We start from the raw sequence: 57,671 nt of genomic DNA on the forward strand, positions 1-57,671 counted from the left end.
AAGACCACCCGCTGTTTCCTGGACACCCTCCTGGCCGATTATCCCGAACACTGAGAAGGTTCCGGCGCGACCACCTCGGTTACAGCAGGAACCGGACCATATCCGCGGTACGCACCAACCCGGGTAGTGCCTCCGGCGTCGACCGCGGATGCAGCACATGCACTGCCAGCCGGAACATGACCGCGCGCAACAACATCTGCGGCCATTCGGGCAGATCCGCCCATCGTTCGAGCAATCCCTCGTCGGCGCCGCCCCACGACAGCGCATCCACCACGATCACGCCCGCCGCCCACGCGGCCGGCCGCCAGTACGGGGTGATATCGGTGAGCCCGGGAGTCTGCGCGCCGGCGAACAGTACGGTGCCGAACAGGTCGCCGTGCACCAGCTGGGCCGGGGTGCGAACCGGTTTGCGCAGCGTGGACAGCTGGCCGATCAGGTCCAGGCTGTGCCGGCCGTCCGGTGAATTCTCGATCACCGCACCCGCCGCGCGCAGCGTACGCAACGGCACCGTCTCCCATGCCGCCCGATCCGCGGCCACGAAAACATCCACATCCAGCCACGGTGTCACCGGCGGCTGGGACAAGAACCGGGGCCGCTCCAGGGTGGCGGTCGCCTTGTGCAGCCGCAGCGATACCGAGACCACCTCGTCGTGCCGCGGCTCCGGGGAGCCGGGCATATAGGTATCGCAACGCCACCCCGACACCACATATCGCCCGTCGGTGGCCCGCACCGGCCGGGCCAGCCGCAACCCGTCCACCCGCAGGTTTTCCCGGGTCTTGGCCGACCACGCGGCCCGGGCATGATCGGCGACCGGGCTGAGCACCACATCACCGAGGCGCCAGCCGCCCTCCCAGTCACCGAGAGCGACCGGGTCCAATTCACGCAGACCGAATGTGGCCCGCACATGTTCGGGGGGTTCGACTGTGGTGGTCACGCGCCGTACCGTACTCCCGGCGCCCAGCACGTCGAGTGCGCCACACCGAGCCGTAGCCGTGCCGCGACGCGCCGGTCACAACCCCGGAACACGGTGCAGAAGCGGACTGGATCGTCCGGCGCCACATCGGCTGTACGCCGGATGTACCAGCACCCTCGGATCGCATCTGGCGATCCGTTCTCCGCGACAACCGAGTCACCGGGAGGCGGACCCTGGATCCATTGCCCGGCGCATCGGGAATTCGGCGGTCAGTACACCGGTAGCGAGGGATCCACCTGGTGCGCCCAGGCGATCACACCGCCCTGGAGATGGGTCGCATCGGCGAAACCGGCGCGTTTGAGCGCGGCCAGCGCCTCGGCAGACCGGATTCCGGTCTTGCAGTGCAGCACGATCTTCCGGTTCTGCGGCAGTTCCGACAGCGCCTCACCGGAAAGGATGCGATCCTTCGGGATCAGCGTCGCACCCTCGATATGCACGATGTCCCACTCCACGGGTTCGCGGACATCGATCAGCTCCACATCACCGGCGGCGAGCATATCCTTGAGCTCACGCGCGGTCACGGTCGAACCGGCCGCCGCGGCCTGGCCTTCTTCCGACACCACACCGCAGAACGCTTCGTAGTCGATCAGTTCGGTGATCGGCTCACGCGCGGGATCGCGGCGCAACTTGATCGTCCGGTAGCTCATATCGAGGGCGTCGTACACCATGAGCCGGCCCAGCAGCGGTTCGCCGATACCGGTGAGGAGTTTGATCGCCTCGGTCACCATGATCGAACCGATGGATGCGCACAGCACCCCGAGCACACCGCCCTCGGCGCAGGACGGCACCATCCCGGGCGGCGGCGCCTCCGGGTAGAGGTCGCGGTAGTTGATCCCGCGGCCGTCGGGCGCGTCCTCCCAGAACACCGAAACCTGGCCCTCGAACCGGTAGATCGAACCCCACACGTAGGGCTTACCGGCCAGGACGGCGGCGTCGTTGACGAGATAGCGGGTGGCGAAGTTATCGGTGCCGTCGAGGATCAGGTCGTATTCGGAGAACAGTTCCACCGCGTTCTCCGGCTCCAGCCGGATCTTGTGCAGCCGCACGTCGATAGTGGAGTTGATCTCCAGAATCGAATCGCGGGCGCTGTCGGCCTTGGGCCGGCCGATATCGGATTCCCCGTGGATGACCTGCCGCTGCAGGTTCGAGGCATCCACTTCGTCGAACTCGACGATGCCCATCGTCCCCACCCCGGCGGCGGCCAGATACAGCAGAGCCGGCGAGCCCAGGCCGCCCGCACCGATCACGAGCACCTTCGCGTTCTTCAGCCGCTTCTGCCCGTCCATCCCCAGATCGGGAATGATCAGGTGGCGGCTGTACCGGGCGACCTCGTCCTTGGTCAGCTCCGCCGCAGGCTCCACAAGTGGGGGCAGAGACTTCGGTGATGACACGTCTGCGAACTCCTCGTATCGAATAGCCGGGTTCCGGTTACAACGCGGGCCCACCGAGCATTCTTCCCGATCAGCCGCGTGGATAAGGCCACGGGTTGAAACGGCAGGTCTTCCCGTCCATCGGCACCACCCCGGACGGGTCGAGCGCGGCGATCTCGTTGTTCGCCGTACCGAAGGTCTGCTGCATCATCACCGGCGCCAGCCCGCCCTCGCTTTCACACGGCTGATGTGCGTGGTAGCCGATGGCATGACCCACCTCGTGGTTGACCAGGTACTGCCGATAGGAACCGATATCCCCGTCGAACGCCGGCGCACCCCGGACCCAGCGTGCCTCCGACAGCACCACCCGCCCCTGGTCGGAGTTGTAACAGGACGAGTCGATCGGGATCTCGAATCCGCAGGCCTCGCGGGTGGTGTTGCGGGCGGTGAGCGAAATACGGAAATCCGGGTCGCCGCGGTCGATCCGCCGGAAGGCGAACTTTCGGTCGTGCACCCAGCTCTTCGGGTTACCCAGGGTCGATTCGACCATCCTGGCCACCGAATCGTCGCCGCCGAACGCCCGGGTATCGATCCCGTTCTCGATTTCGACGGTATAGCTGAAGGTGTACTGCTCCCCCGCCCCGGCCTGTTCGGATGTTCCCGGCACCACTCGCCAGGCGCCCTTACCGTTCTCGGTGAACTGTCCACCGGCCGGCAGGGCTCCGACGGGCAGATCTTCCGGAAAATGCCCGTCGCCCGGTGGCGCCCCGATGATCCCCGCACTGGCCGGTGGCGTTCCGAGCACACCCGGCGCCGGATCGGCCGGTTCTGCTGTGATCCCCGGCCCGGACCGGACGGCATCGACCGCGACGAAAGCAGTGAGGGCCACCAACACCGGGAGTGCGTAGGCACGCCAGCCGTAGCGTGCGGCGAAACGGCGCAACCATGCCCGTTTCCCACCGGCCGGCCCGGAATCGGCAGGCGGCGGGGTCGCGGTGGGATCCCAGCGTGCGACCAGCGGCTGCCGGGATTCATCCGCCCGCTCGACCGCGGAACCGGCCCCGATCGTCGTCGCGTCGTCGGCGGCGAGGTCTGGATCGTGGGGGCGGTGCGCGCTGCGCCCGCCGCCGGAAGAGCTGTCCGGTCGGTCGGTCACAGCGTCCACACTCTCACAGGCGGTCCGGACCGGCGGCAACTGCGGTGGCCGGGGTACCGGGTTCGCCCACCCGGGTCGGCAACAGCACTGTGAGCGAGTATGGTGCTCAAAAGACCCGGTACACACCCCTTTGCCGGGGAATCGACTGGGAGATCCGAATATGACCGACCTCGTGGACCGGATGACGTCGCGCTCCTCTTCCGGCACCGCCCCCAAACGTGGCACCCGGCTTCCACGTGACGAACGACGCCTGCAACTCCTGGCCGCAGCCAGCGAGGTCTTCGTACTCCGCGGCTATCATGCCGCCGGAATGGACGAGATCTCCCAATGTGCGGGAGTCAGCAAGCCGGTGCTCTACCAGCACTTCACCAGTAAACTCGAGCTGTATCTGGCGGTTCTGCAGAACTACGTCGACATGTTGGTATCGAGTGTGCGCCAGGCGCTGCGTTCCACCACCGACAACAAACAGCGGGTCCGGGCGGCCGTCGCCGCCTATTTCGATTTCGTCGACAACGAGATGCAGGGTTTCCGCCTCGTCTTCGAATCCGACCTCACCAACGAGCCGCAGGTGCAGCGCCGGGTGGAGCAGGCCACCGAAGCATGCGTCGACGCTGTCTACGACCTGGTGGCCCACGATTCGGGCCTGGACCCCTACCGTGCGCGCATCCTCGCCGTCGGCCTGGTGGGCGCCAGCCAGTTCACCGCCCGGTACTGGCTCGAAGCCGATCGGCCGATCCCGAAGGACGAGGCCGTCGACACCACGGTCGCGCTGGCGTGGGGCGGCCTCAAACACGTCCCGCTGCACCCGCTGGTCTGAGACATACGAAGCCCCCGCCCGGATCCGGGCGGGGGCTTCGGCATGCTACGGGGCGCCGGCCTCAGACCGCGGCGAAACCCACCCGGCCGCCGGTGGCCGCACCGATCTCCACGTAGGCGATCTTGCCAGCCTGGATCAGGTACTTCCGGCCCTTCTCGTCGGCCAGCGTGAGGACCCCACCCGAGGCGCCCAGCGCTTCGGATACCAGTGCCTCGACCTCGTCCGGGGTCTGTGCGCTGGAGATGACGAGCTCGCGCGGGCTATCCGAAATACCGATCTTGACCTCCACGGCCAACCTCCGAACCTTAGAGTTCTGTGCTGTCCCCGCAAGGTTAGTTGAGCCCTGTCGCACCGTGGCAGATACCCGGGTGCGCCCTCAGCGAACACCGGCCGCACCCATCCGAACTACAGGCCGAGGACCGCCATGCGTTCGGAGTGGGCGGTCTGCATACGGTCGAAGAGGGTGGCGATACCGTTGAGATCGCCGGTGGCCGCGAGGACCAGTTCGGTCAACTCGTCGCGCTGGGCCATCACATACTGGGCCTGGGTGATCGCCTCACCGAGCAGGCGGCGGCCCCACAGGGTGAGCCGGTCGCGTTCCGAACGGCTCGCCGCCACCGCCCGGCGGACCTCGTCGATCACGAATTCCGAATGCCCGGTATCGGCCAGCACATCGCGCACCACGGCGGCCACATCGGGGCTCAACGCTCCGGCGATCTCCCGGTAGAAGTCCGCGGCAATACCGTCGCCGACATGGAACTTCACCATCGATTCCAACCAGGTCGACGGGTCGGTGGAGCGGTGGTAGTCGTCCAAGGCCCGGGTGAACGGCGCCATCGCCGCGTACACCTCGGCACCGCGCGCGGTGAGCGCGGCCTCGAGACGTTCGAAATGCGCGAGTTCGGCCGCCGCCATACGGGCCACCGCGACCTTGCCGGGCAGGCTCGGCGACAGCGCCGCCTCCTCGGTGAGCCGGTAGAAGGCAGAGATCTCACCGTAGGCCAGGACCGCGAACAGGTCGGTGACGCCGGGATGCTCGGCGGGGATAGGTGATGCGATCGGCTCGCTCGGCGTAACACCCAGCGCGGCGGGTGACTGTGCTCCCATGGAACTCCAGCGTAGTACCTGCCGGCGCCGGGCGATCGCGGTCACGCCGGTGTTGTGAGGAACTTGTCGAGGTAGGTCCAGGTGGTGTCACGGGCGGTGGCGCCGGTCAGGATCGCCAGATGCCCGCCGGGTGCCGTCTCGTAGCGCACCGTTTCGGCGCCGGTGAGAGTGCGCAATCCACGTTCCACCGCGCGCGCCGGAGTGATCACGTCCGAGGGCCCGCCCACCAGTAGTACCGGCGCGGTGATATCGGCCAGCCGGATCGGCCCGGTACCGAAATTCACCACCCCGCGCCCGATTTCGTTACGCAGTACGAGCCGGTTCCACAGCTGCTGATACATCCGGCCCGGGTAGCCGGGCATATCGGCCATGAACCGGTCGACGGCCTCCATCCGGGCCAGCGATTCGGTGCGCGCCAGATTCCCGGCCACGAACCAGGGCCGCTTGACCTCCCGGTCCCATGCGGTGATGCGGTAGGCGAGCCGGGTCAGCGGCGCCGGCACACCCCCCATCGCGCCGAGCGCCGCCCCCACCGCGGCACCGGTTCCGGTACGCCGGGCCAGCGCGGCCAGCTGCGGGGTACCGGGCATCGCGTTGTAGTCCAGCGGTGACCCGATCGCGGTGATCGACCGGATCGGTAACCCGCTATCGGCAGCGGCAGCCAACAGCGCCATCGTGCCGCCCAGCGACCAGCCGACGAGATCCACCCGCGGATCCTCGCCGGCACCGTCCCGGTCGGCGACCGTGCGCCGGATCGCCTCCGGAATGATGTCGTGCACCCAGTCCTCGAACCCCATCCGCCGGTCGGCGTAGGAGATCTCGCCGTAGTCGATCACATACGGCGCCCGGCCGGTCTCCAGCAGGAACTCGGCCACACTCTGCCCCGGCCGCAGATCGAAACAACTGGCCGGCGCGGCCAACGGCGGCACCAGCAGAACCGGCGGCCGCGCCCGGCCCCGGCCGGCCACCGGCGCGGGTTCGAAACGCCGCAACTGCCGATGCGGTTCGTCCCACAGCACCGTCGCCGGTGTCGGTCGGAGCCCCTCCACACCGTCACCGAACGTCAGCGCCCACGCATTACGCGCGGCCCGCTCGACGGCCCGTGTCACCTCCCCCTCGGGATCGACCGCGCGCACGGCACGATCCGCCAGAGCAATACCTCGATCAGCGATACTCACTGTGTTATTTTGGCGCGCCTCCGGCGCGCCGGGGTTCGGCCCCCCTGGCGTGGTTCGAGACCGACGGAGACCCCGCTGGTGGAACTGCCGACGACCACAGGATCCGAGCGGGTCGAACGGTCGGGGAGAACACAGGAACGGTGCGGGCCACCGTGCCCGTCGCGTGAGAGCCGCCCCGCAACGGTGTGTCGCGAATCACCATCGGCGTCGTCGTAACGAACACCCGATGGCCCGAGAACTCGACCAACGGCGGTGCCGAGTTCAGCGAGGCCCTCAAAGGTTTTGGCCCGGCCCTGCGTTCAGCGCTCGATGCGATGCGGCGCAGCCGCGAGTGTCGAGTGCTGAACGCAGGGACCTCAGGGGCCAAAACCGGCGTCGCCGGAGGCGACGCAAAAAAACACAGCTACAATCGCGAACGGACATCCGAAGAATTTCGGTCGATCCGTTGGAATCGGCAGCGCCGAAAGTCGCGCACCGCGGGTGGGCGGAGCGGTAGCGAGGAATTCTACGGAGTCCACGGAAAATGTGCGCGCACCAGATCCGCGTCACCGATGCGCTGCGCCGATGTCCGAGCTTCGCTGTCCGTCATCCGGGCACCTGCCGACATCCGGCGGCGGCCCGGGTGAATATCGCAGGGCGGATCCGTGGTTGTCGTGGGCCGACCGGTCCGCCCCACGCCTCGTGCGCGTGTAGCGCGATAACGAGGGAAGGCACGAAGCTGAGCAAGATCACTGTAGAACCGGAACCGGGACTGGCGGAAACGCTGCTGACAGCCGAGCTGGACGCCGGACATACCGCACCGTCTTTTGCCGAATTGGGAGTGCGCGGCGAAATCGTCCGCGCACTCGGCGAGATGGGTATCGAACGTACTTTCGCAATCCAGGAACTCACCCTGCCACTGGCCCTCGCCGGCGAGGATCTCATCGGCCAGGCCCGCACGGGGATGGGGAAGACCTTCGGGTTCGGGGTTCCGCTGCTGCATCGCATCAGCACCGTGGAATCCGGGACCACCCCGCTGGACGGCACCCCGCGCGCCCTGGTCATCGTGCCGACGCGCGAACTGTGCCTGCAGGTGACCAAGGACCTGGAGAACGCGGCGAAATATGTCAGCAGCGAACGTGGACCGCTGCGGGTGACCTCCATTTACGGCGGTCGTCCCTACGATTCCCAGATCGCGGCCCTGCGCGAGGGCGTGGATGTCGTCGTCGGAACTCCCGGCCGATTGCTGGACCTCGCGGATCAGCAGCACCTGATTCTCGGAAAAGTGGGCGTCCTGGTGCTGGACGAAGCCGACGAAATGCTCGATCTGGGCTTCCTCCCCGATATCGAACGTATTCTCGGCATGGTGCCCGATAAACGGCAGACCATGCTGTTCTCGGCGACCATGCCGGGGCCGATCATCACACTGGCCCGCACTTTTCTCACCCGGCCGACGCATATCCGGGCCGAGGAACCGCACGATTCGGCGGTCCACGATCGCACGGCACAATTCGTGTACCGGGCCCATGCGCTGGACAAGGGTGAATTGGTCGCCCGGATTCTGCAGGCCGAGGGCCGCGGCGCCACGATGATCTTCACCCGGACCAAGCGGACCGCGCAGAAAGTCGCCGACGAACTGGGCGAACGCGGGTTCGCGGTCGGCGCCGTGCACGGCGATCTGGGGCAGATCGCCCGCGAAAAAGCGCTGTCGAAATTCCGTAAGGGCACGATCGACGTGCTGGTCGCCACCGATGTCGCCGCGCGCGGTATCGATATCGACGATGTCACTCATGTCGTCAACTATCAGTGCCCCGAGGACGAGAAAACCTATGTGCACCGCATCGGCCGCACCGGCCGGGCCGGTCGCACCGGTGTGGCGGTCACGCTGATCGACTGGGACGAGCTCACCCGCTGGGCGGCGATCGATGCCGCGCTCGGGCTGGGAATCCCGGAACCGGTGGAAACATATTCGCGGTCGCCGCATCTGTTCTCCGATCTGGGGATCCCGGAGGGTGTGACCGGTACGGTCGGCGCGCGGAAACCGGAACGCGATCCGGACGCCGTGGTGGTCGAACGCCCGGAGCGTGCCCCGCGTAAACGCAACCGGAGGCGGACCCGGGGGGGCAAATCTCTCGAAAATGGCACGGGCGCAGTCGATTCGACAGATGCCGAGGCCACTTCCGAGGTGAGCGGCGGCCCGGCCGCCGCGGAGACGGACGCGGACCCGGAAGCGAGCCCGGCGCGCCGCAAGCGGCGCCGTCGGCGTTCTGCCACCGGCGAGGGTGCCACGGATGACGCGAACAACGGCACGGAGCCGGTGGACGCGAACGGCGGCGAGGCCGCCGAGCAGTCCGCGGAAACCGGCGACAACGCCGACGCCGGGAAACCCGCACGGCGCCGGCGGCGCCGTAAACCGGCCGACAAGAGCGCCGGCGACGATTCCGGCACGTCGGAGTCCGCCGCATCCGCGGACGCGACGCCCAGCATGTCGAACGGCGCCTCGACACCGGAGTGACGCTGAACAGGACGAGGACTCGGGCCGGCGGTTACCGAACCGCCGGCCCGAGTCATTTCGTCCGCGGCGCCGGCCGGGCGGGGCCGCGAGCACCGTCCGGGCGCCCGGCCCGCATCCGTTAGGCTCGCGTACGTGCTCGCACCTGAGCGGCGAACGCGCGCCGATGTCATCACCGCTGCCGCGATCGCCGTCGTCGTGGTGATCGCGGGGATCGTGGCGTGGGTGAGCAGCGATGTCGCCGGAACCGAATCGGTGGTCGCCGACAAGCCCGCCCGCACCCCCTCGGCGGCCCGTGATCTTCCCGATGAACTGCGCGAACTGTGGCGTGCGCCCGATACCGCGACCGACCGCGCACTCACTTCCGAAGGAGTGGCCGTCACCGCGGACGGCGGTACCGTGACCGGTCACGATCGGCGGACCGGTGAACAGGTATGGCGCTACACCCGCGATCTACCGCTGTGCGGTGTCGAAGCACAGTTCGGCATGGTGATCGCCGTGTACCGCAGTGAACGCGGCTGCAGTGAGACCACCATGCTCTCCGGCGCCGACGGCCGCCGCCGCACCGCCCGCAGCAGCTATATGGACGATCAAGTGCGGCTGTCTGTCGACGGCACGTATGTAGTGGCGCACGGGCCGCGGCGGCTGGAGATGTGGCGCTCCGATCTTGTCCGCACCCTCGAATACGGCTATGTCGACGCCAAGGAGAACTGGAAGACCCAGCCGCGGCACGATTGCGAGCTGCAATCGGCGGCCTCGAGTTCGTCGCGGCTGGTGGTGCTGGAACGCTGCCCGGGCGATCCGGCCGGCCGCCTCACCGTGCTGGCGCCCGCACCCAAGGACGACAATGTGCCGGAAGAGTACGGTTCGCGGATCCTGGAAGGTCCCGGCGCGGATTCGCCCGACGCACGTGTTATCGCGGTCTCCGACAACCGGATCGCGGTCTATCAGCCCGGAACGAGCGGCCCCGAGGTGGCCGCACCCCGCCTGACGATATTCGATGCCAAAGGTAATCCGCTGGTGGTACAGGAACTCTCGGCACCACTCGACGAAACCACCACCACCGTCCGGTCCGGTTCCGCATTCCTCGTCTTCACCGGCAACAGCGTGATCGCACTGCAGGCCAGTACTTTCGACCCGATGTGGACCGCGGCCGACGCACTCGGCGCACCCGTGCTCATGGCCGACCGGCTCCTGATTCCGGTACCGGGCGCGATCGCGGCCCTCGATCCCGCCGACGGCACCGAGATCGCCCGAATCCCGGTGGACCGGCCGGACTATCGCGGCGGCCCGATCTCGCTCGGAGTACTGGGCAACACGATTCTGGAACATCGGGACGGAGTACTCGTCGCACTGGCCGATCCGGATGCCCCCGATACCGGCGAGGCCGAGGCGAACCGACCGGCAAAACCACTGCGGTGAAACGTTTTTGTCGGTACCCGCGGGCACACTGGCGGGTATGACAGAAGCAGCCCGGCCCACCGATGCGGCCCCCACGGCCGAGAACGCCCGCTACGACGATCCCGACGCGCCGTGGAATCAGTACACCGAGAACGCTCCCGCGGTCTGGAACACCGAGGTGATCCGCGAATTCCGGGCGAACGGGGGGCGCGTCGGCGGCGCCTATGCCGATGCAACGCTGCTGCTGCTCACCACGACGGGTGCGAAAACCGGTAAGCGGCATGTGGTTCCGCTCGCCGCGCAGTATCGCGGGAAAACCCTCTACATCAGTTCACTCGTCGACGACGGGTATCCATCCTGGTATCACAATGTGCAGGCGGATCCGGCGGTGATCGTGGAGTTGGGCGATCACGTGCACCATGCCACCGCCCGGGTCCTCACCGGCGCCGGCTACGACGAATTCGCCGCCTGGGTGTTGGCGAACAATCCACTACTCGCCGATTTCCAGGCCACCACCGAACGTCCCATCCCCCTGGTGATCCTCACCCTGGCCGGCTCGCGCTGACCGAGGTCCGATGTACGGGTGCCGTCATCGGCCCAGGACCGGCCCGCTGACCGCACCGGGCATCATGGTGCGTATGCCCGGCTCCGAGAACGCCCGTGTGGTGCTGCTGCGCCACGGCGAGACCAGCTGGTCGGTACAGCATCGCCATACCGGCCGCACCGATCTACCGCTGACCACGGCCGGTGAGCACCAGGCCACCGCGGCCGGTCCGGTCGTGGCCGGTTTGGGGCTGCGGGACCCGATGATTCTGGTCAGTCCGCGCGCCCGCGCGCAGCGGACCGCCGAACTGGCCGGGCTGGCCGGCGCACGGATCGAACCGGACCTCGCCGAATGGGATTACGGCGACTACGAGGGCCGCACCACCCCCCAGATCCGTACCGGCGACCCCGGCTGGACCGTCTGGACCGGCGCGGTACCCGGCGGTGAGTCCGCGGCCGAGGTGAGCGTGCGGGCCGATCGTGTGCTCGCCGCCGCGACGGCCGCGCTCGGCGAGCGCGACGTGGTCCTGGTGGGGCATGGGCATTTCTCCCGCGCCCTGATTGCCCGCTGGCTCGGTTTCCCGGTCCGGGAGGGCCGCCGGTTCGCGCTCGCGACGGCAGCGGTCAGCGTCCTGGGCTACGAGCGCGACGAACCCACATTGTGGGCGCACAATCTGCAACCGGGCACTGTATGAGACGGTCACCGGACGGGACGCCGACCTCGCCGCCTACTTCGCCATTCCTGCCGCTGACGTAACCGAAGGAGACTACGTGTCCCACGCTGCCGACCCGGTGATCCGTCGTGCCGAACCCGGCGATGTCCCCGCACTCGTCGACCTGGTCTACGGCCTGGCCGAATACGAGAAGGCGCGGCACGAGTGCACGCTCACCGCCGAGCAGTTGCACACCGCACTGTTCGGCCCGCACCCTGCCGTCTTCGCCCATGTGGCACTCGTGGACGGCACGGTCGCGGGATGCGCCATCTGGTTCCTGAACTTCTCCACCTGGGACGGCGTCCACGGGATCTATCTCGAAGACCTGTATGTCACTCCGGAGGCGCGCGGTACCGGGCTGGGCCGGGCATTGCTGGCCGCTCTCGCGCACGAAGCGCACTCCCACGGCTACACCCGGGTCAGCTGGTCGGTACTGACCTGGAACACGCCGTCGATCGGCTTCTACGAATCGCTGGGCGCCCAGGTCCAGGACGACTGGGTGGGCTACCGGCTCAGCGGTCCGGCCTTGGCCGCGCTCGCCGCGACTACCGGCTCGCACCGGTAACGGCCCGCGCCCGGCGATATCCGGGACGCGGCGCTCATTCCTCGTCCGTGACCCCGTACTCCTGGGCGGCCCAGCGCGAGGTGGGCGGAGCGAACAGCAGACCCAGCGCGCCCAGCGCCACCACACCGAGCAGGGTCCCGAACAGCGGCTGCCCCGAGCCGAACAGCAACGACCACACCACCGGCAGCAGCAACAGCTGGGTTATCACCGCGATGGCCCGCCCCCAGCGCTGTCCGAGCAGCAGGCCGATCCCGGAGGCGAGCACCGCACCGCCGAGGATCCCGAACCACATCGCCGTACCGTAACCGCTGATCGCGTCCTCTTCGTGGCCCAGCAGCGCCCGCACCACGAGCACTACCGCCACGGTCACCGCGACGGCGCCTTCCAGTGTCACCAGCCCACCGGCGCCACGCACGGTCCCGGGCACACCAACGTCTTTTCGCTCGACCACCCCGCCAGCTTAAGTTGTGTTTTCCCGATGCTCGCGGGCGCATGTTCGGCGCCGAGTCCGAGGCATTTGGACCCGTGTGCCGCGGGCGGGCCAGAATTACCTCATGCGGACGTTGTTGATCGTCAACCCCAATGCGACCTCTACCACGGCGGCGACCCGTGACCTGCTCGCGCACGCCCTGGAGAGCCGAACGCAGCTGACCGTCGCGCATACCCAGCATCGTGGCCATGCCGCGGAATTGGCGCAGTGGGCGGCAACCAATGAGATGGATCTCATCGTGGTGCACGGCGGCGACGGGACGGTCAACGAGACGATCAACGGTTTCGTACCGTTGCCGCAGGTGGACGACGGCCAGGCGTGGCGGCCCCGGCTCGGCATCATTCCCGGTGGTTCGGCCAATGTGTTCGCGCGCGCATTGGATATCAAGCCCGATCCCGTAGCGGCGACCAATCAATTGATCGACCTTCTCAAAGCCGGTGACGGGGATCGCCGTATCGGGCTGGGTATCACCGATGACCGGTGGTTCTGTTTCAGCGCCGGGGTCGGTCTCGACGCGGAGGTGTGTGCCGCCATCGATTCGGCACGCGCCAAAGGACGATCGGCGACTCCGGCGCGCTATGTCCGCACCACAGTGGCGCAGTTCTTCCGCACGAAACGGGCGCAACCGGAAGTTACCGTGCACGTTCCGGGGCGCGAGCCTGTTTCGGGCGTGCATTACGCATTCGTCACCAACACCAGTCCGTGGACGTATCTGAATGCGACACCGGTATGTACCAATCCCGGTACCAGGTTCGAATCGGGTCTCGGTGTGTTCGCCGTGCGAACCATGGCATTACTGCCTACACTTCGGCTGGCGACGCAACTGTTGTCGCCACACTCCGAGCCGAAGTCGCGGAAGCTATTTCGTGACGACGACGTCCCGTCGGTGCGCATATCGAGTGCCGAGCCGATCGGCCTGCAAATCGACGGCGACTTCATCGGCAGGCGCGACGTGGTGGATTTCACCGCTGTGCCGGATGTCCTCGATGTGGTCGCTCCACGGCCGGTATGACGTGGCGCATCCGGGAAATAAATCCCGTTTGTGCTGCGGAAACCGGCGTAGGCGAGTAAAAAGGACTGCGGCAGGTCTCCTCGTGGGGCCTTCAGTGCGTGAGCTTCCCCACGGTGCGTCGGATACCTATTGACATCTACGGTGTTCGTGAAAGCATTCACAAGCAACCGTGCGGAAACATTCAGTTCGCACAAGTGAACGATCCAGCAACCGATCGGCGCCCTGTGGCGCCCTACAAAGGAGCAGAAGGAATGGACTGGCGCCATAAGGCCATCTGTCGCGATGAGGACCCTGAACTGTTTTTCCCGGTGGGCAACAGTGGTCCTGCGCTCGCGCAGATTGCCGATGCCAAGCTGGTCTGCGCCCGCTGCCCCGTTACCGCCGAATGCCTGTCCTGGGCTCTGGGTTCCGGGCAGGACGCCGGTGTATGGGGCGGTATGAGCGAAGACGAGCGGCGCGCGCTCAAGCGTCGCAATGCGCGCACCCGCACTCGTACGGCTGTCTGAGAACGCGGGGAAGCGACTACCGGACCATTCCCAGCCCGGCCCGGGGAGTCGTGGATTGCCCGGCACCAGTGAATCTGGTGCCGGGCCGTACTTTATTCAGAGCCGCCGGCCGGGGAACAATCCGCAATTTGCCGGAAAGACACCCGAGAAATAACCGGCGTTTCAGACCATGGCCGATCAGCGGTATGCATAATTGAAACCGGCGAGTTTCCGTCGGGTATCAGCGTGCCGCCCGACGCCCCAACGGCACCCGCAGTACCGCATCCGTTCCGATATCGGTACCCGGGTGTAATCCGATGGATCCGCCCAGTTCCGCGGTGACCAGGGTGCGCACGATCTGCAGTCCCAGACTGTCCGACGACTCCAGGCTGAAATCGGCCGGCAGCCCGCGTCCGTCATCGCTGATGATCACATCCAGCCAGCGCGCCGAACGTTCCGCACGAATGGTCACCGTCCCGTTCTGGCCGCCGTCGAAGGCATGTTCGATGGCGTTCTGCACGAGTTCGGTCAGCACCATCACCAGCGGTGTGGCGCGTTCGGCCGAGAAAACTCCCAGCGAACCCGCCCGGCGCACGGTGATCCGGGCGGTGTGCACGGTCGCGACATCGGCCATGATCGGCAGCAACCGGTCCACGACCTCGTCCAGATCGACCTCCTCGTCCACCGACATGGACAGCATCTCGTGTACCGAGGCGATGGAGGTGACCCGCCGCACCGATTCGGTGAGCGCCACCCGCGCCTCGTCGTTCTCGGTACGCCGCGCCTGCAACCGCAGCAGCGCCGCCACCGTCTGCAGGTTGTTCTTCACCCGGTGATGGATTTCCCGGATGGTGGCATCCTTGCTGAGCAGCGCGCGGTCACGCCGTTTGACCTCGGTGACATCCCGCACCAGCACCGCGGCCCCGGCCAGCTCACCGTGCGGGCGCAGCACCAGGGTGCGCAACAGTACGGTCGCCCCACGTGCCTCGACCTCCATCCGCCTCCCCGTGCGTCCGGCGAGCGCGGCCTGGATATCGCCCACTACTTCCTGCGCGTCGAACGGGTCGGTGATCAGTGATCGGGTGGTGGTCGCCAGATCCTGCCCCGCCAGATCGGCCTGTAAACCCATGCGGTGGTACGCCGACAGGGCGTTCGGGCTGGCATAGGTGACGATGCCGTCGGTATCGAGGCGGATGAACCCGTCCCCGGCCCGCGGGCTGGAATGGGTGGCAGCACGGTCTTCGGTGGTCGGAAAGGTCCCGTCGGCCATCATCTGGCACAGATCATCGGCACAGGCGACATAGGCGATCTCCAGGCCGCTGCGCACCCGGGAACGCTGCCGGTCGGTATCGCGGCTCAGCACCGCGATGACATCGTCACCGCAACGCACCGGGATCGCCTCGCGGATCGCCTGCACCGGGTACGGGTGATACACCCCCGTCGCTTCCCCTTCGGTATCCGTACGCACGATCTCCCCACTGATCAGCGCATCGAAAACCTGCGAGTGATCCGCGCGGCGCGCCACCGAGCCGACCAGGTCCCCCAGGTGGACGGTCGGCGCGGTTGTGGGCCGGCACTGCGCGACGCACACTATATCGGCGCCATCCTGGACGGGCCCCGCCCCGACCCACAGCAGCAGATCGGCGAACGACAGGTCGGCGAGCAACTGCCAGTCCCCCACGACGCGCTGCAGATGATCCACCGCCACCCCGGGGAGATCGGTGTGTTCGGCCAGCAGATCACTCAGTGTCGACATGAGCCAATTCTGGCGTGCCCGCCGCGTACGGAGTTGCGGCCCCCGCCGATCCACTCCGTCACGGCTGCCATCGGTGAATTTGCCCGCGCGATGGGCGACCGATGTCTCATGCGATGGATGGACCGTCATTCGATCGGGAGAGCCTGCCCGGTGATCCGGAGGCGGCACCCGGCGGTGATGAGGAACTGGACGGTCATGGACGCGGCGGCGCAGCCGAACCCGCAACGCGCGAGCAACCGCGGACCGCTCCCCGTCTCTGCGGTGGCGCGGTGCGGCAAGATCACTTACGCCTGCATACCGTTCGAACGCATCGACTGGTCCCCGTTCGACTTCCTCGCCATCGAACTCATCCGCTCCGCCGAAGTCGCCGACCAGTTCCGGGCGGGCGTCCGCGGCCTCGTCGCGCAGGGAAAACCGGTGGCCGTCACCGGCTCCGGCACAGCCACCTGGCGCGGTGCCGGTGAGGTGGCGCCGCGGAGTATGGAAATCGTCGAATACGACGAATACGGCGACCCCGTCCGCCTGACCGGGGACTACGTCCGAGACGAGGCCGGCCAGGCGGCCTACCTGCGTGAACTTTTGGATATCTTCGATTCCGAAGGCGTCGACAGCACCTTCGTATTCCTCTTCGCGCTGTACAACTATCCCCACCGCACGACCGGCGACCCGCGCGACGACCTCGACCTCGCCGGCCTGGGCATCGTCAAGGTCCTACCGGACAGTCGAGGCCGGACCTACCCGGATATGCCCTGGGAACCCAAGGAGGCCTTCGCCGCGGTCGCCGGGCACTACCGCGACGTATAGCCCCCCGGCACCGGGTGAAATCAATCGATCACGGCGATCAGGTCGCCCGCCTGGAGGACCTGGCCGGGTTCGACGGCGACGGAGGCAACCGAACCACCGACCTCGGCGAGCACCGGAATCTCCATCTTCATGGATTCCAACAGCACCAGTGTCTGGTCCGTGGCGACCCGGTCGCCTACCGTGACCTCGACGGTGAGCACCGTGGACACCATTTCCGCCCGCACTTCTTCGGCCATGACACCTCGTTCGTCCGCTTCGTTCCGGTATCGGGTTACGTGCCCCGATGTACCGCCGTCGGTACAGCCAATCACACGTGAAACAATGGCCGGGATCAGTATCTACTCCCCGCAGTCGCGGGAAATGTCCCCAGGAGGGAGCTACCTATGGGTAAGCGTGGCCGCAAGAAGCGCAGCCGTAAGGGCAACGCCGCCAATCACGGCAAACGTCCCAACGCCTGAGCCGCCGGCACAGGTACGGAATGTAGGAAAACCCGCACTCCCGAGGAGTGCGGGTTTTCTCGTGGACGGGGCCTCGGCCTATTCGGCGGGAGTCTCCTCGGTGGTGATCGTCACCGAGCGGCTGCGGATCTCCACCATCAGGCGCTCACGCAGCGAATCCGGGGCCTTGTCGCCGCCGCATTTGCGGCTGAGCAGGCTCTTGATCTTCTCTTCGATACCGTAGGCCTCGATACAGGGCGCGCAGTGGTCCATATGGTGCTGCAGCCGTTCGCGGGTGCGGTCGTCACACTCACCATCGAGCATCAACCAGACATCGGCCAGTACCGCCGTGCAGTCGAGCTCCATATCGGGATCGTGCTCGGTGCTCACTGCTTGACCTCCTGGCGCACCTCGGTGGACTCGGCGGTGCGGTTGAACCCGCGTTCACGCGCAACATCGCCGAGTAGACCCTTCAGCTGTTTCCGGCCGCGGTGCAGCCGGGACATCACCGTACCGATAGGTGTGCCCATGATGTCGGCGATTTCCTTGTACGGGAAACCTTCGACATCGGCGTAGTACACCGCCATCCGGAATTCCTCCGGTAGCTGGATGAGGGCAGCTTTGATGTCGTCGTCCGGGAGCGCGTCGAGGGCCTCGACCTCCGCCGAACGCAGACCGGTCGAACTGTGCTCCGCGGTGGCCGCGAGCTGCCAGTCGGTGATTTCGTCGGTCGGATACTGCGCGGGCTGGCGCTGTTTCTTCCGGTAGGAATTGATGTAGGTGTTGGTGAGGATCCGGTACAACCAGGCCCGCAGGTTGGTGCCTTCTTTGAAGGATTTGAAACCGGCATAGGCCTTGACATAGGTCTCCTGGACCAAGTCCTCGGCATCGGCGGGGTTACGCGTCATCCGCAGCGCGGCACCGTAGAGCTGGTCCAGCATGGGTAGCGCGTCCCGCTCGAACCGCCGGTCCAGTTCGGCGCCGGTTTCCGGCTGTTCGGCAGGCCGCTCGTCGGCGCCGGTTCCGGTCGCCACGTCGTCCTCGCTCGTCACACGTGTCCCTTCGATAGGTTCACCAGCCAAATCTACCGGGAGTGTGAAGTCGGAGAAGAACCGCGTGCGCGCCGGGGCCGGATCCGCAGTCATCGGGCGTTGTTCGACAAGAACGGGCACCGTCGCTCCTTCGCTCTAACGGGTTGGGCACCGGTGGCCGGGAAGGCCCGCCCGATGCGCTGTATCTGCCGCGTACAACCCGCACCGGTCGCCAAGTGTTCCCGGGGTTAAGGTGCTGGCCATGGCAGCAGGCGCCACACCGGCGATCCGCGCGTTGCTTGCGGACGGGGCCGGACATACCGTGCACAGTTACGACCACGACCCGCGTAACGACTCCTACGGCACCGAAGCAGTCGACGTGCTGCACGCGCGGCTCGGGACAGCGGCCGGGCAGGTCTTCAAGACTCTGGTTCTGGAGCTGTCCACCGGATCGCTCGCGGTAGCGGTGCTCCCGGTCCCGCAGACTTTGTCGTTGAAGGCAGCGGCCGCCGCGCTCGGGGCCCCGAAGGCGACGATGGCCGACCGGGCGAAGGCCGAACGCGCCACCGGCTATGTGCTCGGCGGGATCTCACCACTGGGGCAGCGCCGCCGCCACCCGACCGTGGTCGATGCCTCGGCGCTGAATTGGGAGACCGTGTTCTGCAGCGCGGGTAAGCGCGGAGTGGAGATCGAAGTCGCGCCCGCGGATCTGATCCGGTTGGCCGGCGCGGTCACCGCACCGGTCACTGCCTGAACGCTCTAGACCGGACAGCGTCGTCGCGGCCGGCCCGGATACGCCCGCCGGCGGGCCGGAAGGTGATCGACCGGTTCGAGTGGGCACGGAGTACGAGGAACACACTTTCGATCGCGAAGCGGCAGGTCAACCGAGCAGAACAGCACAGGCGAACCCATCGCTCGACGACCGGGACGGAGCCGCCGCTGGTGTGATCCGCGACATGTCCGCATCACTGTTTGCTGCCCCGTAGCAGGCCCCCCGCTGCCGGGTGCCGATCTGCCGCATTCCCCCGATTCGCGCGCAGTGCCGATCGACTGACAGGATCGGCAACGCAGTGCGGTCGAGGCGGGTGGGTTCACCAGGTGGATCGCCGACCTGTCCTTCGAACGAAGATACGTGGTTGAAAGGAACACCGGGATTGACGACGGACGCGCGAGCTGAACTGGAGAAGTTCCTCCTGGGAGACCGGTTCGCCTGTCTGGCGGGCCGCTCCGCCTGGCGCAGAGGCGGTATCACCCACCGCCATTACGACGTAATGGGTGGCGAGGATTCGGCTCGGTTGATGGCACTCGATCTTGCCGAATACGTCGGCGACGCGGACTGGAATCCGCGGAAGTTCACCAGCTTCATCGCCACCTTCGAGCAGCCTCGCGGGGTGGACGAGCTGCGTTTCGAGGAGCTGCTGTGGGAGCACCTACAGCTGCTGCACGAGGCGGAAGCGGATACGTACGCGTGGGCGCCCGGGTATTCGTCCGATCCGCAATCCGGCGAGTTCGGATACAGCGTGGCGGGCCACCCGTTCTTCGTTATCGGGCTGCACGAGACGCATCGGCGGCTGGGCCGCCGGCCACCGTTTCCGATGCTGGCGTTCAACTCCCATGAACAGTTCGGGCTGATCAAAGCGGCCGGTATGTGGGACCGCCTGGCGGAGAAGATCCGCAAGCAGGACATCACGCTGCAGGGCGATATCAACCCCAACCTGCTGGAGTACGAACAGCTCTCCGAAGCGCGCCGTTATTCCGGCCGCCCCAAACCCGCCGATTGGCAATGCCCGTTCGCGGCCCGCCCCACGTCGGAGGATCGCGAACTGGCCGGGGTCCCGGGGAACTGATCTGCCCGCCTCGGGAAAGCGCGGCGCATCGGCCTCGTCGCCGACCGCTGCGCCGCGCGTGCTCCCGGCTGCGGGCGCACACACTTCGAAACCGGGCAACTCGCCCGCGCACCGCGCGGGAATCCGCTGGTAGCGCGCCCTTGTATGCGTTACTTGTGGGCGAGGAGTTGGACCGACCCGAGGATGTGATGCGATATGTCCCCGCGCAAACCCCTGCGCACCGTGTTCGTCGCCGTCTCCGCGGCCGCGGCGCTGACCGTTGCCCCCGCCCTGCTGACGACCTCGCTCGCGGCACCGGCCGCGTATGCGGCGCCGAGCGAGTATCCGCTCGGCGGCGAGAAGGGTTCCACCGACGACGGTGAATCGGAGAACGGGCCGGCCGAACGTGCGGAAAAGGCGGGCGGCGGAATTCTCTCCGAAACCATCGACCTCAGCGCCGACCTGCTCAAATGCGGTCTGAGTATCGCGACCCCGGCAGTCAGCTGCCCGCTGGGTAGCTGACGGTGCAGGTGCTTCCGGGGTGGTTCGCATGCCCCGGAAGCACCCGTTTCACAGCAGTGTCGGCTGTTCGGCGGTGCCGTCGGCCGGGGCCAGTAGTTCCGGGCCGTTGTTCTTCACACTGTTCACCAGTGGCGGCACAGGGCGTGCCGTGATCTGTGCGACCAGTTCGTCACGGGGGGATTCGAGGAGTTCGGCGGGGGCAGGGTGGTCGGGATCCAGCCAGGCTGCCCAGTGTTCCTGCGGCATGGGAAGCGGCATGCGGTCGTGGATACGGGTGAGATCCCCGATCGCGTCGGTGGTGAGGATGGTGCACGACAGCAGCGGCCGCGGATCGTCGAGGGTGCGGTCGCGCCAGACCGACCACAGACCCGCCATGTAGAGCCGCGAACCGTCGGCCCGTGACATGAAGTACGGATGTTTGATCACCTTCGGTTTCTTACCGCGCCCCGGCCCGGCGGGATCGGGTTCGACCAGCCATTCGTACCAGCCGTCCATGGGGACCAGGCAGCGGCGGTATTTCACCGCGTCCCGGAACGACGGCAGGCTCGCTGCTTTATCGGCACGGGCGTTGAACAGCGGTTTTCCTTTGACGGGGACGCCGGGTTCGGCAGCTTTGGTCCAGTGCGGGATCAGGCCCCAGCGCATCCGGCGGATCCGGCGGTGTACGTCGTCGCCGCGGTCGTCGTGATCGTGCCGGTCGACCACGGTGAGGATCTGGGTGGTGGGGGCGACGTTGTAGTTCGCCCACTGCCGCCGGTCGGGGCCGGCACCGGATTCGGCCGCGCCCGATTCGCCGGTGCTCCCCGCACGGATATCGGACGGGGCGGGTCCGGTTTCGTCGATGGCGTCCAACTCCGCGGCGAGGCGCCCGGGATTCGTCGTCGTCGCATAACGTCCGCACATACTCCGATGGTCGCACTGAATACCGACAGATCGAGACAATTGCGACCCGGAGGACGACAATGGGGCTGGTACTGGGTGACGTGTTGAGAGTTATGTCTTAGCATTCTCTCAACGGGGACGTGGCGGTCACAGGCTGCACCGTCCGCGCGCGCAGCTACCGCCCTACTTCCCGCAGAGGAGACCCTGTGACAACCACAGAAAAAGCCGCCGAGAAAGACTCGGTGCTCACTTCGGTCGATCCGGCCACCGGCGCGACGCTGGCCACGTATCCGATCGCGGATGACGCGGCGGTCGCCGAAGCCGTCGCCAAGGCCCGCGCCGCCACCGGCGTCTGGGCAGATCTCGGATTCGACGGTCGCAAAAAAGCACTGCTGCGCTGGTCCAGCCGGCTGGTCGCCAAATCCGATGAGTTCTGTGCCCTCATCCATGCCGAGAACGGCAAACCGGTAGACGACGCCTTCCTGGAGCTCATGCTGGCGCTCGAGCACATCTCCTGGGCGGCCAAGCACGCCAAGAAGAAGCTGTCGCCGCAGAAAGTCCCCTCGGGTCCGATGATGGCCAATTTCGCCGCCCGGATCGAATACCGGCCGCTGGGCGTCGTCGGTGTGATCGGCCCGTGGAACTATCCGGTGTACACCCCGAACGGGTCCATCGCCTACGCCCTCGCCGCGGGTAATACCGTGGTGTTCAAGCCGTCCGAATTCTCCACGGGTATCGGCAATTTCGTTGCCGAAGCCTTTTCCGAGGCCAACCCGGAGCTGCCCGAGGGCGTCTTCGTCGCGATCAACGGTTTCGGGGCCACCGGCGCCGCGCTGGTGAAATCGGATGTCGACAAGATCGCGTTCACCGGTTCGGCCGCCACCGGCCGCAAGATCATGGCCTCGGCCGCCGAGAACCTCACCCCGGTACTGCTGGAATGTGGCGGTAAAGATCCGGTGATCGTCGCCGCGGACGCCGATGTGAAGGCCGCCGCCGACGCCGTGGCCTGGGGCGCCACCTCCAACAGCGGCCAGACCTGTGCGGGCGTGGAACGCGTCTACGTGGACAAATCGGTGAAGGACCAGTTCCTCGCCGAACTGACCCGGATCCTGAAGGACGTCAAGCCCGGTTCCGAAGACGGCGCCGCCTACGGCCCCATGACGATGCCGAGCCAGATCGATATCGTCAAGCGGCATATCGAGGCGGCACTGGCCAGCGGCGGCAAGGCCCTGCTGGGTGGTCCGGAATCGGTGAAGGGGCCGTTCATCGAACCGGTCGTCCTGGTCGATGTGGACGAGAACTCCGCCGCGGTCAAGGAAGAAACCTTCGGGCCGACCGTCACCGTCACCACGGTCGACAACATCGACCAGGCCATCGAACTGGCGAACAACACCACCTTCGGCCTGGCCTCGGCCGTGTACTCGAAGAACAACGGCCTCGAGATCGCCCGCCGCCTGAAAGTCGGCGCGACCTCGGTGAACTCGGTACTCGGTTTCGCCGCCATCCCCGGCCTGCCCTTCGGCGGCAGCGCCGATTCCGGGATCGGCCGCATCCACGGCGAACCGGGCCTGCGCGAGTTCGTCCGCCCGCATTCGATCGCGGTCCAGCGGTTCGCGATCCCGGGTATGGCGCTGATGAGCTACAGCCGCACCCCGGCGAATATGAAGATGCTGCGCAAGATGGTGCCGCTACTGCACGGCCGCAACAAGTGATAGTCCGGCACAGATGAACAGGCGGCCGGTGGTGCTCGGCGACACACTCGGGAGCACCACCGGCACGCATGCCGGGCCGATGCGCCAAGATGGTGCAGTGAGTTTCTGGCCAGCGCCCCATGTCGACGCCCCCGTGCAGGCGACCGTCACCCTGCCCGGCTCCAAATCGATCACGAACAGAGCGCTGGTCCTGGCCGCGCTCGCCGACGGTCCGTCCACCATCACCGGGGCGCTACGCAGCCGCGATACCGGACTGATGATCGATGCCCTGCGTGCGCTCGGCACCCAGATCATCGGCGACGCCGATACCCTCGCCGTCACTCCCGGCCCGCTCCGCGGCGACCGGGTCGATTGCGGACTGGCGGGTACGGTGATGCGTTTCGTGCCCCCGGTGGCCACGCTGGCGACCGGGGACAGTTCTTTCGACGGCGATATCGCCGCCCGCGTCCGGCCACTGCGCACCATTCTCGACGCCCTGCGCGGACTCGGCGCGACGATCGAGGGCGATGCCCTGCCGTTCACCGTGGGCGGTAACGGTGCGCTGCGCGGCGGCACCGTCACCATCGATGCCTCCGGTTCCTCGCAGTTCGTCTCCGGCCTGCTGCTCTCGGCCGCTCGTTTCGACGAGGGCGTGGTGGTCCGGCACTCCGGTGGCGCCCTGCCGTCCATGCCGCATATCGAGATGACGGTGGAAATGCTTCGCCGCGCCGATGTGACGGTAGAGGCGCCGGCCGACAGCCGCGCCGAACAGGTCTGGACGGTCGCGCCGGGCGAAATCCGCGCGGTCGATTGGAAGGTCGAACCCGATCTGTCCAACGCCACCCCGTTCCTGGCGGCCGCCGCGGTCACCGGCGGGCAGGTACGCATCCCGCACTGGCCGCGCCTGACCACCCAGGCCGGCGATGTGATCCGGGAGATCCTGGTGCGGATGGGCGCCGAAGCCGGTTTCTCCGACGGCGCACTCACCGTGACCGGCCCCGACCGGCTCGCCGGTATCGATATCGACCTGCACGATGTGGGCGAACTGACGCCCACGGTCGCCGCGCTGGCCGCGCTCGCGGATTCGGAATCACGGCTGCGCGGTATCGCGCATCTGCGCGGCCACGAAACCGATCGGCTCGCCGCCCTGTCCACCGAGATCAACCGGCTCGGCGGTCAGGTCACCGAGACCGAGGACGGGCTGGCGATCACTCCGGCTCCGCTGCGCGGCGGCCGCTGGCATTCCTATGCCGATCACCGGATGGCCACGGCCGGTGCAATTCTCGGCCTCGCCGTACCCGGTGTGGAGATCGAGGATATCGGCACGACCGCCAAAACCCTGCCCGATTTCGTCAGCCTGTGGGAGTCCATGCTCGACCCGGAATCGGCCGCACCGGGAGCGGCCCACTGAGCCGCCGCGGCCGCAGCAGCGCCTCCTACGACGAATCCGATGTGCGGGTGCGTCCGGGGCGGCGCAGTTCGCGTCCGCGCACCAAAACCCGTCCGGAGCATCTCGATGCGCAGCCCGCGATGGTGGTGTCGGTGGACCGGGGGCGCTGGGGTTGTGTACTGGACGGCGATCCGGCGCGGCCGCTGGTCGCGATGCGCGCCCGGGAGTTGGGCCGGACACCGATCGTGGTGGGCGATGAAGTGGATGTGGTCGGCGATCTCTCCGGCCGGCCGGATACCCTCGCGCGGATCGTTCGGGTCGCCGAGCGGCGCACCGTATTACGCCGGACGGCCGACGATACCGACCCGTTCGAACGGGTGGTCGTCGGTAATGCCGAACAGTTGTTCATCGTGGTGGCGCTGGCCGATCCGCCGCCGCGGACCGGTTTCGTGGAACGTGCGATGGTCGCCGCTTTCGCCGGCGGCCTGACCCCGGTGCTGTGCCTGACCAAACACGATCTGGCCGCGGATTCGCAGTTCGCCGGCGATTTCGCCGATCTCGACCTGACCATTGTCTACGCGGGTGTCGACGACCCCCTCGACACCACCCTGGAATTACTCGCCGGCCGCCTGACCTGCTTCCTCGGGCATTCGGGAGTCGGGAAATCCACCCTGGTGAACAGGTTGGTTCCGGATGCGGCGCGGGCGGTCGGGGAGGTTTCCGGCGTCGGCAAGGGTAAGCACACCTCCACGCAGTCGGTCGCACTGGCGCTGCCGGACGGCGGCTGGGTGATCGACACCCCGGGTGTGCGCTCGTTCGGTCTCGCCCATATCACCCCGAACGATGTGCTCGCCGCGTTCACCGATCTCGCCGCCGCGATCGAGGACTGCCCGCGTGGGTGCACCCATCTCGGGCCGCCCGCCGATCCGGAATGCGCCCTCGACGAACTCCCGGACAAGGCGCGCCGGGTGGCCGCGATCCGCCGGCTGCTGGTCGCGCTGAATTCGAACGAATCCTGGTGAAAACGGTCCGCCGCAATACTTCTCGCGGTGGATCGGTCAGCGTTTCGGCTTCCCGGATTTCGGCTTCTTGGGCGGTAACGACCGAGCGAACCGGACGCCACGGTCCACCCATTCCGTGAGGTCGGGGTCGCCGGCGACAGCGTCGGGGCTCACCTGCAGCCAACCGTCCAGTTCCCGGCCCTGCATCACCATCGGCGCCACCGAGATATCGTCGACCAGCACGGCTGCCGCCTCCGGCGCCATGCGGATCATCAATCCGCCACCGCCCAGCACCACGACCCCCATATGCCCGCCGAACAAGAAGGCGAGCCCGCCGAACATCTTGCGTTCGGAAGTATCGGCCGCGGCGCCCACCACGTCCCGAATCCGCTCCGCCAGTTCTTCGTCGTATGCCATGGGGTCAGTGTGCGCGTCCCGGCCGACAGATCCACCCGGAACGAGCGGACACTGACGCCTTTGTTATGCTTCAAACATAACAAAGGAGTTCCCGTGACAAGACCCAGCTCGCTCCGGCTCTGCATACTGGCCGGGCTCCCGCCCATCCTGTTCGCCGTCCCCAACCTCGTCCTGCTGGCCACCGCGGCCGACAATCTGCCCGATCCGCTGGCCACCCACTTCGCCGCCGGCGGTGCCGACGGTTTCACCGGACGGGTCGCCACCATGGGTATCGCCGCTGCCCTGGCCGTCGGCTTCGGTGCACTGTTCGCCGCGATGCTGGTGGCCGCCAACCGGAAGGGCGCACCGGCACGCCGGCCGGATACCACCCTCGATCCCAACCGTTTGCTCGTCTCGAGTTCCTGGGGAGTCGGCGCACTGCTCGGCGTCCTCCTGTTCGCGGGCACCCGCGCCAACCTCGGCCTGACCGACCCCGCACAGGCCACCCTGCCCGCCTGGATGTTCCCGGTGGCGGCGGTGATCGCGTTGGTGTTCGGCGCCGTGGGCTGGCTCATCGCGCCGGCCAGCCCGGTGGCCGAGAATGTGCCCGCCCCCGCCGAACCCCTTGCCATCGGACGCACGGAACGAGTGAGCTGGTCGCGGCGGGCGACCTCGCCGTGGATGCTGCTGGCCGGTGTCTCGTCGGTACTGATCGGGGTGGCGGTCGGATTCGCCGTACACCCCGGTGCAGGTGTGATCGCGGTACTCGCCGGGGTGCTGGTGGGACAACTCGCGCTCGTGCGGGTCGTCGTCGATCAGCGCGGGCTCACCGTGGGAACCGGTCTGCTGGGCTGGCCCCGGTGGCGATTGGCGCCGGCCGAAATCTCCGAGGTCACCGCCACCGATATCTCGCCCGCCCACTACGGCGGCTACGGAATCCGGTTGACCCCGGGCGCCACCGCGGTGGTGTTGCGCGGCGGCCCGGGCATCGTGGTGACCCGCCGCTCGGGCCGGCAGTTCGCGGTCTCGGTGGACGACGCCGAAACGGGCGCCGGGGTTCTGGCGGGTGTCGTACAGAGGGCCGCGTGACGGTGCTGATCCGTGTCGATCCGGCGCGTCCGGAACCCCTGGCCGACCAGATCGCGGCTTGCGTACGCAGGGCCATCGCCGACGGTGAAGCGCACGCGGGCGAGCGCCTGCCCGGCGCCCGCGACCTGGCCGCCTCGCTGGATGTCAGCATCCACACGGTGCTGGCCGGATATCAGCGGCTCCGCGACGAAGGCCTGATCGAACTACGCCGCGGCCGGGGCGCGACGATCCGCGCCGGCGCCCCGGCGGGCCGGGCCGCCGTTGTGGACCTCGCCGGACAGCTCGTCGCCGCCGCCCGCAAGATGGGCCTGGACGAGAACGAACTCATCGAGCTCGTCCGCGCCGCCGCCACCCGCTGATCCCCGAACAGCATCTACAGCGCCACGCGCCAGCGCGACAGCCGGCGTTCGATGAATACGAGTACCGCGTTGAAGACCAGCCCGACCAGCGCGATGGCGATGATCCCGGCGTACATATCGGGGATCTGGAAATTGAGCTGGGCGGCCGTGATCAGATAGCCCAGCCCGGCCTTGGCACCGACCATCTCCGCCGCGATCAGTACCAGGATCGAGGATGCCGCGGCCATCCGCAGGCCCGTGAAGATGGTCGGTACCGCGGCGGGCAGCACCACCTTGTACACGATCGCGAATTGGGAGAATCCCAGCGAACGAGCCGATTTCACCAGCAGTGGTTCCACCGTGCGAACCCCGGAGATGGTGTTCAGCAGAACCGGGAAAGCGCAGGCGTAGATCACCAGCGCGACCTTGGACGTTTCACCGATACCGAGGACGAGGACGAATACCGGCAGCAGCGCCAGTGCCGCGGTATTGCGGAACAACTCCAGAACCGGGTTGAGGAAGTCGGCCACCGGCCGGTACCAGGCGATCGCGACCCCCAACGGCACCGCGAACGCGACCGCGATCACGAAACCGGTCAGTGCCCGGGTCAGGCTCGTCGATATGTGCTCCCACAGCTGACCGTTCGCGATCAGCTCGAAAAAGGTCTGAGCGACCTCGGTGAACGGCGGTAGGAACACCTCGTCGACGAGGCCCGCCCGGGGCGCCACCTCCCACACCGCGAGGAAGGTCAGGATCGCCACCGAAGGTTTCACCACCCGCCACGCCACCGCCGCCGTGCGCCGCCCCCATCGCGGTACACGGCGTGCGGCTGCCTCGGGCCGGGCTTCGGAGTATTGGGATCCGGGGGCCGGCACGCTGTCGAGAGTGCCGGTGACGAGTGCACTAGACATGCTGAACCTCTTCCGTGGTCGAAATAGCGGCGAGTTCGAGTGAGCGGGCGCGTTCGACCTCGTCGTGCAGCAGAGACCAGATCCGGTGGCGCAGTTCCCGGAATTCGGCGCCGGACCGGATATCGGCTGCCGTGCGGTCGATATCGATATCGACCACCGTCTTCACCCGGCCGGGCCGGGACGTGAGCACGGCGACCCGCTGCCCCAGGTAGATCGCCTCGTCGATGCCGTGGGTGATGAACAGGATCGTTTTACCCGTGCGTTCCCAGATGCGCAGCAGTTCGTCCTGCAGCGATTCGCGGGTTTGTGCGTCGAGCGCGGCGAACGGTTCGTCCATCAGCAGAACCTCGGGGTCGTAGGCCAGGCTGCGCGCGATCGCGACCCGCTGCTTCATCCCACCGGACAGTTCGTGCGGATACCGGTCGGCGAACCCGGCCAGCCCGACCAGTTCGAGATAGTGTTCGGCGCGTTCCCGGCGTTCGGCACGCGGGACGCCCTTGGCTTCCAGCCCGAATTCGATATTGCGGCGCGCCGATCGCCACGGCAGTAATGCGTACTGCTGGAACACGATTCCGCGATCGAGGCCGGGTCCGGTGATCGGGGTGCCGTCGAGCAGGATCTGTCCCGAGGTCGGGGTGCTCAGTCCACCGAGCAGATCGAGCAGTGTGGATTTTCCGCAACCACTGGGACCGACGAGGACGAGGAACTCACCGGCGGCCAGGTCCAGGGTGATGTCCTGAACCGCGCTCAGTTCGGCCTTACGGCCCCGGATCGGGAAACTCTTGCTGACCTGGTTCAGGCGGAGTTTGGGTGTGCTGGTCATTTTTCACCGGCCGATACTTGTCCGTCGGGTCCGCCGTCGGCGGGGTAGGTGCCGTTGGCGTATGGGTTGTACTCGTTGGTGTAGAGGTCGCCAGCGGCCGGCGCACCGTCGTCGAGTTCGCCGTTACGCACCAGCCAGTCGATCCAGACCTGCAGTTCGCGTTCCGCGATGACCGCGCCCGGCGCCGGGATACCGGAACTACGCCAGAACTGCACGGTGTCCGCGCTTTCCGCGCGGCCGCGGGCGGCGATGATATCGGCGAAGCGCGCGATCACTTCCTCCTGCGGCCGCGTCTGCGTCCAGCGGACCGCGCGCGCCGTACCCTGGACGAAATCGCGCACTACCTCTGGATCGGCGGCGATGAAATCGTCACGCATGACATAGGTTCCGTAGCTGAAGGCACCGAACAGGTCGCGGTCGGTGAACAGCGCGCGCAGACCGCCGCGTTCGAGCGCTGTCTCCCGGTAGACGGTGTTCAGCGTCGCGACATCGATCTGTCCCTCGCGTAGTGCCTGTTCGGTGTTCACGGGGGGCACCACGGTCAGCTGGACGCTGTCGATCTCCTCCGGCGTCAGCCCCTGCTGCGCGAGCCATTCCCGGGTGAGGAATTCGTGATGTGCGCCGAGCGTATTCATCCCGACCTTCTTGCCGATGAGGTCGCGCGCCGACCTGATCGGACTGTCCTCGAGTACGTAGTACCCGGTGTATTCGGCAGCATCCGCGCCGTAGGAGCTGAGGATCGAGGTGATCGGCGCGCCGGCGGTATCGAGTTTCACGACCGCGCCGTTGAACGCGGACCCGAACTCGATCTGCCCCGTGGCGACGGACTGGATGTCCTGCGGGCCGCTGGTGGTGTCCCCGACCCACTCCAGCTGCACATTCTCGTAGTAGCCGAGGTCCGCGGCGAGTTCGTGGAAGCCCACCTTTCCCGACCAGCCCTGATATCGCAGGATCGTTTTACCGTCGGCGGTCCTGGCCACCTCGCCGCCGGCTCCACAGGCGCACAGCAGCAACAACACGGCGGCGGCCAGTGCGGTCACCGCCGAGCCGGGTAGCCGACGGTGCACTCGGGGTTTCAGGCGTCCTGGCATGGCTTCATTCCTCGGTCGGTGATTCGGCTGCCTGCCATAGTGCGGCGGCGGATACGAACGCTGAACCGTTTGCGTCAGCGCGAATCCAACCCGGCAGTCCGAGGGGCGTCGGGCCACCTCGATACGACACAGGAGCAAGGACCCCGCCGGGTCATCGCGCCGAATTTCCCTGTGCGCCATGGGAAGTTCAATGTCATGCGGTGTAATCCCGAGGCGTGTCCGGCGTGCGCCATACCCGTGAAGCGTGCCGTACCGGGTGCGGGTTGCGAAGGGAAGGTCAGTTCCGATGGTTCAAGAGCCGGGCACCTGGGCCGGTCTGAAACATGACGCGTCCCAGAATTTGCTGTATTTCGATCCGGCCGCCGCGGTCACCGGGGCGGACGCCGCCGGGCGGATGATCGAACAGATGATGGCCATGAAGGCTGCGATCAGCGATTACGGCATGGACAGCGTTATCGACTTCACCGGCGGCGTGCTGGGCTCGAGTAGGGAGCTCGCCGAGATCTACATCCAGCGGGCCGAGCGGCTGAAGGTCGTCCTACAGGACCACATCAATATCGGCACCGAGATGGCCAATGCGTTCATCCAGGCCGGGCTGTACTACAAGCGGGTCGAGGAAGAGAACTCGGATGCGCTCGACAAGCTGAACGACTACAAGGTGCCGACCGAATCATCGGCGGAGGTGGCGCTGACCCACTCCAGATTCGGCGATCTCGATCTACCCGAGGGGGAAAAGCGCGATGCGGGCAACGCGGGTACCGAGGACGACTTCCGGTACACCGATGCCTACGACGTACCGGATGAACTGCACGACTATGTCGGCCGGCAGGAGTCGATCTCGCCGGAAGCTGTCGGGCTGGAGAACAGCGCGTCACTCGGTATGCGGGAATTCCGGGGCCTCGCGGACAAAACCGGGTGGGGAATATTCGGACTGGCGGGAAACTCGCAGGGCTGGTGGCGGCTGGCCGCGAATACGAGAACAGAACTGCAGAAGTTCGAGGAATCCATCGAGAGCATCCAGAACAAATGGCGCGGCGATGCCGCGAACAAGGCCCGGACAGCGACCAAGAATTACACGGACGCGATCGCCCCGCTCTGGAAATCGATGTTCTCGATGAGCGAGAACATGCACTACAGCGCGGAGTGGCTGCGACGCACCCAGATGTCGATGCCACAGCAGGACTTCGAATTCACCAGCGAATCGATCAAACAGGCAGTCCTTCAGCGGTATCGCGAGGAGTGGGAGAAGCACTACGCAGAGGGTATGAAGAATTCGCTCCGGGAGATGCCGGTGATCGAAGGGCCGATCGCCGAGCCCAAGCCGCCGCCCGATAACGACGACACCGATAACAACAACGAGAACAACAACAACGGCGGCGGCGAAAACAACGGCGGCGGCGGCGAAAACAACGGCGGCGGGGGGAGAACAACGGCGGCGGGGAGAACAACGGCGAGCAGACTCCAGAGGAAGCGTACGACGAGGGCTACGACGCCGGATACGAGAAAGGCTTCGAGGAGGGCTCCCAACAGGGCGGCGACCAAGGCCACGGCGGGGGTCAAGGCCAGGGCCAGGGCGGCGGTGAAGGCCAGGGCCAGGGCCAGGGCGGCGGTGCAGGCCAAGGCGGGGGTCAAGGCCACGGCAGCGGCCAAGGCGGCGGTGAAGAAGTACCCGAGGTGCCCAGCTACGACGAAGCCGAGTACGGCTCCGGCAACCATCCAGGCGGGGATACGCAGCAGGACCCCACAGCGGATCAGCCCGCCGGAGACACCGAGGGCACCCCGATCCCGACTCCGGTCACCGGCACCACCATGCCGAAGAACCCCACGGCAGCCGATATCCTCAGCAAACTCACCGGTATCCCCAAATCGCATCTGCCCGATGCCCTGAAGAAGATGCCGATCGCCGGCCAGGACGGCAAGGAACCGACCCTCGCCGACGCATTGTCGAAGATCACCGGGATCCCCGTGGACGAGATGCCGCAGGAACTGCAGGACACCTCGCTGGAGCACCTGTACTCGGCGGACTCACCGTATGGAGTGGACTCCACACTGTTCGGGGACACGGCAGAGAATTCCGGAGTCGAGGGCGTGGAGCCGCTGACCACCGGCGAGCTGAGGCCGACAGAGTCGGAACAGCTCTCCGCGCTGCTCGCCGGTGAACCCGGCGCGATACCGTCCGGAGACACCTCCGCGCAGAGCCAGAACGTCCTGGACCGCTTGGTGAACATGCTGACCCAAGGCATTCAGGCGTTCACCCTGAACGGCGCCGACACCATGCCCGGAATGGACCAGCTGGCCCGGATGCTCGATCCCGCTCAGCTTCAAGAGCATCTGAGCGGAATGCTGGATCCGGAGGCGACGGTGCCGGCGATGGGTGGCGGTCCGGGTGGAGCCGGCCTGCCGGTCGGGGATTCGTCGTCGCCTCTCGCTCCGTACCCCGGATCCCAGCCCAGCGGCACCGCGTTCCCCCGGGCGTCCCTGCCCACCCCGGGAGTGGAACTCGCCGGTTACTCGGCGGCACACGGCGCCTCGACGCCGGGCGCAACGCCGGGTATGCCCATGATGGGGTCGCCGGCCGCGGGTGCCGGCGCAGCCACAACACCCGGGCAGTCCGGCAACCACACCCCGGGGGAGTTCCTCACCTCCCGCGAGAACCTCGACGAGGTCTTCGACGAGACGCCGTCCAAGGTGCGGCCGGTGATCGAACAATGATCCGCACCTGGGAATTGACCGATCTGGAATTCGTCGTGCTGTGCGAGGAATTCCGGCAGGGCGGGTTACCGGACCCGTTCACGTTCACCAGCCGAACCCGGCTGGCCGCGGACTACCGCAAGGAGAAGGCCGAAACGCTGCGCGCGCTGCGCGACCGCGACGATTCCGATCTCTACGCGATGGCGGACGCCATCGCGCGCCCGGACGTCACCATCCTGGCGACGGTCTGGGACGAACAGGCCATCGAGGAACCCGCGAGCTGGATCCGTGTGCACGCCGTCCGGCAGCGGGCACGCGGATTTGTCGTGAATCAGCGTCCCGGCGAAACCGTCTGGCACAGCGGTGGTTTCGACGTAACGGCCTGCGATCCGCACGACCTCGCCGATTCGGTCCTGGCCCTGCTGCCGGAGGCCGGGGCGGGCCGGCTGCCACAGATCACGCTGATCGATTCGGAGGCACTGCCGGATGCCCGGCCGTACGTCCCGATGATCTCCGACGACGACGAACCCGAGGACGACGAGGCCTATCGCAGTGCGGCTTTCCTCGCGACACCGGCGACCGCGACCGGGACGGTCCAGGTTTTCCAGGGCCGCTCCATGTTCGGGCCGCGCGGCCGGGTCGATATGGGATTGCGCTGGCGGGATCTGCCCGACGACGGGCGCTATGTGATTCCCATGAACCAGGAGGTAGAGGTCGCGACCGGGATGGGCACCAAGCGCATGATCGAATGGACGCACGAGCAGATCGCCGAGGTGCTGTTACGCCTGGACCGGAACCTGGAACACGAGGAGTGATTCTGCCGGCGGCCGCTGGGCACGACTGATCAGGCGCGCCCGATTCACCGGGAAACAATAGACGACACCATGTTCGGGCCGTCTCGGCGGTTCTTCCCCGAAGAGCGCACAGCCCGCATCGATTCCGGTTACTATGCCCGCGCATCGATACAGTTCCACCGCGGGCGAATCGCGGGATACCGGTGTGATCTCTGGATGACCCGTCCGGAAATCTGTGTACGACAGCTGTTTCCCTACCCTGCATGTCAACGAGCACAGAAGGAACGATGTTCAAGACATTGATCATCAGCGCGGCAGCGTCCGCACTCCTGTTCGGCGGCGCCACGGCCGCCTGGGCGCATCCTCATTCCGGCGCCACCCGGCCCGACGCCTCGGGCACCACCGGTCTGCACAACCCGGCCGGCAAGGACGACTCCGTCGCCCAGCTACCCTTCACCGATCGAGAATTCCTCCGGGCCAGCGCCTTCGACGACGAGCCGCGCCCGCTACAGGACGCGGCCATCGCCCTGGCTCGCGCGCAATGTGAATACCTCGACAAATCCGGTAACAACGCGGCGAACCGCACCTATCTCGCCGAGGAGTCCCGGCCGTTCGTGGAGTATCCCTATCTCTTCCTACAGGCTGCCGTCGGTTCCTACTGCCCGCGGCATTCCGCCGGTAACTGAACGGATTTTCGTTGCGGCGCCACCGCAGCCCGGCCATGCCGAAAAACGGCGGCGCCCCCACCACTGTGGTGGGGGCGCCGCCGTTGCCGGACTCAGTTCTTACGGCGTGACTTCGGACCCTTGCCCTGTTTGGACTGCGCGCGCGCCGCCTCGCGACGCTGGCGACGCGTACCCTGCGTCCGGTCCTCGGACTCGGAACCGTATTCCTCGGCGTCGCTGTGCACCGCCGTGGCGCCACCTTCGGCCGGACCCGAATAGCTCAGCCCGCGCGGCCCCGACTGATCGATACCGCGGGCCCGCAGCGCAGGCGGGGCACCGTTGATGATCGGGAGCTTCTCGGTCGGGTACTGGCTTTCCGGCGGCGCCTGCGCACCGGACAGCCCACCGACCGGCGACCGCAGACCGCCATCGACCTGTACACCTTCGGGCTGCGGCTGCTGAACCTCGACCTGGACGTTGAACAGGATGCCGACGGCGTCCTCCTTCAACCCTTCCAGCATGTTCGCGAACATATCGAAGCCCTCGCGCTGGTATTCCACCAGCGGATCGCGCTGCGCCATGGCGCGCAGGCCGATGCCTTCCTTCAGATAATCCATCTCGTAGAGATGTTCGCGCCATTTGCGGTCCAGCACCGACAGCAGGACCTGGCGTTCCAGCGTGCGCATACTGCCCGTACCGGCCAGACCGTCGATCTCGGCCTCACGGTGGGCGTAGGCATCGTGTGCGTCGTCGAGCAGAACGTCGAGCAGGTCCTCGCGGGTGAGTTCGCCGGCCTCGCCGACCTCGGTCTCGCCGGTGAGGTCCTGATGCTTCAGGCTGATCGGATACAGGGTCTTCAGCGCACCCCACAGCTTGTCCAGATCCCAGTCCTCCACATAACCATCGGCGGTGGCGCCGTTGACATACGCGGTGATCACATCGGTGATCATGCTCTGGACCTGGCCCTCCATATCCTCGCCGCGCAGGATACGGTTGCGCTCGCTGTAGATGACGGTGCGCTGCTGGTTCATCACCTCGTCGTACTTGAGCACGTTCTTGCGGATCTCGAAGTTCTGCTGCTCGACCTGGGTCTGCGCGCTCTTGATGGCCTTGGAGACCATCTTCGCCTCGATCGGCACATCGTCGGGCAGGTTGAGCCGGGTCATGATCGATTCGAGGGCCGCGCCGTTGAACCGCCGCATCAGCTCGTCACCGAGCGACAGGTAGAACCGTGACTCGCCCGGGTCACCCTGACGGCCGGACCGGCCGCGCAGCTGGTTGTCGATACGCCGCGAATCGTGGCGCTCGGTGCCCAGCACGTACAGGCCGCCGGCCTCCTTCACCGCCGCCGCGTCCTCGGCAACCTGCTTTTTGACCTTCTCCAGGGCGTGGAACCAGTTGGCCTGGTATTCCTCGGGCGTGTTCACCGGATCCAGCCCCTGCTGGCGCAGCAGGGTGTCGGTGATGATGTCCGGGTTACCGCCGAGCACGACGTCGGTACCGCGACCGGCCATATTGGTCGCGACCGTCACCTGACCGGGGCGGCCGGCCTCGGCGATGATCTGCGCTTCCTTCTCGTGGAACTTCGCATTGAGCACGTTGTGCGGTACGCCGCGCTTGGTGAGCTGCTTGGACAGGTATTCGGAGCGGTCCACGCTGGTGGTACCGATGAGCACCGGTTGCCCGTTCTCGTACCGTTCGACCACATCGTCGACCACGGCGTTGAATTTCGCCTCTTCGGTCTTGTAGATGAGGTCGGCCTGGTCGACACGCACCATCGGCCGGTTGGTCGGGATCGGGATAACCCCGAGGTCGTAGATCTGGTGCAGCTCGGCCGCCTCGGTTTCGGCGGTACCGGTCATACCCGACAGCTTGTCGTACAGACGGAAGTAGTTCTGCAGGGTGATCGTGGCCAGGGTCTGGTTCTCCGGCTGGATCTCGACCTCTTCCTTGGCCTCGATCGCCTGGTGCATACCCTCGTTGTAGCGGCGGCCGACCAGGATACGTCCGGTGAACTCGTCGACGATGATCACCTCACCGTCGCGGACGATGTAGTCCTTGTCGCGGGTGTAGAGCTCCTTGGCCTTGATGGAGTTGTTCAGGTAGCTCACCAGCGGCGAGTTCGCCGCCTCGTAGAGGTTGTCGATACCGAGCTGGTCCTCGACGAACTCCACCCCGGCCTCGTGCACGCCGATGGTGCGTTTCTTGATATCGACCTCGTAGTGCAGATCCTTTTTCAGCAACGGCGCAATTCGGGCGAATTCCCCATACCACTTACTCGAGGCGTCGGCCGGGCCGGAGATGATCAGCGGGGTACGGGCCTCGTCGATCAGAATCGAGTCGACCTCGTCGACCACGGCGAAATTGTGGCCGCGCTGGACGAGATCGTCCAGCGAATGGGTCATATTGTCGCGTAGATAGTCGAAGCCGAATTCGTTGTTGGTGCCGTAGGTGATATCGGCGTTGTAGGCGTCGCGCCGCTGCGCCGGTGTCATCCCGGCCAGGATCGCGCCCACCTCGAGGCCGAGGAAACGGTGGACCCGGCCCATCCATTCGGAGTCACGTTTGGCCAGGTAGTCGTTGGTGGTGACGATATGCACGCCGTCACCACTGATCGCGTTCAGATACGCGGGCAACACCGAGGTGAGGGTTTTACCCTCACCGGTCTTCATTTCCGCGATATTGCCCAGATGCAGGGCCGCGCCGCCCATCATCTGCACCTTGTAATGCTTCTGCTGTAGTACCCGCCACGAGGCTTCGCGGGCCACCGCGAAGGCCTCCAGCAGCAGGTCGTCGAGGGTTTCGCCGTCGGCGTAGCGCTCCCGGAACTCGTCGGTTTTGGCCTGTAGCTCGGCGTCGGTGACCGAGGAGTAATCGTCCTCGAGCCGGATCACCTCGTCGGCGAGATGGGAGAGACGCTTGACCATGCGACCCTCACCAAAACGTAGCAACCTCGTCAGTGTCAGCGCAGGCACGAGTCTCGTCAGTCCTCTGGGTCGGTTTCGGCTCCGATGTTCACGGCTGCACTCCGCCCGGCGGTTGTTACCGTCCTTACCGGTGTGCGTAGCCGCAGCTTGCTTCATGGTAATGCGGCCCCCATGGTAGGCGTCGCCGCGGACCCGGCCACCGCGCCTTCGTCACATTTACGCCGACAACGGTCACGACCGATATACCACCGCGAACTACCGCGCAAGCCCGCGAAACGAGTATCGGAAAATCCACACAATGGTGCGGGAACGACTGCGGACTGGTCACAATGGAGTCCGGATTCCGGACTCCGAAGGGCAGACACCAGCGTGATAGCCAGGCTGACACCGCAGGACGCCGACTTCTTCCGGCTGGAATCGACCACGCACCCGGTACACATCGGATCGCTGATCGTCCTCGACAACGCCACCGGTGACGATCGGCCGCTCGACTATCCGGCATTGGTCGATCTGGTCGAAGCACGCCTGCCCCTGGCTCCCCGGTACCGGCGCAAGGTCCGGCAGGTCCCGCTGTCGCTGGGCCGGCCGGTCTGGGTCGAGGACAGCCGGTTCGATATCACCTATCACATCCGCCGTTCGGCACTGCCCGCACCGGGCAGCGACGAGCAGCTGCACGAACTGGCGGCCCGGCTGGGCTCGCGGCCGCTGGACCCGACCCGGCCGCTGTGGGAGATGTACCTGATAGAGGGCCTGTCCGGCGGGCGTTGCGCCATCTATACGAAATCCCATGCCGCCTTGGTGGACGGTGTCGCGGCCCTGGAGATCGGGCATGTCGTCGCCGATAACGCCGAATCCCCGCGGGAGATAGCCGACGATCAGTGGCAACCCGGCCGCGAACCCAGCGATACCGATCTGCTGATGGGCGCGCTGGGCCATCTCGTGGCACAGCCGACCTCGGCCGTGGAGGTCATACGTGAAGCGGGGGCGAACGCGGCGGGCCTGATCGGTACGGCGGGCCGGACGCTGGACACGGTGGTGTCGGCGGTGCGATCGGCGACCAGCAGCACCCCCGACAGCCCCTTGAACGCCCGCACCTGCCGGCAACGCCGGTTCGCCACCGCGGTGACCGACCTGGCCGACTACAAACGGATCCATCAGCAGGCCGGCTGCACCATCAACGATGTAGTGCTCGCCGTGGTGACCGGTGCGCTGCGCAACTGGCTGCTGTCCCGGAACAAGGGATTGACCGAATCGACCGTGCTGCGCGCGGTCGTGCCGATGTCGGGATACGGCGGTGAACCGCGCGCCGGGCGCAGTCTGCCCAGTGCGATCACTCCCCTGCTGATCTCGCTGCCGGTGGGCGAACCGAGCCCGGTGATGCGGCTGTCGCATATCGCTCACGCCACCTCGGCGGAAGGCCGCCCGCGTCATGCTGTGCGCGCCCGCACCCTGGTGCACCTCGCCGGCTTCGCCCCTGCCAGCCTGCACGCGATGAGTGTGCGGGCGGCGAGTACGTTCGCAGACCATACGTTCAATGTGGTGATCACCAACGCGCCGGGCCCGCAGACGCCCATGTTCGTCGGCGGTGCGCGGATGCTGGAGATGTACCCGGTTTCGCCGTTGCTGCGCAACCAGGCGACGAGTATCGGGATCACGTCCTACGACGGACGGGTCTGCTACGGACTCAACGCCGACCGCGAGGCAATGGCCGATATCGGTGTGCTGGCCGCGTCGGTGCCCGAATCGATGGAGGAGTTACTCGGTGCCTGCCTCTGACCGCAAGACCATGCGCGTGTACGTACCGGCCACGGTGCCGATGCTGCGGGACCTCGTGGACAAACGCGAACTGCACGCGGTGGGCGGGACCGCCTTCGCTCTCACCCCCGCCCTACGCGAGGCCTACGCGTCGGGCGACGACGAGGAACTCGCGGAGGCCGCCATGGCGGAGGCGGCGCGGGCGTCGCTACGGCTGCTGGCCGACGAGGTGCACAGTTCGACAGCGCCGATGTACCGGCGCGCGGTGATCGCGGTCGACGTCACGGGCGCGACCCTGCGGCCCGATCTCGACGATGCCGTCGTGAAGCTGGACGGCCCGATCGAGTACAAACGGGTCGGCTCGGTCCATATGGATCTGGCCGAGGCCGAATCCGCCGTCGCCAAGGCCGTGGACATCATCGACGCCGCCGATCTCGGCGACGAGGACGCGGAATTCGTCCTCGGTGACGCCGAGGACCACCAGCTGGCCTGGTACGCCACCCAGGAGCTGCCCTTCCTGCTCGATCTGCTGTGACGATCGGCCGGTCCGCCGCCGGCGAGCCGCGGCCCGGCAGCAGCGCCCGATCGTTGTGACGGCGCACGAACCCCGGACAACCTACGATGCCGTAACCTGTGGGCAGGCGGTCGCCGCGGGTGGCCACGACGACAGAAGGACGAAACGGCACCGATGTTTCTCGAGAATGTCCGGGAGTGGCTGGAAGCTCCGGCGGCCGAGGTCGCCGAACGCGGCGGACGGCTCAACGTCCTCCGCGGGGCGGTGGCCCGGGCAACCACCCCGCTGCTGCCCGACGACTATCTGCACCTGGCCAATCCGCTGTGGTCGGCCCGGGAACTACGCGGTCGTGTGGTCGACGTTCGCAAGGAAACCGCCGATTCGGCGACACTGGTGATCAAACCGGGCTGGGGTTTCGATTTCCGGTACGAGCCCGGCCAGTACATCGGTATCGGCATCCTGGTCGAGGGGCGCTGGCACTGGCGGTCCTATTCGCTCACCAGCCCGCCCGACTGGAACGATCCGCGCTACGGCAAGAAGGTCATCGCCATCGCGGTGAAGGCGATGCCGGAGGGTTTCCTGTCCAGCCATCTGGTCAACGGCGTCACCCCCGGTACCGTCGTCCGGCTGGCGGCCCCGCAGGGTGCGTTCGTCCTGCCGTCGCCGGCACCCTCGAAGGTGCTCTTCCTCACCGCGGGCTCCGGGATCACACCGGTCATGTCCATGCTGCGCGCCCTGGATCGCCGTGACTCGGTGACCGACGTGGTGCATATCCATTCGGCCCGGTCCGCCGACGAGGTCATGTTCGCGGACGAGCTCGCCGATCTGCACCGGCGGCATCCGGGATTCGTCTCGCATATCCATCTCACCGCGGACAACGGCAAATTCGCGCCCACCGCGCTCGACGAGCTGTACCCGGACTGGCGGGAACGGCAGACCTGGGCCTGCGGCCCCCTGGGCATGCTCGACGATATCGAGAAGCACTGGCGCACTGCCGGGCTCGACGGCGCGCTGCACGTGGAGCGGTTCGAGGTGGAACGGTCGGCGACCACCGAGGGCGGCACCGTCACCTTCGGGAAATCCGGTCGCACGGCAACCGTCGACGGCGCCACCACATTGCTGGAGGCCGGTGAATCCGCGGGTGTCCAGTTGCCCTTCGGCTGCCGGATGGGCATCTGCCAGACCTGTGTGGTCACCTTGACCTCGGGGCATGCCCGCGATCTACGCAACGGCACCGAACGCTTCGAAGGCGAAAAGGTGCAGACCTGCATTTCGGCGGCGGCCGGGGACTGCACCCTCGACGTGTGACCGAACCGGACACCCCCGGCGTTCACCGCACACAGGTACGCTCAGGGTGTACCGCAGGGGCACTTCCCGGAACCCGGGAAGATCACGCGATCACATAATCGTTTCGAACCGTGCCGCGCTCGGCTACGCATATCGCGCTGACAGAAGGGACGCCGGTGGCCATCACCGACATCAGAGCCTTTGCCCACCTCACGGCCGCGGATGTCGAGATGCTGGGTCAGGAACTCGACGGTATCCGGCGGTCGGTAGAACAGTCGCTGGGTGAACGCGATGCCCGCTATATCCGGCGTACCATCGCCGCCCAGCGCGGTCTGGAGTTCTCGGCCCGGGCCGTCCTGTTCGGCAGCCGTAATCGCTGGGCCTGGCTGGCCGGGACGGCGATGCTGTCGGTCGCCAAGATCATCGAGAACATGGAGCTGGCGCACAACATCAGCCACGGCCAGTGGGATTGGATGAACGATCCCGAAATCCACTCCACGAATTGGGAGTGGGATATGACCGGGCCGTCGGCACAGTGGCGGCGCGCGCACAACTATTCGCACCACACCTACACCAATGTGCTCGGACGCGACGAAGATCTCGGCTTCGGCATCCTGCGGATGACCCGTGACGAACAGTGGCGGCCCATCCACCTGGTGCAGCCGATCGCCAATATCGTCCTGGCGGCGGCCTTCGAATGGGGGATCGCGCTACACGACTGGAAGATCGAGAAACAACTGTCCGGGGTGCCCCGGTTCCAGCTCGATTCCGAACCGAACAAACAGTTCGGCGGCAAGATCGCCCGGCAGGTCGCCAAGGACTTTCTCATCTATCCGGCGCTCACCGGCCCCGCCTTCACCGCCACCCTGAAGGCAAACGCCACCGCGAACCTGATCCGCAATCTGTGGGCCTACGCCGTCATCTTCTGCGGCCATTTCCCGGACGGTGCGGAGAAGTTCACCGAAGAGCAGCTCGAAGGCGAGACGCGCGGCGAATGGTATCTACGGCAGATGCTGGGCAGCGCCAATTTCTCCGCTGGACCGGTGATGGGTTTCATGAGCGGTAACCTCAGCTACCAGATCGAACACCATCTCTTCCCGGATCTGCCGAGCAACCGGTACCCACAGGTCGCGGTGGCGGTACGCGAGCTGTGCGAGAAATACGATCTGCCGTATACGACAGGATCGCTGGGTAAGCAGTATCTGCTGGCTTTCCGCACCATCCACAAACTCGCCTTGCCGGACCGATTCCTGCGGCGTACGGCCGACGATGCGCCGGAAACCTCGTCGGAGCGCAAGTTCGCCGGTCTGATCGCGCATTCCGGCGCCGAACACCGGCCGTGGAGTATCGACCCGGCCACCGGTAAACGGCGTGGCCTGAAATCGGCGTTGTCGGAGGCGAAGGTCGCCCTGCGAGCCAAGGCCGAGCACGAAAAAGAAGTTCTGCGCGCTGCCCAGCGTTCGGTGCGGGCCAAGGCCCGCCACGAGCGGGATCTGCTGCGGCGGGCCCGGTATGCGCTGCGCAAGGCGAATACCGCCCAGCCGGCCGGATAGCTTTTGCCGGAGCCGGATATTTCGCCGCGCGGCCGCGTGGATTCGGGTGTAACGTCCAGCCGGAATCCATCGATGATTCGATCGAGCCGCCACGGTGATCCACGCCATCGGCCTTCCGTCTCGGCATGGCACCCGTGTATTGGGACCTGCAATAGGGCGCACGCCACATTTTCTACCGATATCCCCAAACCTACGGTGTCGTAACTTACGGTAGGGTAGCCCGCATGGCTATATCGGATGTCAAGGAATACGCACACCTCACCGAAGCGGATGTGGAAGCGCTCGGAGCAGAGTTCGACGCGATTCGCCGAGACATCGAATCCACCCGCGGAGAGCGCGACGCCCGCTATATCCGCAATGTCATCCGCTTGCAACGTGCACTCGAAATCAGCGGCCGTACCGTACTTTTCGCCAGCTTCCTGCCCCCGGCCTGGCTGGCCGGCGTCGCCCTGCTGGGCACCTCCAAGATCATCGAGAACATGGAGATCGGCCATAATGTGATGCACGGGCAGTGGGACTGGATGAACGATCCGGAGATCCACTCCAGCCACTGGGAATGGGATAACGCCGGTCCGTCCAAGCACTGGAAGCACACCCACAACTACCTGCACCACAAGTACACCAATGTCCTGGGGATGGACGACGATATCGGCTACGGCCTGCTGCGGGTCACGCGCGATCAGCGCTGGAAACCGTTCAATATCGGTAACCCGGTGTACAACCTGGTCCTGCAATCACTGTTCGAGTACGGTGTCGCGATCCAGCACCTGGAACTCGGCAAGATCGCGGCCGGGAAGGTCCAGCCCGGAACGCCGGAGCGGGCCGAATTCGACCGGAAGGTCGACGAGGTAGTGGCCAAGGTCAAAAAGCAGGCGCTGAAGGATTATGTTGTCTTCCCGCTACTGACAGGCCCCTCCTTCTTCCATACGCTCACCGCCAACCTGGCGGCGAACGTGATCCGCAATATCTGGTCCAATGCCGTGATCTTCTGCGGTCATTTCCCCGACGGCGCCGAGAAGTTCACCAAGGCCGATATCGACAACGAAACCCACGCGCAGTGGTATCTGCGGCAGATGCTGGGCAGCGCCAACATCTCCGGCGGCAAGCTCATGCATTTCATGACCGGCAATCTGAGCCACCAGATCGAACACCACCTCTTCCCGGATCTGCCCAGCAACCGGTACGCCGAGGTCGCGGTCCGGGTACGGGAACTGTGCGATAAATACGACCTCCCGTATACGACGGGTTCACTGCCCGTCCAGTACTTCAAGGCGTGGCGCACCATTGCGAAGCTGTCGCTACCGAACAAATACCTGCGTCACACCGCCGACGATGCCCCGGAAACGGCGTCGGAACGGCGGTTCGACGGCCGGGCCGTCGGCACGATCGATCCGGTGACCGGGAAACGACGCGGCCTGCGTACCGCGATCGCCGAGGGTCGCCGCCGGCTCACTCGGCGTACCTCCGCGCCGGTGACCGCCGCGTCGTAGGCGTACCGAGGTTCGGCCTGACAATGGCCCGCACATGACGCGCGGGCCATTGCTGCTGTCACGTCCGAAAGCAGGTACGGGCGCGTTTCGCACCTCCCGGTACGACGCGAAGAGCACGAACGTGCCCGGTGAACCCCGTGCACCGGCGATACTGGCGTGGTGGGTGCTGTGGAGATGAGTCTGTACGAGGCGATCCGGACGCGGCGGGATGTCCGCGCCGAGTTCACCGGCGAACCGGTCGACGATGCCGTGCTGTGGCGGATCCTCGAGGCGGCGCATTGCGCACCGAGCGTCGGAAACTCCCAGCCGTGGGATTTCGTGCTCGTCCGCAACCGGGCCACCCTGCGGAAGTTCGCGGCCCATGTCGCGGAGAAGCGGCTCGAATTCGCCCGATCGCTACCGGCCGAGCGCGCCGCGACCTTCGATCCGATCAAAATCGAGGGGATCGAGGAGAGTGGTACCGGGATCGTCGTCGTCCACGACGACGCCCGCGGTGGGCCGCATATCCTCGGCCGCGCGTCCGTCCCGGAGACCGGCGTCTACTCGACGATTCTCGCGATCCAGAATCTGTGGCTGGCCGCGACCGCGGAACAGATCGGGGTCGGCTGGGTCTCGTTCTACGATGCGCCGTTCCTCGCCGAACTCATCGATCTACCCGCCGGCATCCGGCCGGTGGCCTGGCTCTGTATCGGCCCGGTGAGCGAATTCCAGCGGATCCCGGACCTCGAACGTTTCGGCTGGCGCGGCAGGCGAGAACTGACCGACGCCGTGCACTACGAGAGCTACGAGACAGGACGCGGACAATGAACCAGCCGACCGGCCCTTACGGGGCCGGCCGGCTGTGCTCTCGGCTTATGCGAGCCTGATCAGCCCGTAGTCGAATGCGTGCCGGCGGTACACCACCGACGGCCGATCGGATTCCTTGTCCTGGAAGAGGAAGAAATCGTGACCTACCAATTCCATCTGGTAGAGCGCGTCGTCGACAGTCATCGGCACGGCCGGGTGCACCTTGGTGCGCACGATATGGCCGGGACCCTCGTATTCGGGGTAGTCGGCAGCGAAATCCGCCCGCTTCGTACTGTGCGGTGAATGGTCGTGGGACGATCCGGACAGCTCACCGGGCAGACTCTCCTCGACCAGCTCCGCGGTGGCGTCGTGCACCGATACGGGGGTTTTCTCACCGTAATGCACGCGCCGCCGGTCCTTCGTACGACGCAGCCGGCTCTCGAGCTTGGCCGTGACCGCCTCGAAGGCGGCGTAGAAACTGTCCGCGCAGGCCTCGGCCCGTACGATCGGGCCCTTACCCCGCGCGGTGATCTCCACCCGCTGGCAGCTCTTGCGTTGACGACGGTTGCGCTCGTGGAAGAGTTCCACGTCGAACAGGAAGATCGATGGATCGAAGCGTTCCAGCCGGGACAGCTTGTCCGACACATAGATTCGGTAATGGTCGGGGACCTCGACGTTACGCCCCTTGACCACGATATCGGCGCGGGTCTCTCGTGGGCGGTCGAGCTGGTCTTCCAGCTGCGGCTGGGCTGTGTCCTGAACTGAAGGTCGTGAAGATGTCGTCACGCGTACCTCCCGGATCTGGCCGCACACTTCCGATGCGCGCGGCGGGATGAACGTTGCCGGCCGCGTCCCATCAGTCGGCCGGCACTCGAATCGCAGGCCCACCTCCAAACTCCCGGAACTCCGGTGTGTGAACGCGACGCTAGTACGCCGATCCGAGGTTCGCCACTGTTCACGCAAATTTCGGGGTATTCACGCGGCGCAGGTCACCAAGATGTCATCGAGGTATGTACCGACGGCCGCCAGAGCCCGGACGCACGCCTGCGCCGTGGCCCCGGTTGTCAGCACATCGTCGACCAAGACGACCTGCGCCTTCGCCGCCTCGGCCGGTAGCGGCACCGCGCGGATCCGACCGCGTAGATTGCGATCGCGCTCGCGCGCCGACAGACCGGCCGAATCGCGGACTCCCCACCAGACTCGCAGACACGGCAGCACCTGGCAACCATCCAGCGACCGCGCCGCCGACCGGGCGCACCGCAGCACCGGATCACCGCCGCGGCGCCGGGCCGAGGCCCGGCGGCTCGGCGAAGGTACAAGTATCAGCGGCCGGCCGGGAGCCCGCAACTCGGCGAGCCCGGCGGCCAGCGCCAGCCCGAGCGGCTCCGCCAGATCACGCCGGCCGCGTTCCTTCACCGCCAGTACCGCCTGCCGCGCGGGTCCGCGGTACGGGCTCAGCGCCCAGCACGGCACCCCTGGGTCCCGGCGGGGGTGGATACGCGCCGGTGGGCCCGCCACACTGCGAGCGCATTCACCGCACCACAGCGTTCCGGAGCGACGGCAACCACCGCATTCGGCCGGTAGAACCAGATCCAGGAGTGTCCGCATAGCGGCGAGTGTGCCGCCGAGCACCGACAGACCGGCGGCACAACGTCGGGCCCGGTATCAGCCGGGGAGGATCGGCACCGCGTCCGCGCCGAGCCCGGGAACCTCACGCCAGTACGGGTCCCCGCCCTCCGGGGTACGGGTCAGTTCGAGAACCGCCCGCGAATCCGCCACATACTGCCGCTCGATGGAGGCGGTGACCTGCCGGACCGGCGGGGTCAGATTGCGGCCCCCGAGCGAGGACATACCGGAACCGTCGATTTTGACGGTGCGCACGGGATCCACCGTGCCGCTACCGGCGATGATGATCGTATCGTCGCTGTACCAGTCCAGAGCGGTGGCAGTGGTGGGGAGCTCGATGGCGACCCGCCGGGGTTCGGTAAGCGCATACGTGCCGTCCGGACGAACCACGACCATGGCCAGATACACATTGCCGTCGGCGATCAGTGCCGCACTCACCCCGTTACGCGAAATCCGCAGTTCGGTGATCGGCCCCTGAACCGGGGGTCCGGAACCACCGGCGAACAACTCGGTGGTGTCTACGCCCTGCGGCAGCACCGTACCGGTTTCCCGGTTGGTGACGGCCCGGATCACCCGATTACCGTCGACAACCGCCCAGGCCGCGCTGCCGTCCGCAGTCCAGGACGGGCGCGTGATGGTACCGCCCTCCTCCACCGGGAACGCATCACCGCCGTAACTTCCCATCATCAGGGTGCGCTGCGGCTCCGGCGGCTCCCGGCCCGCATCGGCCACCGCCGCGACACGCTTACCGTCCGGCGACAGCCCCACCGACTGCAGATTCTGCACGGTGCCGAAATATCCAGGAGCGGGCCGCGGACCGCCCTCCGATTCGACCTCCACCAGTGTTCCGTCGCGCAGCGCGTGCAGGCCCACCTGCGTTTCCGGTCGCACGGAATCGACCACCGGGCCCAGGTCGGTGACCGACCACCCGCCTTCGGCGAACCGCTCGTCCAAGGGGCGCCCGTCGGCCAGCAGAATGTAGGGACCGAGAACATCCGCGGCGGACAGGGTCAGCACCACCTGCGCGGCGAGGAGTTCACGGTCGCGCTGGGACAGTTCGTCGATACCGGCGAAATCGATCCGCACCCCACCGAGACCGACGCCGACACCCACAGGATCACCGTTGGCTTTGGTGATCGTTCCGCGCACAGATGCGGGCGGGCTCAGATAATTACGCACCACGGGGGCGATATACGGCTGGGGGCCGGCGATCAGCATATCGACCAGCCGCCGGGTCAGATCGTCCGGTCGCACCGAAATCCAGCGCAGGTCCGGCGCCACATGACGGCCGTCGGCGGTGACGAAATACAGGGCGTGCCGCCGGTAGGACTGGGTGAAGGCCGAATACTCCATGATCACGCCGTCGGGCAGTTCGTCGATCCGCCATTCGCCGTCGACCCGGGCCATCTCGATCTTGTGCTCGATGATCCCGTCGGCCACATGATAGGAACCGTCCTCGGCGAGTTCCCCCACCTTCCGGGCCCGCAGCACATACGTCGCCTCGTTCTCGGAACGGGATTCACGCAGCGTATCCGCACGCTCGACGATGACATGCGATTCCTCGTCGTTCCACTGGGTGGACGCGGCCGGGGTCATGTACTGCCGGGCCGCGAGATGCCCGTCGGCAGGATCGGCCGTGGCCTGCAGGAAATCGCGCAACAGCAGATCCGGGTCGCGACCGTGCGCCGGCGGCGGCGGCCCCTCTGCCGTCGGCTCCTGATTGATGGTTCCCAGCGCCTGCGGCTGTGAGGAGTCCGGCAGATTCGCGCAACCGGCAACGACCACCATCCCCGCCACGGCGACGACTGCGGTCAGCAGCCGGAACCAGCGTGAGCGTCGGGGTCGCACGGTCATGATTTCTGGTCTCCGCTGTCGGTGAACACGGTCGGGGGCGCGGATTCGGCGGAATCTGTTGCGGGCGAACCGGTTCCACGTGCGGGGCGTTCGGTCCCCGGTGTCCCGGGTCTGTCCCCACCCGGGGCGTTCACTCCGGGGCTGTTCACCCCGGATTCCGCCGCACCCGGACCGCCCACACCGGGCACCTCGGCACCCGCCCCGCCTGCCGGTCCGTCGCCACCAGGAGCTGCCACACCTGCACCGCCCTCGACGACTTCAGCCGCGCCGCGGGCCTCGGCACCCGGACCGTTCGAGGCAGCGCCGGTTTCAGCCGAACCAGGGCCGCTGCCCTCGGCAGGCCTATCCGCACCGGAGGCCTCGGTACCCGCCTTATCCGCAGCGGGGCTGCCGCCGCTGGCCCCGGCAGTACCTGGGCCACCCCTACTGACTTCGGCCACACCGGGGGCTACTGCGCCGGGGCCGTTCGAATCGGCGTCGCCGGCTTCGGCCGCGCCGGGGCCGTCGACTTCACCTGGTCTCTGCGCATCGGATCCGGTGGTACCGGAAGCTTCGGTGTCCGGACCGTCCGCGGCGGGACTGCCGCCGCTCGGTCCGGCGGCATCCGTAGTAGAAGCGCCCTCGGCGGCGGCCCGGCCGGCTTCCGTCGCACCCGCGGGCCGGGGAGCCCACGGCTCGGTCTCGGTGACGGGCGGGCCCAGTTCCACTCGCTCGGACCCGTTCTGATCGCCTTCGGCCTGCGGGCGGCGCGGCGCCTTACGCATACCCGGTTCCAGGGGCAGCGGGCTCTTACCCATTTTCTGACCGCGCACCAGCGGCAGTGTCAGCCGGAAACTGGCGCCGATATTGGGACGTCCCCAGGCCTCCAGTTTTCCGTCGTGCAGATTGGCGTCTTCCACGCTGATCGACAATCCGAGACCGGTCCCACCGGAGCGGCGCATACGTGAGGGATCGGAACGCCAGAACCTGCTGAAGACCAGCTTCTCCTCCCCCGGCCGCAACCCGACACCCTGATCCCGGACCACTACCGCCAGCGCATTGGCCTCGGTATCCCCGCGCATCCGGATCAGCACCGGTTTGCCCTCGCTGTGGTCGATGGCATTGGCCAGCAGATTGCGCAGCACCCGCTCCACCCGGCGCGGGTCGACCTCGGCGACCACGGGTTCCTCGGGGAGGTCGATCACCACCTCGATCCCGGCGTCGCGGGCCAGATGGCGCACCGTGGAGATCGCGGCCCGCACGCACATCCGCACATCGAGCGATTCCACCTGGAGTTCGGCGACACCGGCATCGTGGCGCGAGATCTCGAGTAGATCGTTGAGCAGTCCTTCGAACCGGTCCAGTTCGGTCACCAGCAGTTCGGCGCTGCGCGCCAGCGCGGGATCCAGATCGTCGCTGCTGCCGTGGATGAGATCGGCGGCCATACGCACCGTGGTCAGCGGTGTCCGTAGTTCATGGCTCACATCGGAGGTGAAGCGGCGCTGCAGATTGCCGAATTCCTCGAGCTGGTTGATCTGGTTGGACAGGCTTTCGGCCATTTCGTTGAAGGCCTTGGCGAGCCGGGCGATATCGTCGTCGCCGCGTACCAGCATGCGTTCCTTGAGCCTGCCGTCGGCGAACCGTCCGGCAATCCGCGCGGCGGACCGGATGGGCAGCACGACCTGGCGGGTCACCAGGGCGGTGATCGCGGCCAGCAGGATGAGCAGCACCGCGCCGCCGACCATCATGGTTCCGCGCATCAGCGCCAGGCTGCGTTCCTCGTTGGCCAGCGGGAAGATCAGGTAGATCTCCAGCGTGGGCACTTCGGCGCTGGGACTGCCGAGGATCAGGGCCCGACCGCGGTAGCCGTCCGGATCGGAGACATTGGCGAACTGGTAGCTGACCTGATTGCGCTGTACGAATCGGCGCAGCGAATCGGGCACTTCCTTGATCGGCCCGGCTGCGATCACCTGCTGCGGTGTACCGCCGATCACGCTCAGTGCCGAATCGAAACTGCCCGCGGCACCGCCGGACCGGCTCGATTCGCGGCGACTGGACAGCGACTCCCGGGCATCGGTCAGCCGCTGCTCCTGAGTGGTGACATCGTGCACCCCGGCGAGCTGGCCCTCCACCGTATTGCGGACCCGGTCCATCTCCTCGACCCCGGCGTTGATCTTGGCGTCGAGCAGCCGGTCGGTGATCTGACTGGTCAGCACCACACCGAGAACGGTGATGACGATCAACGACAGCGTCAGCGTCGAAACGATGACCCGCAGTTGCAGCGAACGCCGCCAGAGCAGCCCCAGGGATCTACCCGCGTGCTGAAACCATTCGTTCACCGGAGCCAGTGCCTGCCGCAGCTGGTCCCGACGCCCACTCCCGCCCGAATCGCGATCTGTGCGGGACCCTTCGTGGTCGCGCAAGTTACCGCCCCTGGGCCCGGAGCCGACGGCAACCGATCACGGCGGACCGGCCTTGTATCCCACACCACGAACGGTCAGCACGATCTCCGGATTCTCCGGATCCTTCTCGACCTTGGCGCGTAGTCGCTGTACGTGGACGTTTACCAGGCGGGTATCGGCGGCGTGCCGGTAACCCCATACCTGTTCCAGCAGGACCTCACGGGTGAAGACCTGCCGCGGTTTGCGCGCGAGCGCCACCAGCAGATCGAATTCCAGCGGGGTCAGCGAGATCTGCGCGCCCTCGCGGGTGACCTTGTGCGCCGGCACATCGATCACGATATCGGCGATATTGAGCAGCTCGGCCGGCTCTTCCTCGGTACGGCGCAACCGCGCGCGCACCCGCGCCACCAGTTCCTTCGGCTTGAAGGGTTTGACGATGTAGTCGTCGGCGCCGGACTCCAGCCCGAGCACCACATCGACGGTATCGGTCTTGGCGGTGAGCATCACGATCGGCACACCCGAGTCCGCGCGCAGCACCCGGCAGACGTCGATACCGTTCATCCCCGGCAGCATCAGGTCCAGCAGGACCAGGTCGGGCCGGATCTCCCGGACCGCCGACAGCGCCTGGGTGCCGTCGCCGACCACGTGCGGGTCGAACCCCTCGCCCCGCAGGACGATGGTGAGCATCTCCGCGAGGGCCATATCGTCGTCGACGACCAGAATCTTCGGCTTCATAGTTACTATGTTGTCATCTCCCGGGCTCGTAACGGGTCGCCACGCCATACATGGCGCGTTCCCGCCGGATATCCAACACTAATTCGCTACCAATGCGGCGAGCCGCGCGACCAATACATTCATTTCGCCGGAGCGCGGGCCGGGACCTTGTTCGCCGGGCCGGAAAACCCACCAGGTTCCGTACCAATCGCGCCGAGCGAGATCACGGTACACCGCGGCGGTGCGTTCCTGTAATCCACCGTCGCGTTCGTAGGCGTCCAGCTCGCGCGCCGCGTCGAGTTCACCGCGCCGGCGGGCGCGTTCGGCCGCGACCGCGACCGGTACGTCCAGCAGCAGCTGCACCTGCGGTACCGGCAGCGCGAACCGGCCGAATTCCAATTCCCCCACCCACTGCACGATTTCCCCGTCGGCGGATTGGCCGAGCCGGGCGGCGTTGTAGGCGGCGTTGGAGGCCACGTAGCGGTCCAGCACGACCAAATCGTTGTCGGCCAGCAGTTTCGCCAGTTCGTCGGCGGCTCCGGCGCGGTCCAGCGCGAACAGGGTGGCCATGGCGTTCACCGAACCGGCGAGATCCCCGTGCGCGCCGCGCAATGCTTCGGCGGCGAGATCGGCGTGCACGGAACGGCCGTAGCGCGGGAACGCCAGGGTCTGCACGCGCAGCCCGCGCTGTTCGAGCGCCGCCACCAGATCGGTGATCAGCGTCCGTTTACCCGCACCGTCGAGCCCCTCCACCGAGACCAGCACACCCATGGTGAGCAGCCTACTCGGACGGCTGTGCCCGCCTGCCGAGGCAGGCGGGCACAGACGGAGACCGGGAAAGGATGCCGGATCAGTAGCGGTAGTGCTCCGGCTTGTACGGGCCTTCGACATCGACATTGATGTATTCGGCCTGGTCCTTGCTGAGCTTGGTCAGCGTGCCGCCCAATGCTTCGACGTGGATGCGGGCGACCTTCTCGTCGAGCACCTTCGGCAGGCGGTAGACCTCGTTGTCGTACTCCTCCGGTTTGGTCCACAGTTCGATCTGCGCGATCACCTGGTTGGAGAAGCTGTTGCTCATCACGAACGACGGGTGGCCGGTGGCATTGCCCAGGTTGAGCAGCCGGCCCTCGGACAGCACGATGATGGACTTACCGGAATCACCGAACGTCCAGAGGTCGACCTGAGGTTTGATATTCAACTTGGTGGCACCGGACCGCTCCAGACCCGCCATATCGATTTCGTTGTCGAAATGGCCGATATTTCCGAGAATGGCCTGGTCCTTCATCGCCCGCATATGGTCGAGGGTGATGATGTCCTTGTTACCGGTCGAGGTGATGACGATATCGGCGTCGCCGATGGCCTGTTCCACGGTCACCACGTCGAAGCCGTCCATCAGCCCCTGCAGGGCGTTGATCGGGTCGATCTCGGTGACCTGGACCCGGGCGCCCTGGCCGGCCAGCGATTCCGCGCATCCCTTGCCGACGTCGCCGTAGCCGCAGATCAGCACCTTCTTGCCGCCGATGAGGACATCGGTGCCGCGGTTGATGCCGTCGATCAGCGAATGCCGGGTGCCGTACTTGTTGTCGAACTTGGACTTGGTGACCGAATCGTTGACGTTGATCGCCGGGAAGGTCAGTTCACCGGCAGCGGCGAACTGGTACAGGCGCAGCACACCGGTGGTGGTTTCCTCGGTGACACCCTTGACGCTCTCGGCAATGGCGGACCATTTGCCCTTATCGGTCTCGAACCGCTCGCGCAGCAGGTTCAGGAAGACCGTGTACTCCGCGGAATGCTCCTCATCGGCCGGCGGCACCACACCCGCCTTCTCGAACTGCGCCCCGCGCAGCACCAGCATGGTGGCGTCGCCGCCGTCGTCGAGGATCATATTGGCCGGTTCGCCCGGCCAGGTGAGCATCTGTTCGGCCGCCCACCAGTACTCGTCCAGGGTTTCGCCCTTCCAAGCGAATACCGGGGTGCCCTGCGGCTCTTCGACGCTGCCGTGCGGGCCGACCACCACGGCCGCCGCGGCGTGATCCTGGGTGGAGAAGATATTGCAGGAGGCCCACCGGACCTCGGCGCCCAGTGCGGTGAGGGTTTCGATCAGCACGGCGGTCTGCACGGTCATATGCAACGAGCCGGAGATACGGGCGCCTTTCAGCGGCGCGACATCGGCGTATTCGCGGCGCAGGGCCATCAGCCCGGGCATCTCGTGTTCGGCCAGCCGGATCTCCTTGCGGCCGAATTCGGCCAGCGACAGATCCGCGACCTTGTATTCGACGCCGTTGCGGCTATCGGTACTCAGCGATGTGCGAGGCAATTCGGAGGTCGTCATCAGCGTGGATCAGCCTTCTCTCGGTTACGGCATGAGCGAATCGGGCCCGGAAGCGGCAGCGGAACGTCACCCCGCAGGGCCCTCGCTCAGGCCCGACAAACACGGTCTCGAACGCAAGGCTAGCCGGTTCGGCGCGCCCGCGGTCCGGGTGGATCTGTTGGTGCCGGTACCGGGCGTCGCGGCGCGCGCCGCCCCTGCGAGATCAGCCGGTGACCACGCCGGGGCCGGGCGTTACGGCGGCCGCGGCCTGCCGTTTGCGGGGCGCGAGATTGATTCGGGTGAGGTCGCCGTCGTAGTGCGCGAGCACCCGTTTGTCCATGACCCGGCGCCACAGCGGCGGGATCATCGCGAGAACCACCATGGCCGCGTACCCGGCGGGTAGCTGCGGGGCCTCGTCGGAACTACGCAGTGTCTGGTAGCGCCGGCCGGGGTTTGCGTGGTGGTCGCTGTGCCGCTGGAGATGGAACAGGAAGATATTGGTGACGAGCCGATCGCTGTTCCAGCTGTCACGCGCCGTGCAGCGCCGGTACCGCCCGTTGGGGCGGCGCTCCCGGAGCAACCCGTAGTGCTCGATGTAGTTGACGGTTTCCAGCAGGCCGGCGCCCAGCACCGCCTGCAGCAGCAGGTAGGGCAGGATCTGCCAGCCGAAAACCAGCATCAGACCCCCGAAGAGCACCACCGTCATGGCCCAGGCCTGGAGGATGTGGTTACGCGGGCTCCACCAGCCGGACCCCGTTCGGCGCAACCGGTCGCGTTCGAGTCGCAGCGCGGAGCGGAAGCCCCCGGCCACACTGCGCGGCAGGAATTTCCACAGACTCTCGCCGAATCGGGCGCTGGCGGGATCTTCGGGGGTCGCGACCCGGGCGTGGTGGCCGCGGTTGTGTTCGACGAAGAAATGGCCGTACCCGGATTGCGCCAGGGCGATCTTGGCCAGCCACCGTTCGAGGCGTTCGACCCGGTGGCCGAGTTCGTGGGCGGCGTTGATGCCGATTCCGGAGACGAGGCCGAGGGTGACGGCGAGGCCGATCTTGTCGACGATATCGAGTTCGCTACCGGACCACAGGTACCCGGCCAGGGCGAGACCGACCAGCTGAATGGGCAGGAAGAGGTAGGTGCACCAACGGTAGTAGCGGTCGTTGGAGAGGGTTTCGTAGTCTTCGTCGCGCGGATTGGAGCCGTCGTCGCCGACCAGCAGGTCGAGTAACGGGATGAGCATCAGGACCATGATCGGCCCGGTCCACCAGAACACCTCGAGGCCGGTGTGCAGCACCAACTGGGAGGGCAACAGCGCGGTGGCCGGAGCGATCAGACCGAGGATCCACAGATGGCGTTTGGGATCGGCCGATCCGGCCGACTTGCCAACCAATTGCACGTTTGCCCCGCTATTGAAAAACCGAACTTGCAGCGGCCTACATATTCGCAGACTCCGTGTCTCCATTGCGTCGTTGTTCGACCCAAACGTGGTGACCGTTACACGCCGGAACCGTACCCTGCTGCCGTGGCCGCGGGCCGTCCGGCCACGAACTCGACCGGAAACCGATGAAACCGCAGGTCGCGGTGCCTTCTCCGGAGAACTCGCGCCCCGGCTCACCGTGCGGGGATTTCCGCTGCCGGCCGCCCGGCGAGCACCGCGGCGACATAGGGGCCGAAGATGCGGCCGAGTTCGGCCGGTACGTCGTGTTGTGGCCCGGGCGGGGTGGGGATATAGCTGATCGCCAGCCGGACCAGGGCGTGAGCGAAGGTCTCGGCCTGCCCCCGGGTAAAGGCCACCCAGCTGCGTTGCATGACGCCGATGAGCCGCTCGGTGGCGTGCTCGATCAGCGGACCGGCATCAAGGGTGATGAGGCGTAGCAGATCGAGTTTGACCTCGCCGAGCACCAGCGATTGCACCAGTGGATCCTGGGCGGCATCGCGGAAATAGCCGGCGATACCGTCGCGGACCGAGGCGTCGGCGTCACCGATATTGGCGGCCAGCGCCGTCTCCACATGATCGACGAGATCGTCGGCCAAACGGATGGCATAGGCCTCGGCCAGACCCTGACGTGAACCGAATTCGTTGTAGAGGGTCTGGCGGCTGACCCCGGCGCCGACCGCCACCTCGGTCAGTGTGATCTTGGACCAGTCCCGTTGCCCGAGAAGGTCACGCATCGCGTCCAGGATGGCTGTGCGCAGCAACTCACGCGCAGACCCCTGGATGAAATTCCGGGATCCGGTGCTCGGCATGGCAGCGACACTGGCACGAACGACCTGTTCGAGTCAAAGTTTCAAGTTCGTTCGACCGGTCACCGCCATACCGGGTCCGGGTAGACCGCCGGAATCACGGTAAGAGCACGACGTCGGCGTCCGGCGGCAAGGCGTCCACCGGCCACCACTGCAGATCCGTGGATTCGGCACTGCGCACCGGTACCGCCCCGGCCGGGGCGGTGATCCGGAACAGCAGATCCAGATGCCGCGTCGGGACCCCGAGCGAACAGGTGATCGGATGCGCCTGGGCCGCATAGAGTTCCGGTTCGAGATACAACCCGTCGATACCGGATTCCTCGGTGGCCTCGCGCAGCGCGGCCCCAGCTACCGTCTCATCGCTCTCCTCGCAGTGCCCGCCGAGCTGGATCCAGCGTCCGACCCGCGGATGCAGAGTCAGCAGAACTTCCCGGCCGTCGTGCGAGAAAACCACGGCCGACGCGGTGATATGACCGGGCGCGTGTTCACGCAGGCATCCGCGCGGCGCCGACCCGAGAAACGCCAGCATCGCCTCACGCAGTGAGGCCTCGGTACCGCCGGCCGGTTTCCAGGTGGTCAGCAGTTCGATGGCCGAGGTGTGCAGCGATTCGGCGCTCACCGTTCCACCAGCCCCACCGCCGGGTCACGCGGGTCACGCGGCGCGAGCTCCTCGGTGGGGTGGCCGACGGCGATGGCGCCCAGCGGGTTCCAGTCGTCGTCGAGGTCCAGGACCGTACGGGTGATCTCCGGCGCGAAGATGGTCGAACCGATCCAGCAGCTCCCCAGCCCCTCGGTGGCCAGCGCAACCAGCAACCCCTGCACCGCGGCACCCACCGCGACGGTGAACATGGTCCGTTCCGCGGCGCGACGGCGATCGTCGGGATAGTCGTGGGCACCGTCGGGCACGCAGAACGGGATGATCACCTCCGGGGCGTCGAAGAGTATGCGCCCGCGGTTCACCCGGCGCTCCACTCGTTCGGCATCCAGGCCGTCGGCCAGGAGATCGGCTCGCCACTTCTCCGCCATGGCGGTGAGCAGTCGCTCGCGCCGGGCCCGGTCGCGTAGCCAGACGAACCGCACGGGCCGGGTGTGATGTGGCGCGGGAGCAGTCAACGCGACCGCGGTCGCCGACCGGATCTTCTCCGGGTCCACCGGGTCGGCGGTGAAACTGCGCACCGAGCGCCGTAGCAGCACCGCCTCTTCCCGCCCGCGTTGCAGGGCCTCGGCCGTACCGAGCCAGAACAGATCGTCGGTTCCCGCACGAACGAGGTCGGTCGCGGTCGAACCGTCGTCGGTGAGCGTGAGACCACGGACCACCGCCACGGGCACCGCGCCCAGTTTGCCTTTCACCAGATCGGCGGCCGCGGCGAGTTCGTCGGCGATCGCGACCTGGGTGACCTGCAGTTCGTTGCCCTGGCCGTCCACGGTGCCCGAATAGTCGTGCAGTACACGTAGTCCCGCGGAGCCGATCGCGACATCGGTCTGGCCGTTGCGCCAGGCGCGCCCCATCGTGTCGGTGACCACCACCGCCACGTTCACACCGAGCCGGGTCGCCAGCGCCGAACGCAACCCTTTCGCGCTGCCGTCGGGATCGGCGGGGAGCAGGACGAGTTCGCCGCGTTCGACATTGGACCCGTCCACCCCGGAGGCCGCCTGCACGATGCCGAGCCGGTTCTCGGTGATCAGGGTGCGGCCGCGGCGGGCCACGAGCCGTACCGATTCCTGCTCCACCAGCCGCCGCCGTGCCGCATCGCGCTCCTCCGGATCGGTTGGCGCGGTGACGATCCGCCCCT

55 protein-coding genes and 1 pseudogene (1 of these 56 running past the window's edge) are annotated in these 57,671 nt (G+C 66.7%); 28 read left to right on the plus strand and 28 right to left on the minus strand.

The window, feature by feature from the left end:
• Positions 1-79: 79 nt before the first annotated feature.
• The 3 genes from ON22_RS20120 to ON22_RS20130 form a co-directional block, all read right to left on the minus strand.
• Positions 80-934 carry a TIGR02569 family protein gene (locus ON22_RS20120; protein ID WP_033243585.1) on the minus strand — a complete coding sequence of 285 codons (855 nt, stop codon included), beginning with the start codon at positions 932-934 and terminating at the stop codon, positions 80-82.
• A gap of 248 nt (positions 935-1,182) precedes the next feature.
• On the minus strand, positions 1,183-2,364 hold the full coding sequence (gene moeZ / locus ON22_RS20125; protein ID WP_033243216.1) for an adenylyltransferase/sulfurtransferase MoeZ: 1,182 nt from the start codon (positions 2,362-2,364) through the stop codon (positions 1,183-1,185).
• Positions 2,365-2,434: 70 nt separating this feature from the next.
• The gene (locus tag ON22_RS20130) at positions 2,435-3,499 is read right to left on the minus strand and encodes a DUF3152 domain-containing protein (RefSeq protein WP_231508394.1); all 1,065 of its coding nucleotides are present in this window, start codon (positions 3,497-3,499) and stop codon (positions 2,435-2,437) included.
• Between the two features lie 160 nt (positions 3,500-3,659).
• Between ON22_RS20130 and fasR the strand changes: the two genes are divergently transcribed.
• The gene (gene fasR, locus ON22_RS20135) at positions 3,660-4,316 is read left to right on the plus strand and encodes an HTH-type transcriptional activator FasR (protein WP_033243217.1); all 657 of its coding nucleotides are present in this window, start codon (positions 3,660-3,662) and stop codon (positions 4,314-4,316) included.
• 61 nt (positions 4,317-4,377) lie between these two features.
• Here the strand turns inward: fasR and ON22_RS20140 are convergent, their stop codons facing one another.
• From ON22_RS20140 to ON22_RS20150, 3 genes are all read right to left on the minus strand, one after another.
• Complete coding sequence (locus ON22_RS20140; protein ID WP_033243218.1) at positions 4,378-4,605, minus strand: DUF3107 domain-containing protein; 228 nt, start codon at positions 4,603-4,605, stop codon at positions 4,378-4,380.
• A gap of 116 nt (positions 4,606-4,721) precedes the next feature.
• A complete protein-coding gene (locus ON22_RS20145; protein ID WP_033243587.1) occupies positions 4,722-5,423 on the minus strand; it encodes a ferritin-like fold-containing protein in 702 nt (233 codons plus the stop codon).
• A gap of 41 nt (positions 5,424-5,464) precedes the next feature.
• Complete coding sequence (locus ON22_RS20150; protein ID WP_306306611.1) at positions 5,465-6,601, minus strand: alpha/beta fold hydrolase; 1,137 nt, start codon at positions 6,599-6,601, stop codon at positions 5,465-5,467.
• Between the two features lie 751 nt (positions 6,602-7,352).
• Here ON22_RS20150 and ON22_RS20155 point away from each other — a divergent pair.
• The 5 genes from ON22_RS20155 to ON22_RS20175 all read left to right on the plus strand — a co-directional run bounded on the left by ON22_RS20155 (position 7,353) and on the right by ON22_RS20175 (position 12,314).
• Positions 7,353-9,095: a DEAD/DEAH box helicase gene (locus tag ON22_RS20155; protein WP_231508512.1), complete on the plus strand. Its 1,743-nt coding sequence runs from the start codon at positions 7,353-7,355 to the stop codon at positions 9,093-9,095.
• Between the two features lie 132 nt (positions 9,096-9,227).
• Positions 9,228-10,514 (plus strand): Rv3212 family protein, encoded by a 1,287-nt coding sequence (locus tag ON22_RS20160; RefSeq protein WP_063820615.1) that lies wholly within the window; start codon positions 9,228-9,230, stop codon positions 10,512-10,514.
• Between the two features lie 37 nt (positions 10,515-10,551).
• A complete protein-coding gene (locus ON22_RS20165) occupies positions 10,552-11,058 on the plus strand; it encodes a nitroreductase/quinone reductase family protein (protein ID WP_033243591.1) in 507 nt (168 codons plus the stop codon).
• A gap of 73 nt (positions 11,059-11,131) precedes the next feature.
• On the plus strand, positions 11,132-11,731 hold the full coding sequence (locus tag ON22_RS20170; protein WP_033243592.1) for an acid phosphatase: 600 nt from the start codon (positions 11,132-11,134) through the stop codon (positions 11,729-11,731).
• 97 nt (positions 11,732-11,828) lie between these two features.
• Positions 11,829-12,314, plus strand: coding sequence for a GNAT family N-acetyltransferase (locus ON22_RS20175; RefSeq protein WP_033243593.1), 486 nt, complete (start codon positions 11,829-11,831; stop codon positions 12,312-12,314).
• A 34-nt stretch (positions 12,315-12,348) separates the two neighbouring features.
• Here the strand turns inward: ON22_RS20175 and ON22_RS20180 are convergent, their stop codons facing one another.
• Entirely contained in the window at positions 12,349-12,765 is a 417-nt protein-coding gene (locus ON22_RS20180; protein WP_033243219.1) for a hypothetical protein, read from the minus strand.
• A 103-nt stretch (positions 12,766-12,868) separates the two neighbouring features.
• On the opposite strand from ON22_RS20180, the gene ON22_RS20185 reads away from it, so the two are divergent.
• Both ON22_RS20185 and ON22_RS20190 read left to right on the plus strand, forming a co-directional pair.
• Entirely contained in the window at positions 12,869-13,816 is a 948-nt protein-coding gene (locus tag ON22_RS20185) for a diacylglycerol/lipid kinase family protein (protein ID WP_033243594.1), read from the plus strand.
• A 251-nt stretch (positions 13,817-14,067) separates the two neighbouring features.
• Positions 14,068-14,322, plus strand: a complete 255-nt coding sequence (locus ON22_RS20190; RefSeq protein WP_033243220.1) for a WhiB family transcriptional regulator — start codon at positions 14,068-14,070, stop codon at positions 14,320-14,322.
• A 220-nt stretch (positions 14,323-14,542) separates the two neighbouring features.
• Here ON22_RS20190 and ON22_RS20195 read toward each other — a convergent pair whose 3' ends face one another.
• On the minus strand, positions 14,543-16,057 hold the full coding sequence (locus tag ON22_RS20195; RefSeq protein WP_033243595.1) for a sensor histidine kinase: 1,515 nt from the start codon (positions 16,055-16,057) through the stop codon (positions 14,543-14,545).
• 177 nt (positions 16,058-16,234) lie between these two features.
• Between ON22_RS20195 and ON22_RS20200 the strand changes: the two genes are divergently transcribed.
• Positions 16,235-16,861, plus strand: a complete 627-nt coding sequence (locus tag ON22_RS20200; protein WP_197039644.1) for a hypothetical protein — start codon at positions 16,235-16,237, stop codon at positions 16,859-16,861.
• A gap of 20 nt (positions 16,862-16,881) precedes the next feature.
• Here ON22_RS20200 and ON22_RS20205 read toward each other — a convergent pair whose 3' ends face one another.
• Positions 16,882-17,097 carry a biotin/lipoyl-binding carrier protein gene (locus tag ON22_RS20205; RefSeq protein ID WP_033243221.1) on the minus strand — a complete coding sequence of 72 codons (216 nt, stop codon included), beginning with the start codon at positions 17,095-17,097 and terminating at the stop codon, positions 16,882-16,884.
• 147 nt (positions 17,098-17,244) lie between these two features.
• On the opposite strand from ON22_RS20205, the gene ON22_RS38575 reads away from it, so the two are divergent.
• Positions 17,245-17,319: a 50S ribosomal protein bL37 gene (locus ON22_RS38575; RefSeq protein ID WP_022597109.1), complete on the plus strand. Its 75-nt coding sequence runs from the start codon at positions 17,245-17,247 to the stop codon at positions 17,317-17,319.
• Between the two features lie 78 nt (positions 17,320-17,397).
• Here ON22_RS38575 and rsrA read toward each other — a convergent pair whose 3' ends face one another.
• Together rsrA and ON22_RS20215 are read right to left on the minus strand one after the other, a co-directional pair.
• Positions 17,398-17,664, minus strand: coding sequence for a mycothiol system anti-sigma-R factor (gene rsrA / locus ON22_RS20210; protein WP_033243597.1), 267 nt, complete (start codon positions 17,662-17,664; stop codon positions 17,398-17,400).
• Between the two features lie 20 nt (positions 17,665-17,684).
• Positions 17,685-18,350, minus strand: a complete 666-nt coding sequence (locus ON22_RS20215) for a sigma-70 family RNA polymerase sigma factor (RefSeq protein WP_086007777.1) — start codon at positions 18,348-18,350, stop codon at positions 17,685-17,687.
• Between the two features lie 241 nt (positions 18,351-18,591).
• Between ON22_RS20215 and ybaK the strand changes: the two genes are divergently transcribed.
• The 3 genes from ybaK (at position 18,592) to ON22_RS20230 (ending at position 20,677) form a co-directional block, all read left to right on the plus strand.
• Positions 18,592-19,083 (plus strand): Cys-tRNA(Pro) deacylase, encoded by a 492-nt coding sequence (ybaK, locus tag ON22_RS20220; protein WP_033243222.1) that lies wholly within the window; start codon positions 18,592-18,594, stop codon positions 19,081-19,083.
• A gap of 400 nt (positions 19,084-19,483) precedes the next feature.
• Positions 19,484-20,176 carry a guanitoxin biosynthesis heme-dependent pre-guanitoxin N-hydroxylase GntA gene (gene gntA, locus ON22_RS20225; RefSeq protein ID WP_033243223.1) on the plus strand — a complete coding sequence of 231 codons (693 nt, stop codon included), beginning with the start codon at positions 19,484-19,486 and terminating at the stop codon, positions 20,174-20,176.
• 195 nt (positions 20,177-20,371) lie between these two features.
• Positions 20,372-20,677: a hypothetical protein gene (locus ON22_RS20230; protein ID WP_033243224.1), complete on the plus strand. Its 306-nt coding sequence runs from the start codon at positions 20,372-20,374 to the stop codon at positions 20,675-20,677.
• 48 nt (positions 20,678-20,725) lie between these two features.
• Here the strand turns inward: ON22_RS20230 and ON22_RS20235 are convergent, their stop codons facing one another.
• A complete protein-coding gene (locus ON22_RS20235) occupies positions 20,726-21,580 on the minus strand; it encodes an SOS response-associated peptidase (RefSeq protein ID WP_033243225.1) in 855 nt (284 codons plus the stop codon).
• A gap of 185 nt (positions 21,581-21,765) precedes the next feature.
• Between ON22_RS20235 and ON22_RS20240 the strand changes: the two genes are divergently transcribed.
• From ON22_RS20240 to rsgA, 3 genes are all read left to right on the plus strand, one after another.
• Positions 21,766-23,271, plus strand: coding sequence for an aldehyde dehydrogenase family protein (locus ON22_RS20240; RefSeq protein WP_033243226.1), 1,506 nt, complete (start codon positions 21,766-21,768; stop codon positions 23,269-23,271).
• A 79-nt stretch (positions 23,272-23,350) separates the two neighbouring features.
• Positions 23,351-24,661, plus strand: a complete 1,311-nt coding sequence (gene aroA, locus ON22_RS20245) for a 3-phosphoshikimate 1-carboxyvinyltransferase (protein WP_033243599.1) — start codon at positions 23,351-23,353, stop codon at positions 24,659-24,661.
• A complete protein-coding gene (gene rsgA / locus ON22_RS20250) occupies positions 24,634-25,662 on the plus strand; it encodes a ribosome small subunit-dependent GTPase A (RefSeq protein WP_174375612.1) in 1,029 nt (342 codons plus the stop codon). Before aroA ends, rsgA begins: the two co-directional genes overlap by 28 nt.
• 36 nt (positions 25,663-25,698) lie before the next feature.
• On the opposite strand, the gene ON22_RS20255 is transcribed toward rsgA, so the two are convergent.
• Complete coding sequence (locus ON22_RS20255) at positions 25,699-26,058, minus strand: TfoX/Sxy family protein (RefSeq protein WP_033243227.1); 360 nt, start codon at positions 26,056-26,058, stop codon at positions 25,699-25,701.
• Between the two features lie 93 nt (positions 26,059-26,151).
• Between ON22_RS20255 and ON22_RS20260 the strand changes: the two genes are divergently transcribed.
• A complete protein-coding gene (locus tag ON22_RS20260) occupies positions 26,152-27,126 on the plus strand; it encodes a hypothetical protein (RefSeq protein WP_033243228.1) in 975 nt (324 codons plus the stop codon).
• 2 nt (positions 27,127-27,128) lie between these two features.
• Positions 27,129-27,485 carry a GntR family transcriptional regulator gene (locus ON22_RS20265; protein WP_033243601.1) on the plus strand — a complete coding sequence of 119 codons (357 nt, stop codon included), beginning with the start codon at positions 27,129-27,131 and terminating at the stop codon, positions 27,483-27,485.
• Between the two features lie 14 nt (positions 27,486-27,499).
• Here ON22_RS20265 and ON22_RS20270 read toward each other — a convergent pair whose 3' ends face one another.
• From ON22_RS20270 to ON22_RS20280, 3 genes are read right to left on the minus strand one after another with little or no spacing between them, the layout of a single operon-like run.
• The gene (locus tag ON22_RS20270) at positions 27,500-28,375 is read right to left on the minus strand and encodes an ABC transporter permease (RefSeq protein ID WP_033243229.1); all 876 of its coding nucleotides are present in this window, start codon (positions 28,373-28,375) and stop codon (positions 27,500-27,502) included.
• Positions 28,368-29,198 (minus strand): ABC transporter ATP-binding protein, encoded by an 831-nt coding sequence (locus ON22_RS20275; RefSeq protein ID WP_033243230.1) that lies wholly within the window; start codon positions 29,196-29,198, stop codon positions 28,368-28,370. Before ON22_RS20275 ends, ON22_RS20270 begins: the two co-directional genes overlap by 8 nt.
• Positions 29,195-30,289 carry an ABC transporter substrate-binding protein gene (locus ON22_RS20280; protein WP_051157869.1) on the minus strand — a complete coding sequence of 365 codons (1,095 nt, stop codon included), beginning with the start codon at positions 30,287-30,289 and terminating at the stop codon, positions 29,195-29,197. The genes ON22_RS20275 and ON22_RS20280 overlap by 4 nt, the downstream gene beginning before the upstream one ends.
• A 286-nt stretch (positions 30,290-30,575) precedes the next feature.
• On the opposite strand from ON22_RS20280, the gene ON22_RS37250 reads away from it, so the two are divergent.
• The 4 genes from ON22_RS37250 (at position 30,576) to ON22_RS20300 (ending at position 34,460) form a co-directional block, all read left to right on the plus strand.
• Positions 30,576-32,177: a hypothetical protein gene (locus tag ON22_RS37250; protein ID WP_043740407.1), complete on the plus strand. Its 1,602-nt coding sequence runs from the start codon at positions 30,576-30,578 to the stop codon at positions 32,175-32,177.
• Positions 32,099-33,001 (plus strand): hypothetical protein, encoded by a 903-nt coding sequence (locus tag ON22_RS37255; protein WP_043740410.1) that lies wholly within the window; start codon positions 32,099-32,101, stop codon positions 32,999-33,001. The genes ON22_RS37250 and ON22_RS37255 overlap by 79 nt, the downstream gene beginning before the upstream one ends.
• Positions 32,998-33,795 carry an ESX secretion-associated protein EspG gene (locus tag ON22_RS20295; RefSeq protein WP_033243232.1) on the plus strand — a complete coding sequence of 266 codons (798 nt, stop codon included), beginning with the start codon at positions 32,998-33,000 and terminating at the stop codon, positions 33,793-33,795. The genes ON22_RS37255 and ON22_RS20295 overlap by 4 nt, the downstream gene beginning before the upstream one ends.
• A gap of 266 nt (positions 33,796-34,061) precedes the next feature.
• Positions 34,062-34,460 (plus strand): DUF732 domain-containing protein, encoded by a 399-nt coding sequence (locus ON22_RS20300; protein ID WP_033243233.1) that lies wholly within the window; start codon positions 34,062-34,064, stop codon positions 34,458-34,460.
• A 92-nt stretch (positions 34,461-34,552) separates the two neighbouring features.
• Here ON22_RS20300 and secA read toward each other — a convergent pair whose 3' ends face one another.
• Complete coding sequence (secA, locus tag ON22_RS20305; protein ID WP_033243234.1) at positions 34,553-37,414, minus strand: preprotein translocase subunit SecA; 2,862 nt, start codon at positions 37,412-37,414, stop codon at positions 34,553-34,555.
• Positions 37,415-37,735: 321 nt separating this feature from the next.
• Between secA and ON22_RS20310 the strand changes: the two genes are divergently transcribed.
• From ON22_RS20310 to bluB, 6 genes are all read left to right on the plus strand, one after another.
• Positions 37,736-39,142 (plus strand): WS/DGAT/MGAT family O-acyltransferase, encoded by a 1,407-nt coding sequence (locus tag ON22_RS20310; RefSeq protein WP_033243235.1) that lies wholly within the window; start codon positions 37,736-37,738, stop codon positions 39,140-39,142.
• 10 nt (positions 39,143-39,152) lie between these two features.
• Complete coding sequence (locus ON22_RS20315) at positions 39,153-39,656, plus strand: DUF6912 family protein (RefSeq protein ID WP_033243603.1); 504 nt, start codon at positions 39,153-39,155, stop codon at positions 39,654-39,656.
• 153 nt (positions 39,657-39,809) lie between these two features.
• A complete protein-coding gene (locus ON22_RS20320; RefSeq protein ID WP_033243236.1) occupies positions 39,810-40,943 on the plus strand; it encodes a ferredoxin reductase in 1,134 nt (377 codons plus the stop codon).
• 155 nt (positions 40,944-41,098) lie between these two features.
• On the plus strand, positions 41,099-42,475 hold the full coding sequence (locus ON22_RS20325) for a fatty acid desaturase family protein (protein WP_051157881.1): 1,377 nt from the start codon (positions 41,099-41,101) through the stop codon (positions 42,473-42,475).
• A gap of 224 nt (positions 42,476-42,699) precedes the next feature.
• The gene (locus ON22_RS20330) at positions 42,700-43,965 is read left to right on the plus strand and encodes a fatty acid desaturase family protein (protein ID WP_033243237.1); all 1,266 of its coding nucleotides are present in this window, start codon (positions 42,700-42,702) and stop codon (positions 43,963-43,965) included.
• 174 nt (positions 43,966-44,139) lie between these two features.
• Positions 44,140-44,772, plus strand: coding sequence for a 5,6-dimethylbenzimidazole synthase (bluB, locus tag ON22_RS20335; protein WP_033243605.1), 633 nt, complete (start codon positions 44,140-44,142; stop codon positions 44,770-44,772).
• A 45-nt stretch (positions 44,773-44,817) separates the two neighbouring features.
• On the opposite strand, the gene hpf is transcribed toward bluB, so the two are convergent.
• The 11 genes and pseudogenes from hpf to ON22_RS20395 form a co-directional block, all read right to left on the minus strand.
• Positions 44,818-45,537, minus strand: a complete 720-nt coding sequence (gene hpf, locus ON22_RS20340; protein ID WP_033243606.1) for a ribosome hibernation-promoting factor, HPF/YfiA family — start codon at positions 45,535-45,537, stop codon at positions 44,818-44,820.
• A 189-nt stretch (positions 45,538-45,726) separates the two neighbouring features.
• A complete protein-coding gene (locus tag ON22_RS20345) occupies positions 45,727-46,359 on the minus strand; it encodes a ComF family protein (protein WP_033243607.1) in 633 nt (210 codons plus the stop codon).
• 57 nt (positions 46,360-46,416) lie between these two features.
• Positions 46,417-48,231 carry an MtrAB system accessory lipoprotein LpqB gene (gene lpqB / locus ON22_RS20350; protein ID WP_033243238.1) on the minus strand — a complete coding sequence of 605 codons (1,815 nt, stop codon included), beginning with the start codon at positions 48,229-48,231 and terminating at the stop codon, positions 46,417-46,419.
• A gap of 730 nt (positions 48,232-48,961) precedes the next feature.
• Positions 48,962-50,570: pseudogene (mtrB, locus tag ON22_RS20360) on the minus strand (MtrAB system histidine kinase MtrB); the annotation flags it as partial.
• Between the two features lie 99 nt (positions 50,571-50,669).
• On the minus strand, positions 50,670-51,347 hold the full coding sequence (mtrA, locus tag ON22_RS20365; protein ID WP_033243239.1) for an MtrAB system response regulator MtrA: 678 nt from the start codon (positions 51,345-51,347) through the stop codon (positions 50,670-50,672).
• A 78-nt stretch (positions 51,348-51,425) separates the two neighbouring features.
• Complete coding sequence (locus ON22_RS20370) at positions 51,426-52,097, minus strand: dTMP kinase (RefSeq protein ID WP_033243240.1); 672 nt, start codon at positions 52,095-52,097, stop codon at positions 51,426-51,428.
• Positions 52,098-52,176: 79 nt separating this feature from the next.
• Positions 52,177-53,658: an adenosylhomocysteinase gene (ahcY, locus tag ON22_RS20375; RefSeq protein ID WP_033243241.1), complete on the minus strand. Its 1,482-nt coding sequence runs from the start codon at positions 53,656-53,658 to the stop codon at positions 52,177-52,179.
• Between the two features lie 202 nt (positions 53,659-53,860).
• Positions 53,861-55,030, minus strand: a complete 1,170-nt coding sequence (locus ON22_RS20380; protein ID WP_425339830.1) for an alkane 1-monooxygenase — start codon at positions 55,028-55,030, stop codon at positions 53,861-53,863.
• 215 nt (positions 55,031-55,245) lie between these two features.
• Positions 55,246-55,881 carry a TetR/AcrR family transcriptional regulator gene (locus ON22_RS20385; protein ID WP_033243242.1) on the minus strand — a complete coding sequence of 212 codons (636 nt, stop codon included), beginning with the start codon at positions 55,879-55,881 and terminating at the stop codon, positions 55,246-55,248.
• Between the two features lie 94 nt (positions 55,882-55,975).
• Entirely contained in the window at positions 55,976-56,497 is a 522-nt protein-coding gene (locus ON22_RS20390) for an NUDIX hydrolase (protein ID WP_033243243.1), read from the minus strand.
• Positions 56,494-57,671, minus strand: the 3' portion of a protein-coding gene (locus ON22_RS20395) for a coenzyme F420-0:L-glutamate ligase (protein ID WP_086007774.1). Its footprint extends 190 nt past the window's final position; 1,178 of the gene's 1,368 nt are visible here — the last part of the coding sequence; its start codon lies off the right edge, out of view — the gene reads right to left on this strand; it ends in the stop codon at positions 56,494-56,496. Before ON22_RS20395 ends, ON22_RS20390 begins: the two co-directional genes overlap by 4 nt.

Origin of the sequence: Nocardia carnea NBRC 14403, from assembly GCF_000308515.1 — a bacterium.
Taxonomy (GTDB): domain Bacteria; phylum Actinomycetota; class Actinomycetes; order Mycobacteriales; family Mycobacteriaceae; genus Nocardia; species Nocardia carnea.

Excerpts from the sequence above, each read along its gene's own strand:
- ON22_RS20200 (WP_197039644.1), top strand. The coding sequence starts at position 16,235 with ATGAGGAACTGGACGGTCATGGACGCGGCGGCGCAGCCGAACCCGCAA.
- ON22_RS20295 (WP_033243232.1), top strand. The coding sequence starts at position 32,998 with ATGATCCGCACCTGGGAATTGACCGATCTGGAATTCGTCGTGCTGTGC.
- ON22_RS20320 (WP_033243236.1), top strand. The coding sequence starts at position 39,810 with ATGTTTCTCGAGAATGTCCGGGAGTGGCTGGAAGCTCCGGCGGCCGAG.
- ON22_RS20300 (WP_033243233.1), top strand. The coding sequence starts at position 34,062 with ATGTTCAAGACATTGATCATCAGCGCGGCAGCGTCCGCACTCCTGTTC.
- ON22_RS20270 (WP_033243229.1), bottom strand. The coding sequence starts at position 28,375 with ATGTCTAGTGCACTCGTCACCGGCACTCTCGACAGCGTGCCGGCCCCC.
- bluB (WP_033243605.1), top strand. The coding sequence starts at position 44,140 with ATGAGTCTGTACGAGGCGATCCGGACGCGGCGGGATGTCCGCGCCGAG.
- ON22_RS20275 (WP_033243230.1), bottom strand. The coding sequence starts at position 29,198 with ATGACCAGCACACCCAAACTCCGCCTGAACCAGGTCAGCAAGAGTTTC.
- ON22_RS20345 (WP_033243607.1), bottom strand. The coding sequence starts at position 46,359 with ATGCGGACACTCCTGGATCTGGTTCTACCGGCCGAATGCGGTGGTTGC.
- ON22_RS20190 (WP_033243220.1), top strand. The coding sequence starts at position 14,068 with ATGGACTGGCGCCATAAGGCCATCTGTCGCGATGAGGACCCTGAACTG.
- ON22_RS20205 (WP_033243221.1), bottom strand. The coding sequence starts at position 17,097 with ATGGCCGAAGAAGTGCGGGCGGAAATGGTGTCCACGGTGCTCACCGTC.
- ON22_RS20330 (WP_033243237.1), top strand. The coding sequence starts at position 42,700 with ATGGCTATATCGGATGTCAAGGAATACGCACACCTCACCGAAGCGGAT.
- mtrA (WP_033243239.1), bottom strand. The coding sequence starts at position 51,347 with ATGAAGCCGAAGATTCTGGTCGTCGACGACGATATGGCCCTCGCGGAG.
- lpqB (WP_033243238.1), bottom strand. The coding sequence starts at position 48,231 with ATGACCGTGCGACCCCGACGCTCACGCTGGTTCCGGCTGCTGACCGCA.
- ON22_RS20315 (WP_033243603.1), top strand. The coding sequence starts at position 39,153 with ATGCGCGTGTACGTACCGGCCACGGTGCCGATGCTGCGGGACCTCGTG.
- ON22_RS20370 (WP_033243240.1), bottom strand. The coding sequence starts at position 52,097 with ATGGGTGTGCTGGTCTCGGTGGAGGGGCTCGACGGTGCGGGTAAACGG.
- ybaK (WP_033243222.1), top strand. The coding sequence starts at position 18,592 with ATGGCAGCAGGCGCCACACCGGCGATCCGCGCGTTGCTTGCGGACGGG.
- rsrA (WP_033243597.1), bottom strand. The coding sequence starts at position 17,664 with ATGGAGCTCGACTGCACGGCGGTACTGGCCGATGTCTGGTTGATGCTC.
- fasR (WP_033243217.1), top strand. The coding sequence starts at position 3,660 with ATGACCGACCTCGTGGACCGGATGACGTCGCGCTCCTCTTCCGGCACC.
- ON22_RS20385 (WP_033243242.1), bottom strand. The coding sequence starts at position 55,881 with ATGCCGAGCACCGGATCCCGGAATTTCATCCAGGGGTCTGCGCGTGAG.
- ON22_RS20230 (WP_033243224.1), top strand. The coding sequence starts at position 20,372 with ATGTCCCCGCGCAAACCCCTGCGCACCGTGTTCGTCGCCGTCTCCGCG.
- ON22_RS20235 (WP_033243225.1), bottom strand. The coding sequence starts at position 21,580 with ATGTGCGGACGTTATGCGACGACGACGAATCCCGGGCGCCTCGCCGCG.
- ON22_RS37255 (WP_043740410.1), top strand. The coding sequence starts at position 32,099 with ATGCCGAAGAACCCCACGGCAGCCGATATCCTCAGCAAACTCACCGGT.
- ON22_RS20145 (WP_033243587.1), bottom strand. The coding sequence starts at position 5,423 with ATGGGAGCACAGTCACCCGCCGCGCTGGGTGTTACGCCGAGCGAGCCG.
- ON22_RS20255 (WP_033243227.1), bottom strand. The coding sequence starts at position 26,058 with ATGGCATACGACGAAGAACTGGCGGAGCGGATTCGGGACGTGGTGGGC.
- ON22_RS20170 (WP_033243592.1), top strand. The coding sequence starts at position 11,132 with ATGCCCGGCTCCGAGAACGCCCGTGTGGTGCTGCTGCGCCACGGCGAG.
- aroA (WP_033243599.1), top strand. The coding sequence starts at position 23,351 with ATGCGCCAAGATGGTGCAGTGAGTTTCTGGCCAGCGCCCCATGTCGAC.
- ON22_RS20280 (WP_051157869.1), bottom strand. The coding sequence starts at position 30,289 with ATGCCAGGACGCCTGAAACCCCGAGTGCACCGTCGGCTACCCGGCTCG.
- ON22_RS20185 (WP_033243594.1), top strand. The coding sequence starts at position 12,869 with ATGCGGACGTTGTTGATCGTCAACCCCAATGCGACCTCTACCACGGCG.
- ahcY (WP_033243241.1), bottom strand. The coding sequence starts at position 53,658 with ATGACGACCTCCGAATTGCCTCGCACATCGCTGAGTACCGATAGCCGC.
- ON22_RS20195 (WP_033243595.1), bottom strand. The coding sequence starts at position 16,057 with ATGTCGACACTGAGTGATCTGCTGGCCGAACACACCGATCTCCCCGGG.
- ON22_RS37250 (WP_043740407.1), top strand. The coding sequence starts at position 30,576 with ATGGTTCAAGAGCCGGGCACCTGGGCCGGTCTGAAACATGACGCGTCC.
- ON22_RS20165 (WP_033243591.1), top strand. The coding sequence starts at position 10,552 with ATGACAGAAGCAGCCCGGCCCACCGATGCGGCCCCCACGGCCGAGAAC.